This is a genomic window from Aeromicrobium sp. MLTX1, assembly GCF_046452335.1.
GTDB lineage: Bacteria > Actinomycetota > Actinomycetes > Propionibacteriales > Nocardioidaceae > Aeromicrobium.
Map to the genome: position 1 here is coordinate 1 of NZ_JBKFDN010000003.1, position 55615 is coordinate 55615.

At 71.5% G+C, this 55615-nt stretch carries 57 protein-coding genes (1 of these 57 cut by a window edge); 22 read left to right on the forward strand and 35 right to left on the reverse strand.

Translation table 11 applies throughout. The annotated features are described in order from the left end of the window. Positions 1–157 precede the first annotated feature (157 nt). A complete protein-coding gene (tyrS, locus tag ACK99Q_RS15420; protein WP_410187007.1) occupies positions 158–1414 on the reverse strand; it encodes a tyrosine--tRNA ligase in 1257 nt (418 codons plus the stop codon). Between the two features lie 50 nt (positions 1415–1464). Here tyrS and ACK99Q_RS15425 point away from each other — a divergent pair, with 50 nt between their 5' ends. Continuing rightward, positions 1465–2685: a hypothetical protein gene (locus tag ACK99Q_RS15425; protein ID WP_410187008.1), complete on the forward strand. Its 1221-nt coding sequence runs from the start codon at positions 1465–1467 to the stop codon at positions 2683–2685. On the opposite strand, the gene ACK99Q_RS15430 is transcribed toward ACK99Q_RS15425, so the two are convergent. Beyond that, complete coding sequence (locus tag ACK99Q_RS15430) at positions 2675–3055, reverse strand: universal stress protein (protein ID WP_179425258.1); 381 nt, start codon at positions 3053–3055, stop codon at positions 2675–2677. The two genes, ACK99Q_RS15425 and ACK99Q_RS15430, sit on opposite strands and share 11 nt — an antisense overlap. Positions 3056–3119: 64 nt before the next feature. On the opposite strand from ACK99Q_RS15430, the gene ACK99Q_RS15435 reads away from it, so the two are divergent. From ACK99Q_RS15435 to ACK99Q_RS15445, 3 genes are all read left to right on the forward strand, one after another. After that, complete coding sequence (locus tag ACK99Q_RS15435; RefSeq protein ID WP_410187009.1) at positions 3120–3779, forward strand: DsbA family protein; 660 nt, start codon at positions 3120–3122, stop codon at positions 3777–3779. Between the two features lie 125 nt (positions 3780–3904). Continuing rightward, the gene (locus ACK99Q_RS15440) at positions 3905–5011 is read left to right on the forward strand and encodes an acyltransferase (RefSeq protein WP_410187010.1); all 1107 of its coding nucleotides are present in this window, start codon (positions 3905–3907) and stop codon (positions 5009–5011) included. Between the two features lie 68 nt (positions 5012–5079). Then, on the forward strand, positions 5080–6270 hold the full coding sequence (locus ACK99Q_RS15445) for an SGNH/GDSL hydrolase family protein (protein ID WP_410187011.1): 1191 nt from the start codon (positions 5080–5082) through the stop codon (positions 6268–6270). A gap of 13 nt (positions 6271–6283) precedes the next feature. On the opposite strand, the gene ACK99Q_RS15450 is transcribed toward ACK99Q_RS15445, so the two are convergent. Next, positions 6284–6832, reverse strand: coding sequence for a DNA-3-methyladenine glycosylase (locus ACK99Q_RS15450; protein ID WP_410187012.1), 549 nt, complete (start codon positions 6830–6832; stop codon positions 6284–6286). A gap of 79 nt (positions 6833–6911) precedes the next feature. On the opposite strand from ACK99Q_RS15450, the gene ACK99Q_RS15455 reads away from it, so the two are divergent. Continuing rightward, entirely contained in the window at positions 6912–8192 is a 1281-nt protein-coding gene (locus ACK99Q_RS15455; protein ID WP_410187013.1) for an SGNH/GDSL hydrolase family protein, read from the forward strand. A 3-nt stretch (positions 8193–8195) separates the two neighbouring features. On the opposite strand, the gene ACK99Q_RS15460 is transcribed toward ACK99Q_RS15455, so the two are convergent. Genes ACK99Q_RS15460 through ACK99Q_RS15475 form a run of 4 tightly spaced genes read right to left on the reverse strand, consistent with a single transcriptional unit; the run spans position 8196 to position 11658 of the window. Continuing rightward, positions 8196–8603, reverse strand: coding sequence for a universal stress protein (locus ACK99Q_RS15460; RefSeq protein WP_410187014.1), 408 nt, complete (start codon positions 8601–8603; stop codon positions 8196–8198). A 12-nt stretch (positions 8604–8615) separates the two neighbouring features. Beyond that, positions 8616–10145 carry a tripartite tricarboxylate transporter permease gene (locus tag ACK99Q_RS15465; protein ID WP_410187015.1) on the reverse strand — a complete coding sequence of 510 codons (1530 nt, stop codon included), beginning with the start codon at positions 10143–10145 and terminating at the stop codon, positions 8616–8618. Beyond that, positions 10145–10654: a tripartite tricarboxylate transporter TctB family protein gene (locus tag ACK99Q_RS15470; protein WP_410187016.1), complete on the reverse strand. Its 510-nt coding sequence runs from the start codon at positions 10652–10654 to the stop codon at positions 10145–10147. The genes ACK99Q_RS15465 and ACK99Q_RS15470 overlap by 1 nt, the downstream gene beginning before the upstream one ends. After that, positions 10651–11658, reverse strand: coding sequence for a Bug family tripartite tricarboxylate transporter substrate binding protein (locus tag ACK99Q_RS15475; protein WP_410187017.1), 1008 nt, complete (start codon positions 11656–11658; stop codon positions 10651–10653). The genes ACK99Q_RS15470 and ACK99Q_RS15475 overlap by 4 nt, the downstream gene beginning before the upstream one ends. Positions 11659–11751: 93 nt before the next feature. Between ACK99Q_RS15475 and ACK99Q_RS15480 the strand changes: the two genes are divergently transcribed. Genes ACK99Q_RS15480 through ACK99Q_RS15490 form a run of 3 tightly spaced genes read left to right on the forward strand, consistent with a single transcriptional unit; the run spans position 11752 to position 15016 of the window. Further along, positions 11752–13353 (forward strand): ATP-binding protein, encoded by a 1602-nt coding sequence (locus tag ACK99Q_RS15480; RefSeq protein WP_410187018.1) that lies wholly within the window; start codon positions 11752–11754, stop codon positions 13351–13353. Further along, entirely contained in the window at positions 13350–14012 is a 663-nt protein-coding gene (locus ACK99Q_RS15485) for a response regulator (RefSeq protein ID WP_410187019.1), read from the forward strand. Before ACK99Q_RS15480 ends, ACK99Q_RS15485 begins: the two co-directional genes overlap by 4 nt. Positions 14013–14059: 47 nt before the next feature. Continuing rightward, complete coding sequence (locus ACK99Q_RS15490) at positions 14060–15016, forward strand: DUF2804 domain-containing protein (RefSeq protein WP_410187020.1); 957 nt, start codon at positions 14060–14062, stop codon at positions 15014–15016. Positions 15017–15019: 3 nt separating this feature from the next. Here ACK99Q_RS15490 and argH read toward each other — a convergent pair whose 3' ends face one another. From argH to argG, 8 genes are all read right to left on the reverse strand, one after another. Next, positions 15020–16471 (reverse strand): argininosuccinate lyase, encoded by a 1452-nt coding sequence (gene argH, locus ACK99Q_RS15495; protein WP_410187021.1) that lies wholly within the window; start codon positions 16469–16471, stop codon positions 15020–15022. Continuing rightward, positions 16464–16973: an arginine repressor gene (locus tag ACK99Q_RS15500; protein ID WP_410187022.1), complete on the reverse strand. Its 510-nt coding sequence runs from the start codon at positions 16971–16973 to the stop codon at positions 16464–16466. Before ACK99Q_RS15500 ends, argH begins: the two co-directional genes overlap by 8 nt. After that, positions 16970–17893, reverse strand: a complete 924-nt coding sequence (gene argF / locus ACK99Q_RS15505; RefSeq protein ID WP_410187023.1) for an ornithine carbamoyltransferase — start codon at positions 17891–17893, stop codon at positions 16970–16972. The genes ACK99Q_RS15500 and argF overlap by 4 nt, the downstream gene beginning before the upstream one ends. Positions 17894–17969: 76 nt before the next feature. Beyond that, positions 17970–19184: an acetylornithine transaminase gene (locus ACK99Q_RS15510; protein ID WP_410187024.1), complete on the reverse strand. Its 1215-nt coding sequence runs from the start codon at positions 19182–19184 to the stop codon at positions 17970–17972. Further along, positions 19181–20143, reverse strand: coding sequence for an acetylglutamate kinase (gene argB, locus ACK99Q_RS15515; RefSeq protein WP_410187025.1), 963 nt, complete (start codon positions 20141–20143; stop codon positions 19181–19183). Before argB ends, ACK99Q_RS15510 begins: the two co-directional genes overlap by 4 nt. A 10-nt stretch (positions 20144–20153) precedes the next feature. Then, complete coding sequence (gene argJ / locus ACK99Q_RS15520; protein WP_410187026.1) at positions 20154–21305, reverse strand: bifunctional glutamate N-acetyltransferase/amino-acid acetyltransferase ArgJ; 1152 nt, start codon at positions 21303–21305, stop codon at positions 20154–20156. 118 nt (positions 21306–21423) lie between these two features. Further along, positions 21424–22464, reverse strand: coding sequence for an N-acetyl-gamma-glutamyl-phosphate reductase (gene argC, locus ACK99Q_RS15525; RefSeq protein WP_410187027.1), 1041 nt, complete (start codon positions 22462–22464; stop codon positions 21424–21426). A gap of 5 nt (positions 22465–22469) precedes the next feature. Continuing rightward, positions 22470–23900 (reverse strand): argininosuccinate synthase, encoded by a 1431-nt coding sequence (argG, locus tag ACK99Q_RS15530; protein ID WP_410187028.1) that lies wholly within the window; start codon positions 23898–23900, stop codon positions 22470–22472. A gap of 71 nt (positions 23901–23971) precedes the next feature. Here argG and ACK99Q_RS15535 point away from each other — a divergent pair, with 71 nt between their 5' ends. Continuing rightward, positions 23972–25756: a DUF2207 domain-containing protein gene (locus ACK99Q_RS15535; protein WP_410187029.1), complete on the forward strand. Its 1785-nt coding sequence runs from the start codon at positions 23972–23974 to the stop codon at positions 25754–25756. Positions 25757–25820: 64 nt separating this feature from the next. Continuing rightward, positions 25821–26378, forward strand: coding sequence for a LemA family protein (locus ACK99Q_RS15540; RefSeq protein ID WP_410187030.1), 558 nt, complete (start codon positions 25821–25823; stop codon positions 26376–26378). 84 nt (positions 26379–26462) lie between these two features. On the opposite strand, the gene ACK99Q_RS15545 is transcribed toward ACK99Q_RS15540, so the two are convergent. From ACK99Q_RS15545 to ACK99Q_RS15555, 3 genes are read right to left on the reverse strand one after another with little or no spacing between them, the layout of a single operon-like run. Then, on the reverse strand, positions 26463–27557 hold the full coding sequence (locus tag ACK99Q_RS15545; RefSeq protein WP_410187031.1) for a branched-chain amino acid aminotransferase: 1095 nt from the start codon (positions 27555–27557) through the stop codon (positions 26463–26465). 41 nt (positions 27558–27598) lie between these two features. Beyond that, complete coding sequence (locus ACK99Q_RS15550) at positions 27599–28657, reverse strand: 3-isopropylmalate dehydrogenase (protein ID WP_410187032.1); 1059 nt, start codon at positions 28655–28657, stop codon at positions 27599–27601. A gap of 59 nt (positions 28658–28716) precedes the next feature. Further along, positions 28717–29076: a hypothetical protein gene (locus tag ACK99Q_RS15555; RefSeq protein ID WP_410187033.1), complete on the reverse strand. Its 360-nt coding sequence runs from the start codon at positions 29074–29076 to the stop codon at positions 28717–28719. Between the two features lie 64 nt (positions 29077–29140). On the opposite strand from ACK99Q_RS15555, the gene ACK99Q_RS15560 reads away from it, so the two are divergent. Both ACK99Q_RS15560 and ACK99Q_RS15565 read left to right on the forward strand, forming a co-directional pair. After that, a complete protein-coding gene (locus tag ACK99Q_RS15560; RefSeq protein WP_179425304.1) occupies positions 29141–29704 on the forward strand; it encodes an O-methyltransferase in 564 nt (187 codons plus the stop codon). An 81-nt stretch (positions 29705–29785) separates the two neighbouring features. Further along, positions 29786–30220 (forward strand): aromatic ring-opening dioxygenase LigA, encoded by a 435-nt coding sequence (locus ACK99Q_RS15565; RefSeq protein WP_410187034.1) that lies wholly within the window; start codon positions 29786–29788, stop codon positions 30218–30220. A gap of 7 nt (positions 30221–30227) precedes the next feature. On the opposite strand, the gene ACK99Q_RS15570 is transcribed toward ACK99Q_RS15565, so the two are convergent. Together ACK99Q_RS15570 and ACK99Q_RS15575 are read right to left on the reverse strand one after the other, a co-directional pair. After that, the gene (locus ACK99Q_RS15570) at positions 30228–30830 is read right to left on the reverse strand and encodes a YczE/YyaS/YitT family protein (RefSeq protein ID WP_410187035.1); all 603 of its coding nucleotides are present in this window, start codon (positions 30828–30830) and stop codon (positions 30228–30230) included. Beyond that, positions 30827–30958, reverse strand: coding sequence for a hypothetical protein (locus ACK99Q_RS15575; RefSeq protein ID WP_410187036.1), 132 nt, complete (start codon positions 30956–30958; stop codon positions 30827–30829). Before ACK99Q_RS15575 ends, ACK99Q_RS15570 begins: the two co-directional genes overlap by 4 nt. A gap of 60 nt (positions 30959–31018) precedes the next feature. Here ACK99Q_RS15575 and ACK99Q_RS15580 point away from each other — a divergent pair, with 60 nt between their 5' ends. The 3 genes from ACK99Q_RS15580 (at position 31019) to ACK99Q_RS15590 (ending at position 34948) form a co-directional block, all read left to right on the forward strand. After that, the gene (locus tag ACK99Q_RS15580) at positions 31019–32464 is read left to right on the forward strand and encodes a PLP-dependent aminotransferase family protein (RefSeq protein WP_410187037.1); all 1446 of its coding nucleotides are present in this window, start codon (positions 31019–31021) and stop codon (positions 32462–32464) included. A 94-nt stretch (positions 32465–32558) separates the two neighbouring features. Continuing rightward, positions 32559–34046, forward strand: coding sequence for an APC family permease (locus tag ACK99Q_RS15585; RefSeq protein ID WP_410187038.1), 1488 nt, complete (start codon positions 32559–32561; stop codon positions 34044–34046). Beyond that, complete coding sequence (locus tag ACK99Q_RS15590) at positions 34043–34948, forward strand: universal stress protein (RefSeq protein ID WP_410187039.1); 906 nt, start codon at positions 34043–34045, stop codon at positions 34946–34948. Before ACK99Q_RS15585 ends, ACK99Q_RS15590 begins: the two co-directional genes overlap by 4 nt. A gap of 70 nt (positions 34949–35018) precedes the next feature. Here ACK99Q_RS15590 and ilvC read toward each other — a convergent pair whose 3' ends face one another. From ilvC to ACK99Q_RS15650, 12 genes are all read right to left on the reverse strand, one after another. Next, entirely contained in the window at positions 35019–36044 is a 1026-nt protein-coding gene (ilvC, locus tag ACK99Q_RS15595; RefSeq protein ID WP_179425315.1) for a ketol-acid reductoisomerase, read from the reverse strand. A gap of 71 nt (positions 36045–36115) precedes the next feature. Continuing rightward, the gene (gene ilvN, locus ACK99Q_RS15600; RefSeq protein WP_410187040.1) at positions 36116–36646 is read right to left on the reverse strand and encodes an acetolactate synthase small subunit; all 531 of its coding nucleotides are present in this window, start codon (positions 36644–36646) and stop codon (positions 36116–36118) included. Further along, complete coding sequence (locus tag ACK99Q_RS15605; protein WP_410187041.1) at positions 36646–38421, reverse strand: acetolactate synthase large subunit; 1776 nt, start codon at positions 38419–38421, stop codon at positions 36646–36648. Before ACK99Q_RS15605 ends, ilvN begins: the two co-directional genes overlap by 1 nt. A 257-nt stretch (positions 38422–38678) precedes the next feature. Then, positions 38679–39215, reverse strand: coding sequence for a GNAT family N-acetyltransferase (locus ACK99Q_RS15610; RefSeq protein ID WP_410187042.1), 537 nt, complete (start codon positions 39213–39215; stop codon positions 38679–38681). Between the two features lie 141 nt (positions 39216–39356). Beyond that, a complete protein-coding gene (locus ACK99Q_RS15615; protein ID WP_410187043.1) occupies positions 39357–40784 on the reverse strand; it encodes an SDR family NAD(P)-dependent oxidoreductase in 1428 nt (475 codons plus the stop codon). A 169-nt stretch (positions 40785–40953) separates the two neighbouring features. Then, entirely contained in the window at positions 40954–42648 is a 1695-nt protein-coding gene (gene ilvD / locus ACK99Q_RS15620) for a dihydroxy-acid dehydratase (protein WP_410187044.1), read from the reverse strand. A gap of 41 nt (positions 42649–42689) precedes the next feature. Then, positions 42690–43373 carry a hypothetical protein gene (locus ACK99Q_RS15625; protein ID WP_410187045.1) on the reverse strand — a complete coding sequence of 228 codons (684 nt, stop codon included), beginning with the start codon at positions 43371–43373 and terminating at the stop codon, positions 42690–42692. Next, positions 43373–43993, reverse strand: a complete 621-nt coding sequence (locus ACK99Q_RS15630) for a SatD family protein (RefSeq protein ID WP_410187046.1) — start codon at positions 43991–43993, stop codon at positions 43373–43375. The genes ACK99Q_RS15625 and ACK99Q_RS15630 overlap by 1 nt, the downstream gene beginning before the upstream one ends. A 46-nt stretch (positions 43994–44039) precedes the next feature. Next, positions 44040–45077, reverse strand: coding sequence for a patatin-like phospholipase family protein (locus ACK99Q_RS15635; protein WP_410187047.1), 1038 nt, complete (start codon positions 45075–45077; stop codon positions 44040–44042). A gap of 183 nt (positions 45078–45260) precedes the next feature. Continuing rightward, a complete protein-coding gene (locus ACK99Q_RS15640; RefSeq protein WP_410187048.1) occupies positions 45261–45965 on the reverse strand; it encodes a hypothetical protein in 705 nt (234 codons plus the stop codon). After that, the gene (locus ACK99Q_RS15645; RefSeq protein WP_410187049.1) at positions 45962–46801 is read right to left on the reverse strand and encodes a hypothetical protein; all 840 of its coding nucleotides are present in this window, start codon (positions 46799–46801) and stop codon (positions 45962–45964) included. The genes ACK99Q_RS15640 and ACK99Q_RS15645 overlap by 4 nt, the downstream gene beginning before the upstream one ends. Before the next feature lie 44 nt (positions 46802–46845). Further along, positions 46846–47316, reverse strand: coding sequence for a DUF6326 family protein (locus tag ACK99Q_RS15650; protein WP_410187050.1), 471 nt, complete (start codon positions 47314–47316; stop codon positions 46846–46848). Between the two features lie 159 nt (positions 47317–47475). Here ACK99Q_RS15650 and ACK99Q_RS15655 point away from each other — a divergent pair, with 159 nt between their 5' ends. Together ACK99Q_RS15655 and ACK99Q_RS15660 are read left to right on the forward strand one after the other, a co-directional pair. Continuing rightward, positions 47476–48615, forward strand: coding sequence for a sensor histidine kinase (locus ACK99Q_RS15655; RefSeq protein WP_410187051.1), 1140 nt, complete (start codon positions 47476–47478; stop codon positions 48613–48615). Next, on the forward strand, positions 48612–49259 hold the full coding sequence (locus tag ACK99Q_RS15660) for a response regulator (protein ID WP_410187052.1): 648 nt from the start codon (positions 48612–48614) through the stop codon (positions 49257–49259). Before ACK99Q_RS15655 ends, ACK99Q_RS15660 begins: the two co-directional genes overlap by 4 nt. A gap of 16 nt (positions 49260–49275) precedes the next feature. Here ACK99Q_RS15660 and ACK99Q_RS15665 read toward each other — a convergent pair whose 3' ends face one another. From ACK99Q_RS15665 to ACK99Q_RS15675, 3 genes are all read right to left on the reverse strand, one after another. Continuing rightward, a complete protein-coding gene (locus ACK99Q_RS15665) occupies positions 49276–49677 on the reverse strand; it encodes a Rid family detoxifying hydrolase (RefSeq protein WP_410187053.1) in 402 nt (133 codons plus the stop codon). A 54-nt stretch (positions 49678–49731) separates the two neighbouring features. After that, positions 49732–50025, reverse strand: a complete 294-nt coding sequence (locus ACK99Q_RS15670) for a hypothetical protein (RefSeq protein WP_410187054.1) — start codon at positions 50023–50025, stop codon at positions 49732–49734. A gap of 180 nt (positions 50026–50205) precedes the next feature. Beyond that, positions 50206–50877, reverse strand: coding sequence for an NAD(P)-dependent oxidoreductase (locus tag ACK99Q_RS15675; protein ID WP_410187055.1), 672 nt, complete (start codon positions 50875–50877; stop codon positions 50206–50208). A 6-nt stretch (positions 50878–50883) separates the two neighbouring features. Here ACK99Q_RS15675 and ACK99Q_RS15680 point away from each other — a divergent pair, with 6 nt between their 5' ends. The 5 genes from ACK99Q_RS15680 to hrpB all read left to right on the forward strand — a co-directional run. Further along, positions 50884–51555, forward strand: a complete 672-nt coding sequence (locus tag ACK99Q_RS15680) for a hypothetical protein (protein WP_410187056.1) — start codon at positions 50884–50886, stop codon at positions 51553–51555. Between the two features lie 132 nt (positions 51556–51687). Then, positions 51688–51927 carry a hypothetical protein gene (locus ACK99Q_RS15685; protein WP_410187057.1) on the forward strand — a complete coding sequence of 80 codons (240 nt, stop codon included), beginning with the start codon at positions 51688–51690 and terminating at the stop codon, positions 51925–51927. Between the two features lie 47 nt (positions 51928–51974). Next, a complete protein-coding gene (locus tag ACK99Q_RS15690) occupies positions 51975–52559 on the forward strand; it encodes a hypothetical protein (protein ID WP_410187058.1) in 585 nt (194 codons plus the stop codon). A 74-nt stretch (positions 52560–52633) separates the two neighbouring features. Continuing rightward, on the forward strand, positions 52634–54364 hold the full coding sequence (locus ACK99Q_RS15695) for a helicase (RefSeq protein ID WP_410187059.1): 1731 nt from the start codon (positions 52634–52636) through the stop codon (positions 54362–54364). A 48-nt stretch (positions 54365–54412) separates the two neighbouring features. Beyond that, positions 54413–55615, forward strand: partial view of an ATP-dependent helicase HrpB gene (gene hrpB, locus ACK99Q_RS15700; protein WP_410187060.1) — the start only. It continues 1317 nt past the right edge of the window; 1203 of the gene's 2520 nt are visible here — the first part of the coding sequence; its start codon is at positions 54413–54415; the stop codon falls past the right edge of the window.

Genomic DNA, 55615 nt, shown 5'->3' on the forward strand with positions numbered 1-55615 from the left:
TCCCCATCAGGGCTCCTGGCGTTAACCGCTTCGGTCTGCGCTCCGCTGCCCCGCCGTGCGGAGCAACAAGAAGAACATTACACACACGTTTCCCGTGGGTGCAAACCGGGGGGTGGGTGTGCCGGGTCACACCTGCAATCCCAGTCTTTTCGGGCGGTCACACGACCTGGACCCCCGAAACCGACCGCTTGCCCTTGCGCAGCACGACCCACGAGCCGTGGAGCAGGTGCTCGGCACCGAGCTCCAGCTCGGGATCGTCGACCCGCTGGTTGTTCACGTAGGCGCCGCCGTCACCGATGGCGCGACGAGCCGCGGACTTGGAGTCGGCCAGGCCCGACGAGATCAGCGCGTCCACCAGCGGGGTGCCCGACGGCACCTCGACGGCTCCCGCCTCACGCAGGGCGGCCGCGAGCGTGGACTCGGGCAGGTCTCCCAGCTCGCCCCGTCCGAAGAGAGCGCCCGAGGCGAGCTCGGCGGCGCGGGTCTCGTCCTCGCCGTGCACGAGTGTCGTGAGCTCGGCCGCGAGCCGGCGCTGCGCGGCGCGGGCGCCGGGGCGCTCCGCGTGCTCCGCCATGAGCGCGTCGATCTCCTCGACGGGCAGGAACGTGAACTGCTTGAGGTACTCCCCCACCTTGGAGTCCTCGGCCTGGATCCAGGACTGGTAGAAGGCGTACGGGCTCATCAGCTCGGGATCGAGCCAGATCGTGCCGCTCTCCGTCTTGCCGAACTTCGTGCCGTCGGCCTTGGTGATGAGCGGCGTCGACAGGGCGTGCACCTTGGCGCCCTCCGCACGGCGGATCAGCTCGACGCCGCCGGTGAGGTTGCCCCACTGGTCGCTGCCACCGGTCTGGAGCACCGCACCGTGGCGGCGGAACAGCTCGAGGTAGTCCATCGACTGCAGCAGCACGTAGCTGAACTCGGTGTAGCTGATCCCCGACTCGAGCCGGCTCGCCACGACGTCGCGGGCGAGCATCCGGTTCACCGGGAAGTGCTTGCCGATGTCGCGCAGGAAGTCGAGCACCGACATCGGCTGGGTCCAGTCGAGGTTGTTGACGACCGTGGCGCCGTGGTCGCCCCCGAACTCGACGAAGCGCGACACCTGGCCACGGATCCGCTCGACCCAGTCGGCGACGGTCTCCTTGGAGTTCATGATCCGCTCCCCCGACTCCTTCGGGTCGCCGATGAGGCCGGTGGAGCCGCCGACGAGGATCAGCGGGCGGTTGCCGGCGAGCTGGAGGCGTCGGGCGGTGAGGAGCTGGAGCAGGTTGCCAACGTGCAGGCTCGGCGCGGTGGGATCGAAGCCCACGTAGTAGGTGATCGGGCCCGCGTCGATCTCGGCCCGGAGGGCGTCGAGGTCGGTCGAGTGCGCGATGAGGCCGCGCGCCTGCAGGTCGTCGATCACGTGTGTAGTCACGCGCTCAAGGCTATCGGCGCGGAACGCCGGGGCCTCACTAGGCTTCGGGCGTGAACACCCCTGCCGAGACGCACGAGGTCGGCATCGTGGCCTTCCGCGCGGACGGCTCGACCATCGACGCGCGCGACCTCCTGGACTACCTGGACTCCGTGCGGATCGCCGGCGGCGTGATCGACGGGGCCCGTCTAGGCCAGCCGGAGGTGCACACGGTTCGCCTGGCGCTCGACGCGGACGAGCTCGTCCTGCGCAGCGACGACCTGCCGCCGAGCTTGCCCTGGCAGGGACTGGTCCGCTCACTCGTGCACCGGTTCGACACCGTGGCCCTGGTCGATGACGGCGTGGTGGACCGCGACGGTCGGCACTACACCGGTGGCGACCTCCCGGAGGAGCTGGACGAGCTCATGGACACGATCCTGGATGCCGAGACCCACTCCCTGCCCCTCACGCTCGTCCACGTGCTGCGCACCGATCCCGACCTCGACGGGGAGGCCCAGTCGATCGCGAACCGCGGCGACGGCATCGTGGAGGTCGCCGAGGTCGACGGGTTCACGCTGATCCACGACACCCTCAGCACGGATCCCGGAATCGTCGTGGACGTGGCGCTGCGCTCGCAGCTCCCCGCCGTGTCCTTCAGTCGGGAGGGCGACGCCCGAGGCGCCGTCGTCGGGGTTCGGCACCACGGCCGAACCGTGGTGTGCCACGTCGACTCCGGCGTCCCGGCCGAGCTGACGGCGGGGCTGAGCGATCCGGCCACGCGGGATCTGCTCCGGGGCGAGGTGACCGTGTGGTTCCCCTCGCGCCGCCGGCGACTCGACGACGCCCTCGTGGCGCGGCTGAAGGCTGCCGGGACGGGTGAGACGGCGTTCGTCGCCGACGTCGCCGACGCCATCGGCGTCCCGCTCGTTGCGGCGGACTGGCTCGAGGGTGGCGCAGCGCCGGCATCCGTGACGGTCGTCGGGCCCCTCTCGAAGCGCGAGATGCTGGCGCGCGGGCTGCGAGGCGCCGCGGGCGACCTGCGCACCGAGCTCTCGCGGGAGGAGATCACGAAGGGGCCGCTCGGCGGCCTTCGCCGGTTCCTGATCGAACACCCCGGTGCCTGCTTGATCTACGGACTGACGGAGCTCGCGCTGGCGGTCGTGTTCCTCACCGTCGCCGCGGGCTGGGGCCTGTGGGCGCCGGTGCGCTGGATCCTGGTGATCTACTTCGCGGTCGACGGGCTGTTCAGCCTCGGGGTGGCCGCCGTGTCGTGGCGGGGTCGCCTCAGGGCTTGACGGCGATGACAGGCATCGGGGCGTCGAGCAGGATCATCTGGGTGACGCGGCCCATGAGCATCTTGCCGACGGGCGTGCGCTTGCGGATGCCGATGACGAGGCGCTCGGCGCCGGCGTCGACGGCCTCGTCGATCACGACGTCGGAGACCGAGAGGGACGCCGCGCGGCGGACCTCGTAGTCGATGCCCTCGAGGTCGAACCGCTCGGTGAACTCCGAGAGGTCGATCTCCTCGGGCTCGTCGAACTCGGGGTCGATCTCGCTGACCGTGATGATGACGAGCTTCTCGTCGTTGGCCTCGGCCTTGGCTGCGGCCCAGCGGACCGCGGCGCGCCCGTAGTCGTCGGGTCGGTAGGCGACGGCGATGGTCATGGTCCGAGCGTATCGCGCACCTGCGTCGGGAATGCCGCGACGGCTCCGCGGCGTTGGGACCGACGTGAACGACAACGCTGCACGCCCCGTCAAGGTCGACATCTGGTCCGACATCGCCTGCCCTTGGTGCTTCATCGGCAAGCGCCGCTTCGAGTCCGCCCTGCAGGACTGGGACGGCGAGGTCGAGGTCGAGTTCCACAGCTTCGAGCTGGCCCCGGACACGCCGGTCGACTTCGAGGGCAGCGAGGTCGACTTCCTCGCGCACCACAAGGGCATGGACGCCCGCCAGGTCGAGCAGATGCTCACGCAGATGACCGCGCTGGCCGCCGACGAGGGCCTGTCGTACGACTTCGAGGCCCTGCGCCACACCAAGACGCTGCTCGCGCACCAGGCGCTGCACTTCGCCAAGGAGCACGGCAAGCAGGTCGAGCTGAAGGAGCGCCTCCTGTCGGCGTACTTCGAGCAGGGCCGCCACGTGGGCCGCATCGACGAGCTCGTCACCCTGGGCGCCGAAGTGGGGCTGGACGCCGAGTCGCTGCGTGAGGCGCTCGAGTCCGGCCGCCATGCCGACGACGTCGAGGCGGACATCGCCCAGGCGCGGGCCTACGGCATCTCGGGCGTTCCGTTCTTCGTCTTCGACGGCCGCCTCGGCGTGTCGGGCGCGCAGGCCCCCGAGACGTTCCGCCAGGTGCTCGACCGCGCCGTCGCGGAGGCGTCGGCATGACCGGACCCTTCGAGATCGTGGGTGACGACGAGGCGCCCGTCTGCGTCGACGGCGTCTGCGAGATCCCGCAGGCGACCGACGGGGCGCCCGAGGAGCAGGCGGAGCCCGGCCTCTAAGGTGCCGCCATGAGCACCACGGCCACGAGAGTCGCGCGCCGGTACGAGCTGGACCACCTGCGGGTGCTGGCGACCTTCGCGGTCATCCTGCTGCACACCGGGGCCATCGTCGTGGTGGTGTGGCGCGACTCGGCGCCCGAGCTGGTCTCGGCCTTCAACGTCGGCAACCTCGCCGACTCGCTCGGCCGCTTCGCGGTCAACTGCTTCTTCATGACGTCGGGCGCGCTGCTGCTCGACCCCGTCCGGCGCTTCGTGCTGCGGCCGCAGTTCCTGCGCGTCGCGCTGCCCACGCTGACGTGGATCGTGATCTACGGCATCGCGAACGCGCTACTGCGCGAGGACGGGGTGCGCGGCGTCAACGGCAGCCTCACCGACCCCGGCGAGCTGGGCTTCACGGGCCTCGTGCGGGCGCTCCTGGGCGGCCCGGCCGCCTACCACCTGTGGTTCGTCTACGTCCTGCTCGGGATCTACCTCACGGTGCCGCTGCTGCGGGCCCTGACGGACCGTCCCGAGCCTCAACGCCGTCAGCTGCTGACGTGGTTCCTCGTGCTGTGGCTCATCGCCGATCTGCTGCCGCGATGGGGCGCCTGGTTCCTGGGCGACCGCTTCCCCGCGCTGTACCCCTCGCCGTTCGCGGCCCTGCCCACGGGCTACGTCGGCCTGTTCGTCCTGGGCTTCGTGATCAGCCACTACCGCGACCGTCTGCGGGTGCCGTACCTCGCGTGGCTCGCCCTCGCGGTGGCCGGCTTCGTGTGGACGTTCGTCGCCGTGTGGCAGGCGGCCAGCCACGGCGAACCCGACGTGTTCGCCGCCTACGACAACCTCAAGCCGCCGGTGCTCATGTACTCGATCGGCATGTTCGCCCTCTTCGCCACGCGCAGCTGGGGCCCCGGACCCGCCTGGCCGACCGTGCGCCGGCTCTCCGAGCTGAGCTTTCGCATCTACCTCGTGCACGCCCTCGTGCTGCACACGCTGCGGATGACGACCGACCTCGGTCCCCTCGTCGAGGAGCGCCCGATCGTGGGACTCCCGGTCATCTACGTGGCCACCGTCGTGATCTCGGTGGGCGTCTCCTGGGCGCTCGACCTCGTGAAGCCGTTGCGCCGCTGGATCTGACGGAAGTCGGTGGTAGCGTCGCGGACGTCGCGTGACCCAGGTCACATTTAGTCCTCGAGGAGTCCCCCGTGAAGTCCTTCCGTCGTGCGTCGGCCGTCGCCGCGTCCCTCGCCCTCCTGGCCGGCCTGGCCACCGCACTGCCCGCCTCGGCCGGCGAGCGGTCCCATCCGTGGCACCACCCGACCTCCGGCGAGAAGTACGTCGCGATGGGCGACTCATTCGTCGCCGGCCCGGGCATTCCCGAGCAGGTGCCGGGCGGCTGCGCCCGCAGCGACCACAACTTCCCCAGCCTCGTCGCCGCCGAGATCGGCGCGAAGAGCTTCACCGACGTGAGCTGCAGCTCGGCCACGACGGCGCACTACTGGAACCCGCAGACGACGCCCGCAGGCGACGTGCCGCCGCAGCTCGACGCGCTCACCCGCGACACCACGCTCGTGACGATCGGCACGATGGGCGGCAACGACGTGGGGCTGGTCGGACTGGCCCAGACGTGCCTGATCCAGGGCTGCAGCACCCTCCCCACGCAGCCGTACCACGACGCGATCGACGGCCTCGCCGACACCTATCGGCGCGTCATCGCCGACGTCCGCAAGCGCTCGCCGAAGGCCCAGATCGTCGCCGTCGGCTACGGCACCTACGTGCCGACCGAGACGTGCCCCGCGCTCTTCCGCGCGACCAACGCCGACCTCGCGTACCTCCAGTCGATGATCGACCGACTCAGCGACACGATCGGCCGCGTGGCGAAGGAGCAGCGCGTCGCGTTCGTCGACATGCGCGACATCGAGGGCTGGCAGGAGCACTCGGCCTGCGCCCCTCCGGCCGACCAGTGGATCCGCGGCCTCGAGGCCTACGGCGACGGCGCTCCGCTGCACCCGTCGACCGCCGGCATGGCCCAGATGGCCGACCAGGCCCTCGAGACGATCGAGCCGCTCGTGGCGGGTCGTCACGACTCGCTGCGCCGCATCGGACGCGCGGCCGGCACCCTGCGGCTGCACGCCGTCTGCCAGGGTCCGGCGCGCAAGGCGCGGGTGACCCTGCGGGTGACCGGCGGTCAGGGCCTCGCCACGTCCACCACGTTCGGCGTGGGGAGCCGCGTGGTCGGCACCGACTCCCGCGCGCCGTTCGCGATCACGCGGTCGGCGGCGTCGCTGCGCGGCCACGCGTACCGTGGCCCGGTCCGCGCCCAGGTGACCCTGCGGCACGGCAGCGTCGTCCGCACGGCCGACCTGGCCACCAGCACGCCGAAGTGCCTGCGCTGAGCTGAGCCGCGGGTCAGGCCCGGGGGTGCCGGCGATAGGCCGACACCGTCGGGTCTCCCGCGACCCAGAAGCGCCACGGCGCGTCGGCGTTGAGCCGGACGCCCACGCGGGGGCCGGCGACGATCTCGGGAACCTCGACCCGCTCCCCCAGCGACACCGGCTCGGGATCGAGCAGGTCGGTGCCGAGGTCGGCGCTGGTGATCCCGAGCGCCTTCGTGAGGTTGCCGGGGCCGCGCGCGAGCGCGACGTCGGCCACGGGACCGCGGCGCTCTCGGGCCAGCTCGATCCCCTCGACGACCTCGGCGGCGCGAATGAGCACGGCGGCCGCCTTCTCGGTGGGTCCCGTGACGACATTGGCCGCGTGGTGGCCGTGGATCCGGTACACGTAGAGCCGCCACGGCGGGCCGTACATGATCTCCGAGCGCGGGGTGCGGACGAACGCGTGCGAGGCGGGGTCCTCGATGCCGCCGTAGGCCTCGACCTCGGTGATCCGCGCGACCACGCCGTGCCCGTGCAGCAGGCGGCCCAGCAGGTCGCGGGCACGGAGCGTGACGTCGGTCATGGCGGCCGGATCCCTCTCTCGCTTGAGTCGTCCCCTTGATAACTTGAGCAACAGTGGCGCAACTCGGGGAGGAGCCGTCGTGACCACCCTGCGTCATCGTATGCTCGCGCGCGCCTCCGCTCTCGCCGTGGCCGCCGGCCTGGCCGCGCCCGCCCCCGCAGTGGCGTCCGACTCCCCTGCCGACCGTGCGCTGCACTACGTGGCGCTCGGCGACTCCTACGTCGCCGGACCCGGCATCGCCGATCAGGTGAACGCCGCCTGCGGACGCAGCGACCGCAGTCTCGCCCGGCTGATCGCGAGCGCGCTCGGGGCCGAGACGCTCATCGACGCCAGCTGCAGCGCCGCGACCACCCAGCACCTCTGGTCGCCGCAGCACACGAACGAGACCGTCCAGCCCCCGCAGCTGGACTCACTCGAGCCCACGACGACGCTCGTGACGCTCGGGACCATCGGCGGCAACGACGTCGACGTCGCGGCCCTCGCGGCGACCTGCATCCTGGAGGGCTGCGGCGACGTGTCGCTCGAGCCCTACGCGGACGCGATCGACGCACTCGAGCCGATCTACCGCGACCTCGTCGCCGAGGTGCGACGCCGGTCGCCGGAGGCCACGATCGTGGCGGTCGGCTACGGGACCCCGTTCCCCGCAGCGGCCTGCGCGTCCTTCGGGGTCGCCACCGACTCCGACCTGCACCGCCTGCAGTCCGTGGTGAATCGGCTCAGCGACACCCTGGCCCGGGTGGCTGCCACCGAAGGCGTGGCCTTCGTGGAGATGCGCGACCTCGCCGGATGGGCCGAGCACTCGGCCTGCGCCGACCCGGCCGAGCAGTGGATCCGCGGCCTGGAGTCGCACGACGACGGCTTCCCGCTGCACCCCTCGGCGTTGGGCATGAGCGCGATGGCGGGACACGTCGTGCAGACCGTGGAGCCGCTGCTGACCGTGACGACACCGCCGGTGGAGCGACCGGCCGAGCTGCCCGACGCGCCGCTGCCGGCCCCGACCACGCCGACGCCCTCGCCTTCCCCTCCGGCCCCCGTCGAGGCCGCGCCGACGTCCGCGCAGCGTCTCGCCACCGCCGCGCGCAGCCTGCGGGTGCGCGCCACCTGCGCCGGGCCGCGCTCGAAGCGCCGCGCCACGCTGAGACTCTCGGGCGGACATGGCCTGGTGCGCGGGGTGACCTTCCGGCTGGGACGCGGCACCGTCGGACGCGACACCCGCGCACCGTTCGCGGTGACGCGCTCGGTCGCCGCCCTGAAGCGCCCCGCGTTCCGGGGCGCCGTGCGCGCCCGGGTCGTCCTGCGCCACGGCTCGACCTCACGCGTCGTCACCGTGAGCGCCGCACGCCCGCGCTGCCTGAGGTGACGGTCAGACCGCGTCGGACTCCTCGTCCGGCTTGACCGCGAGCACGGGGCACGGAGCGTCGAGGATCACCCGCTGGGCGACGCTTCCCATCAGCGCCTTGCCCACCGGACTGCGGTGCCGGACGCCGACCACGACGAGACTGGCGTTCGACTCGGTCGCCGCCCGGACGACGCTCTCGGCGACGTCGCGCACGACCTCCTGGCGCACCTCGGCTTGCAGCCCGAGCGTCGCGAGACGGACGCGCACCTGCGTGATCTCGTCCTCGTGCGCGAACCGCGTGTCCACGAGCGAGTCGCCGCGGGTGTCGTTGATCACGAGCAGTCCCTCGCTGCGCAGCGTCGCCTCGGCGGCGCCGTGGGCGAGTGCGGCTCGTCCGTACTGGTCGGGGCTGTAGGCCACCACGATCGTCATGTCGTCGTCCTCTCAGATGTCGTCGCGGTCGGTGACCGCCGCGCGGTCGAGCATGCGGTCGATCTCGTCGGTGTCGTGCCCGCGCCGCCGCCACGCCACGACGCCCATGATCACGGCGATCGCGGCCATCAGGACGTAGACCAGGACGGCCACCGGCTCGCTCCACAGGGTGCTCAGGTCGCCCTGCGAGATGGCCAGGGCGGTGGTCAGCTGCTCCTCCAGACGCGGCCCGAGGATCACGCCGATGATGAGCGGCAGCACCGGGAGCCCGAAGCGTCGCATCGCGAAGCCGAGCAGGCCCAGCACCAGCAGGATGCCGAGGTCGAAGGCCTGGAAGTTCACGCTGTACGCCCCGAGGGCGGCGAAGAACAGGATGCCGGCGTAGAGGTACGGCCGCGGGATCTGCAGCAGCTTCGCCCAGATCGGCGCCATCGGCAGGTTCAGCACGAGCAGCAGGATGTTCGCGATGAAGAGGCTGGCCAGCAGGGCCCACACGAGCTCGGGCTCGGCGTCCATCAGCTGCGGGCCGGGCTGGATGCCATAGCTCTGGATCGCCAGCAGCATGACCGCGGCGGTGGCGGTGGTGGGCAGGCCGATCGCCAGCAGCGGCACGAGGGTGCCCGCGGCGGAGGCGTTGTTCGCAGCCTCCGGTCCGGCGACGCCCTCGATGGCGCCGTGGCCGAACTCCTCGGGGTGCTTCGTCAGGCGACGCTCGGTGATGTACGACAGGAACGTCGGGACCTCGGCACCGCCGGCGGGCAGCGCGCCGAACGGGAAGCCGTACGCCGTGCCGCGCAGCCACGGCTTCCACGAGCGGCCCCAGTCGGCGCGGCTCATCCAGGGCTGCCCGACCGGGATGATCTCGAGCGGGCGGCGACGCAGGTGGGCCGCGACCCACAGCGCCTCGCCGATCGCGAAGATCGCGACCGCGACCACCACGACGTCGATGCCGTCGGCGAGCTCGGGCCGGCCGAACGTGAGCCGTGCCTGGCCCGTCTGCGAGCCGACCAGCGCGATCGTCAGGCCGAGGAACAGCGAGGTGAACCCGCGCAGCTTCGACGAGCCCAGCACGGCCGTGACCGTGAAGAGGGCGAACAGCATGATCGCGAAGTACGAGGGGGCACCGAGCTTGACCACGACGTCGGCGATGCTCGGCATCAGGACGACGAGCAGGATCGAGCCGATCGTGCCGGCGACGAACGAGCCGATCGCCGCGGTGGCGAGGGCCTGCGCCGCTCGTCCCCGCTTGGCCATCTTGTTGCCCTCGAGCGCGGTGACGACCGATGAGGACTCGCCGGGGGTGTTCAGCAGGATCGACGTCGTCGAGCCGCCGTACATGCCGCCGTAGTAGATGCCGGCGAACATGATGAGCGCGCCGGCGGGGTCGACGTTGTAGGTGATCGGCAGAAGCAGCGCCACCGTCATGGCCGGGCCGATGCCCGGCAGCACGCCGACGGCCGTGCCCAGCAGCACGCCGATCACGGCGTACAGCAGGTTCTCGGGGGTCAGGGCGTTCGCGAAGCCCTCCAGCAGCAGGTCCATCAGAGCACTCCGTCCAGCACGCCCGCGGGGATCGGGATGCCCAGGCCGACGTAGAAGCCGTACCAGGTCAGCAGGGCCAGGGCGATGCCCACGCCGACGTCGAGCAGCAGCCGGCGGCTGCCGAGGATGCGCGCCGAGGCGGCGAAGAGGAAGGCGCCCATGATCGCCCAGCCGAGCCAGTTGATCAGCGCCACGACGACGACGATCACCGCGACCAGCTGCAGCAGCGTGGTCCAGTCGAGGCCGCCGGACAGATCGACGTCCTCGCCCTCCTCGGGCTGGGCGACGTCACCGCGCCACGTGGCGACGGCCATCAGGACGCCCAGGACGACGAGCACGCTGCCGATCGCGTACGAGAACGCGTAGGGCTGGACGGGCTGGTCCGCGAAGCCGGCGTCGAGCCCGGAGGCGTCGACGAGGACGACGATGCCGACGACGGTGACGAAGGCCGCGAGCCCGTACTGGGCCCGGTCCACCGAGCGTGCCGGTGGGTGCGTGGTGGTGGTCATGCGAGTCCCAGCTCCTCGAGGGTCGAGGCGACGCGGTCGTTCTGCTCCTCCAGGAAGGTGCCGAACTCGTCGCCCGTGGCGAAGTCGTCGATCCAGCCGTTGCGCTCGAGGGCCTCCTGCCACTCGGGCGTCTCGTGCATGGCGGTCAGCAGCTCGATGTACTCGGCGCGGGTCTCCTCGGAGATGCCCGGCGGCGCGAGCACGCCGCGCCAGTTGATGAAGCTGAAGTCGATGCCCTCCTCCTTGAGGGTGGGCGCGTCGACGGTATCGAGCGGCTCCTCGCCGGAGACGGCGAGCACGCGCAGGGAGCCGTCCTCGATCTGGCCCTCGAACTCGCCGAGGCCGGACATGCCGACCTCGATCTTGGAGCCGAGGAGCGCCGTCGTGAGCGGTCCGCCGCCGTCGTACGTGATGTAGTTGACGTCCTTCGCGTCGATGCCGAGCTCGTCCGCGAGCTGCATCGGGAAGAGGTGGTCGGGTCCGCCCGGGGACGAGCCGCCGCCGATCGTGACGCTGCCGGGGTCCTTCTTCCAGGCGTCGGCGAAGTCCTTGACCGTGCGGAACGGCGAGTCCTTCGGCACGAGGATGCCCTCGGGCTCGGACACCAGCTGCGCGATCGGCGTGGCCTTGTCGACGGTGGCGTCGGAGCCGTTCGTGAAGACAGACCCGACGACGCCGAGCCCCATGGTCATCAGCAGGTCGTCGGCGCCGCGCTCGTTCATGAGGCGCTGCATCGCGACGGTGCCGCCGGCGCCGATGACGTTGGTGACCTCGAAGCGTCCGGTGAGCTCGTTCTCCTCCATCGCCCGCACGCCGGCGCGACCCGTGAGGTCGTAGCCGCCACCCGGGCTGTTCGGGATCATCATGCGCAGGCGCCGGTTGGACGCGTCCTCGTCGTCGGCTCGCGTGACCCCGCAGCCGGCGAGCATCGCCAGCACCAGCGTCGCCACGAGGCCCACGCCCAGCGCGCGGCCACGGCGGCCGTTCGTTCCCCACCTGATCATCGGTCCTCCTCGTCGTGCTCCACCCCGATCATGCGGGCCCTCGTGGCGTGGGTCACGATTGCGGAACCAAAGGAGGTTCTGGTCATTGTGGTCATGCGGAACGTGACGCCCGGCGGGCGCCGGCTGACGCTCGCCGGACAGGTGCTGCTGCTGCAGCTGGCGGTCGTCGCCGCCGTGCTGCTCGTGGTGGCGGTGATCTCGTTCCGGCAGAGCACGGCGGCCTTTACCGACGAGCGCGGCAGCGCCATGCGGTCGGTCGCGGAGTACCTCGCGGGGGGCGAGGTCGTCCGCACCGCGATCGACGAGCCCTCCGCGACCCGGACGCTCGCGCCGTTCGTCGAGCGGGCCGTCGCGCTCTCGGGCGCCACCGACGTGCTGGTGACCGACCCCGACGGCACCGTGATCGCCGCGGCCGAGCCGTCGGAGGTGGGCACCACGCTCGACCTCGGCGAGAGCCGCGTGCGCGAGGGGCGCGGTTGGAGCGGCGACGTCGAGCACGACGGCCGGACCTACGTCACCGCGCACGCGCCCGTGATCGCGGACGACGGCACGCTCGTCGGCATCGCGGTCGCCGAGCAGGCCTATCCCTCGTGGTGGGACCGGATCGTGGACTCCTCCACCGACCTCGCGCCCTACCTCGGACTCGGGGCGCTGCTGGGCGGACTGGGGACCTGGGCCGTCTCGCGGCTGCTGAAGCGTCGCACCCGGGGTCTCGCCGGCGACGAGATCGCGACGCTGGCCGACCACCGCTACGCCCTCCTCCACAGCATCCGCGAGGGCGTCGTCGCGGTGGACAACTCCGGCGTCGTGACCGTGATGAACGACGCGGCCCGACGGCTGCTCGGCGTCACGGGCGACCCCGTCGGGCAGCCGATCGACGCGCTGGGGCTCGACGTCGAGCTGACCGAGGTGATCGCGGGCGACGCCGAGACCCGCGACGCGGTCGTGCTGACCGGAGACCGCGTGCTGGTGGTCAACCGCCGAGCGGCCTCCAGCAAGGGCCTGGGCATCGGCGGCGTCACGACGATGCGCGACCGCACCGACGTCGTCGAGGTCGAGCAGCAGCTCAGCTCGAACCTCTCGATCACCGACGCGCTGCGCGCCCAGACGCACGAGTTCGCGAACCGCCTCCACACGATCTCGGGGCTCGTCGAGCTGGGCGAGTACGACGAGCTGGCGAGCCTGCTGGGCACGCTGACGCGCGAGCGCGCCGTGCTGGACGCGAGCCTGCGCGATGCCGTGCGCGACCCGGCCGTGGCGGCGCTGCTCGCCGCCAAGGTCAGCCAGGCGGCCGAGGCCGGCCTGACGCTGAGGATCGACGCGTCCTCCCACGTGCCCGCACTGGAGGCGGACCTGGCCGCCGACCTCACCACGGTGCTGGGCAACCTGGTCGACAACGCCGTGGACGCCTGTCGCGGGGGCGCCGGGCACGAGGTGACCGTCCGGCTGGCTGAGGTCGATGGCACGATCGAGGTCGTGGTGAGCGACGACGGACCCGGCGTGCCGGACGAGATCGCCGGGTCGATCTTCTCGCGCGGCTTCTCGACGAAGCCCGAGGTCCTCGGCGGCCGCGGCATCGGGCTCCCGCTCGTGCGCCTCATCGCCACGCGACGCGGCGGCTCCGCCACCCTCGACCCCGGCGGGCCGGGCGCCACGTTCCGGGTGGGTCTCCCGCTCGCGGACGGTGTCGCATGATCCGCGTGCTCGTCGTCGACGACGACTTCATGGTGGCGCGGATCCACCAGCGGTTCGTGGAGCGCACGGACGGATTCGCGGTCGCCGGGACCGCCGGCACGGGGGCGGAAGCACTGAGGGCGGTGGCCGAGCTCGAGCCCGACCTCGTCCTGCTCGACGTCCACCTGCCCGACATGGACGGCATCGAGGTGCTGCGGGCGCTGCGCGCCTCGGGGCACGAGGTGGGGGTCATCATGGTCACGGCCGAGCGCGACGCCGACGTCGTGCGCGCGGCGCTGCTGGGCGGCGCGCAGCAGTACCTCGTGAAGCCGTTCGAGTACCCCGAGCTGGCCGATCGTCTGCGCGCCGTCGCGAAGTCGATCCGGTCCCTGCACACCGAGTCCGAGCCCGACCAGTCCGCGATCGACCGCGCGTTCGGCGGCGGACCGGCCGGCGCGGCCCCGCTGGCGAAGGGGCTGAGCGCCGAGACGGCAGCGTCGGTGCTCGCGGCGCTGGAGGGTGCGGGCGAGGTGTCGGCGGCCGAGGCGGCCGAGCTCGTGGGCCTCTCCCGGGTCAGCGCGCGGCGCTACCTCGAGCACTTCGTCGGCACCGGCCGCGCCACCGTCAGGCTCCGCTACGGCACCGCCGGACGCCCCGAGCGGCGCTACCTCCTCGACTGACCGGAGCCCCGCCCTCGGCCCCGCGCGGTGCCCCTAGGCTTCGGGGCATGTCCGAGATCGCCGAGCCCGTCGACCTCGCCGTCGGCCGCCGCCTCAACCCCGAGGCCGTCGGCTGGACGCGACGCCCGCTGCACCGCACCGCCCTGCCGTGGACCGGCCGGGCGAAGCGCTGGGAGTACTGGGGCATCGTCACCCGCCGGTTCGTGCTGGGCCTGACGATCGCCGACCTCGACTACGCGAATCTCACGCAGGTCTACGCCTACGACCGGCTGCGTCGGCACGAGGTCAGCCTCGACACGACGAGGCTCGGGCCGCTGCGCCCGGGCCTGTCCGACGACCTGCCGCCGATGACCGTGTCGAGCGGGCCGCTGACCTTCGCCGACCACGGCCGCGGCACGCGCATCAGCGTGCAGCACGAGCGCGTCACCGTCGCGCTCGAGGCCGAGGGCGGCGACGACGCGCTCGGGGTGGTCGTGCCGTGGAGCCCGCGCCGGTTCCAGTACACGCTGAAGGACCCCGCGCGACCGCTGAGCGGCACGATCGAGGTCGACGGCGAGCGCGAGGCCGTCGTGGCCGGGTGGGGCGTCCTCGACCGCGGCCGCGGCGTCTGGCCCTACCGGATGACCTGGAACTGGGGCGCCGGCAGCGGCGACGTGGGCGGCCGGCGCATCGGCCTGCAGCTCGGCGGAAAGTGGACCGACGGAACCGGCCAGACGGAGAACGGCCTGTTCGTCGATGGCCGCCTGCACCACTGGATCGACGACCTCCAGTGGTCGTACGACCTCGACGACCCTGCCGCGCCGTGGACCGTCACCGGACCCGACGTCGAGGCCACCCTGACGCCCTTCCACCGCCGCGTCGCGAAGACGCAGCTGGGCGTCATCGCGTCGCGCACCCACCAGGCCTTCGGCCGCTGGTCGGGCTGGGCCCGCGGCGGCAAGGGCGTCGAGCACCGGCTCGACGGTCTCGTCGGCTGGGCTGAGGAGGCCCGCAACCGCTGGTGACCGTCAGAGCCGCGAGCGGAGCTCCGCGAGCTGCTCGGTGACGCGGGCCTGGGCAGTGCCGCCGCGGCCGTCGCGCGAGGCGATCGAGCCGGCGAGCGTCAGCACCTCGCGCACTCCCCCGGGCTCGGACGCGCCGGCCAGGTGCGGCGAGATCTGCGCGAAGTCGTCGTCGCTGAGGTCCCACAGCTCGATGCCGCGCTCCTCGCACGCCCGGACGCACGCGCCCGAGAGCTCGTGCGCGACACGGAACGGCACGCCCTCGCGGACGAGCCACTCGGCCACGTCGGTGGCCAGCGCGAAGCCCTGCGGCGCGAGCTCGGCCATCCGGGTGGTGTTGAACTCGAGCGTGGCGACCATGCCGGTGAACGCCGGCAGCAGGACCTCGAGGGTGTCGATCGAGTCGAAGACCGGCTCCTTGTCCTCCTGCAGGTCGCGGTTGTAGGCCAGCGGCAGCGCCTTGAGCGTGGCCAGCAGGCCGGACACGTTGCCGATCAGGCGGCCGGCCTTGCCGCGCGCGAGCTCGGCGATGTCGGGGTTCTTCTTCTGCGGCATGATGCTCGACCCGGTGGAGTACCCGTCGTGCAGCGTGACGAAGTCGAACTCCTTCGTGTTCCACAGGATGATCTCCTCGGCGAGCCGGGAGACGTCGACGCCGATCTGCGCCGCGACGAAGGCGAACTCGGCGACGAAGTCGCGCGCCGCCGTGCCGTCGATCGAGTTCGCGGCCGAGCCGGTGAAGCCGAGGTCGGCCGCGACCGCCTCGGGGTCGAGGCCCAGCGACGAGCCCGCGAGCGCCCCCGAGCCGTAGGGCGACTCGGAGCCGACACGGGCGTCCCACTCGCGCAGCCGGTCGAGGTCGCGCACGAGCGGCCACGCGTGGGCCAGCAGGTGGTGCGAGAGCAGCACGGGCTGGGCGTGCTGGAGGTGCGTGCGACCGGGCATCGGCGCACCGAGGTGGCGCTCGGCCTGTCCCGCGATGGCCTCGACGAGCTCGCGCACGAGCGAGGCGACCTGGCGCGCGTGGTCGCGCAGGTAGGCGCGGAAGAGCGTGGCGACCTGGTCGTTGCGTGAGCGTCCGGCGCGCAGGCGGCCGCCGAGGTCGGCGCCGAGACGCTCCATCAGACCCCGCTCGAGGGCGGAGTGGACGTCCTCGTCGCCCGGCTCGGGGCGGAAGGCGCCCGAGCGCACGTCACCGTCGAGCGACGCGATGCCGTCCATCATGGCCGCGAGGTCGTCGTCGGTCAGCAGGCCAGCGGCGTGCAGCACGCGGGCGTGGGCGCGCGAACCGGCCAGGTCGTAGGGCGCGAGCCGCCAGTCGAAGTGCGTCGATCGCGAGAGCTCGGTCAGCTCGGGCGACGGGCCGGACGCGAAGCGCCCGCCCCAGAGCCGCGAGTCGGCGGCCTCGACGTCGGTGGAGCCGGGCACGGCGGGCGTGAGGTCGGAGGAGTCAGTCATCGGTGGGCACCTTACGGGCGAGGGAGGTGAGGTGGGCGGCGAGGGCCTCGCCGCCGGCCGGGTCGCGCGCGATCAGCATGACCGTGTCGTCGCCGGCGATCGTGCCGAGCGTCTCGCTCATCTGCACGTGGTCGATCGCGGAGGCCAGGAACTGGGCCGCACCGGGCGGCGTGCGCAGCACCACGAGGTTCGCGGACGACTGCGCCGAGACGAGCAGCTCGCGCAGCAGGCGCTGGAGCCGGACCTGCGCGGCGGACGAGTCGGAGGCGGCCCGCGCGCTGCGGTCGCCGCCTTCGGCCGGGACCGCGTAGACGAGGCTGCCGTCGCCCTGGCGGACGCGGACGGCGTCGAGCTCGTCGAGGTCGCGCGACACCGTGGACGCGGTCGCCGTGACCCCGCGCTCGCGGAGCAGGTCGACGAGCTCGCCCTGCGACCGCACGTCGCACGTCCCGAGCAGGTCGACGATGAGCGCCTGGCGGGACGCCTTGGTGCCGGGGATCATGACCGTTCCAGCAGCCAGGTCAGGATCGCCTTCTGGGCGTGGACGCGGTTCTCGGCCTCGTCCCACACCACGGACTGCGGTCCGTCGATCACGTCGGCGGCGATCTCGAGCCCGCGGTACGCGGGGAGGCAGTGCAGCACGATCGCGTCGGGGTCGGCCTTGGCCATGAGGTCGGCGGTGACCGAGTAGTCGCCGAACAGCGCGACGCGCTCGGCCTTCTCGTCCTCCTGGCCCATCGAGACCCACGTGTCGGTGATGACCACGTCCGCCCCGGCCACGGCGGCGGCCGGGTCGGCGGTGACGGCGACGGAGCCGCCCGTGCCGGCGGCGATCCGCTCGGCGTCGGCGACGATCGCGGGATCGGGCTGGAAGCCCTCGGGTGCGCCGATGCGGACGTGCATGCCCGCCGTGGCGCCACCGAGGAGGTACGAGTGACCCATGTTGTTGGCTCCGTCGCCCACGTACGCGACGGTCAGCCCGGCCAGCGCGCCCTTGTGCTCGATCACCGTGAGCCAGTCCGCGAGGATCTGGCAGGGGTGGAAGTCGTCCGAGAGCGCGTTCACCACCGGGACCCCGGCGTGCTCGGCCATCTGCTCGAGGCCGTCCTGGGCATAGGTGCGCCAGACGACCGCGCTGGCCATCCGGCCGAAGACGCGCGCCGTGTCGGCGATCGGCTCGCCGCGACCCACCTGCGTCACCCCGGTGTCCATGACGACGGGGTTGCCGCCGAGGTCGGCGATGCCCACCGCGAACGACACCCGCGTGCGGGTGGACGACTTGTCGAACAGCACGACCACCGACTGCGGTCCCGCCAGCGGGCGGCGCGAGTACGGCTCGGCCTTGAGCTCGGCGGCGAGCGCCAGCACCTCGGCCTGCTCCCCCGGAGCCAGGTCGTCGTCCCGCAGGAAGTGCCGCGTCATGGTCCCACCTCCGTGGAAAGTGCAGGGTACGTCGGCGGCACCATGCCCGTGCCGATGCTCGCTCGCTGGCGCTCGCTCATGCCAGCACCTCGTCGAGGATCGCGCCGAGGGTGGAGACGGCGTGCGCGGCCTCGTCCTCGGTCAGCACGAGCGGGGGCGCGAGGCGCAGCCGGTCGGGCGTGGGCGCGTTGAGGATGAGGCCGGCGTCGAGCGCGGCCTTCTGGACGTCGGCAGCGCGCGGCTCGCTCAGCACGACGCCGCGCAGCAGACCGCGACCCGTGACGCCCTCGACCCGCGCGTGGCGCGTGAGGCCATCGGCGAGCTGGTCGCCCCGCGCCTGCGTGGCCGCGAGCAGGCCCTGCGACTCGATCGTGGAGATCACGGCCAGGCCGGCGGCGGTCGCGACGGGGTTGCCGCCGAACGTGGTGCCGTGGTTGCCCGGGCCCAGCAACGTGGCGGCCTCGCCGAGCGCGACGCAGGCGCCGATCGGGATGCCGCCGCCGAGACCCTTGGCGAACGTCACCAGGTCGGCCGTGACGCCCGACGGCGTGTGCCCGAACCAGTCGCCGGTGCGACCGATGCCGGTCTGGACCTCGTCGAGCCACAGCAGCGCCCCGTGGTCGGTGGTGATCCGGCGGGCGGCCGCAAGGTAGTCCTCGGGCGGGACGACGACGCCGGCCTCGCCCTGGATGGGCTCGAGGATCACGGCGGCCACGGTCTCGTCGACGGCCGCGGACAGCGCCTCGGCGTCGCCGTACGGCACCCAGCGGACGTCGCCGGGCAGCGGCTCAAACGGCTCGCGATACGCGGCCTTCGAGGTGAGCGCGAGGGCACCCATCGAGCGGCCGTGGAACGAGCCCTCGGCGGCGACGATCGTCGTGCGCCCCGTGCGGCGCGTGGCCTTGAACGCGGCCTCGTTGGCCTCGGTGCCCGAGTTCGCGAAGAAGACGCGGCCGTCCGATCCCAGCAGCTCGAGCAGCTTCTCGGCGAGCTCGATCTGCGGGGCGGAGGCGAAGAAGTTGCTGATGTGCCCGAGCGTCTGCAGCTGCTGCGTGACGGCCTCGAGGATCGCCGGGTGCCCGTGACCCAGCGCGTTGACGGCGATGCCGCCGAGCAGGTCGAGGTAGCGGTTGCCGTCGGCGTCCCACACGTGGGATCCCTCGCCGCGCACCAGCACGCGCTGCGGGTCGCCGAACGTGTTCATCACCGCACCGCGGTAGCGCTCGGTCCACTCGGCGCCGCCGAGCCGGGGCTCGCGGCCGTGGATCACGACTCCTTCGGGAAGACTCACGACTTCTCCTTCGCGCTCGTCTTGTACATGGCGGTGCGGATCTTGGTCTGTGCGCCGGCGAGCACCTGGGTGCCGACGCCCTCGTCGGTGAAGATCTCCAGCAGCACGGCGTGCTCCTCGCGACCGTCGACCACGGTGGCGCGCTTGACGCCGCCGCGGACGGCGTTGAGGCACGCGGTCATCTTGGGGATCATCCCGCTGGCCAGCTCGGGCAGGATCGCCTCGAGTGACTCGGGGCTGATCTCGCCGATGACGTCGCTGCTGTTCGGCCAGTCGGCGTAGAGGCCCTCGACGTCGGTGAGCACGAGCAGCTTCTCGGCACCGAGCGCGACGGCCAGCGCCGAGGCGGCCGTGTCGGCGTTGACGTTGAGCACCTGGCCGTCGACGTCGGGCGCGACGGTGGAGACCACGGGGATGCGGCCGGCGTCGATGAGGTCGATGACGGCCTCGGGGCGCACCCCGACGACCTCGCCCACGAGGCCGACGTCGACCGGCTCGCCGTCGACGATCGGCTGCGTGCGCCGGGCGCGGAACAGGCCGCCGTCCTCACCGGACAGGCCCACGGCGAGGTCGCCGTGCTGGTTGAGCAGCCCGACCAGCTCGGGGCCGACCTGGCCCTTGAGCACCATGCGGACGACCTCGACGGACTCGGGCGTCGTGACCCGCAGACCGCCGCGGAACTCCGACTCGATCTGCATGCGGTCGAGCATCGCGCTGATCTGCGGCCCGCCGCCGTGCACGACCACCGGCTTGAAGCCGGCCAGGCGCAGGAAGACGATGTCCTCCGCGAACGCGCGCTTGAGGCGCTCGTCGGTCATGGCGTTGCCGCCGTACTTCACCACGACGATCTTGCCGTGGTAGGCCTTCAGCCACGGCAGGGCGTGCGCCAGCGTGGCCGCCTTCGTGGTGGCGGCCGCCCAGTCCTCGGGCGCCCACTGCTTCAGTTCGTTGTCACTCATCGATGCTTCCTCAGGTCGAGTAGGCGGAGTTCTCGTGGACGTAGGCGTGCGTCAGGTCGTTGGTCCAGATCGTGGCGCTGTGGTCGCCGGCCTTCAGGTCGATCGTGACCGTGACCGAGCGCGGCTCGAGGTCGACCAGATCGATCGACTCCCCCACGCCGGAGTTGCGGCACACCCACACGTCGTTGACCGCGACGTCGAGGTCGAGCGGGTCGAACTCCGCCGTCGTGGTGCCGGCCGAGGCCAGGATGCGGCCCCAGTTGGGGTCCTTGCCGTAGATCGCCGTCTTGAACAGGTTGCTGCGCGCGACCGACCGCCCGACCTCGAGCGCGTCCTGCTCGCTCGCGGCGTTGACCGTGGTGATCGCGATCTCGTGGTCGGCGCCCTCGGCGTCGGCCAGCAGCTGGAGAGCGAGGTCGCGGCACACGGTGGTGAGCGCCTCCGTGAAGGCCGCGACCTCCGGGGCGACGCCCGAGGCACCGGACGCCATCAGCAGCACGGTGTCGTTGGTCGACTGGCAGCCGTCGGAGTCGAGCCGGTCGAACGTCTGGGCCGTGGCCGAACGCAGGGCGGTGTCGAGCGTGGCCGCGTCGAGGTCGGCGTCGGTGGTGATGACGACGAGCATCGTGGCCAGCGCCGGGGCGAGCATGCCCGCGCCCTTCGCCATGCCGCCGATCACCCAGCCGTCGCCGTGGGCGACGGACTGCTTCATGACGGTGTCGGTCGTCATGATCGCGGTGGCCGCGTCGGGGCCGCCCTCGGGCGAGAGCGCGGCGACGGCCGCGTCGACCCCAGCCAGCACCTTGGGCTCGTCGAGCAGGCGCCCGATGAGGCCCGTGGAGCAGACCTGGACGTCGATCGCGCCGATGCCGAGGTGCTCGGCCACGCGCTCGGCGGTGCGGTGCGTGGCGGCGAAGCCCTCGGGACCGGTGTAGCAGTTGGCGCCGCCGGAGTTGAGCAGGATCGAGCGGGCGCTGCCGCCCTTGATCGCCTGCTCGCTCCAGATCACCGGGTGCGCCTTGCAGCGGTTCGAGGTGAAGACGGCGGCCGCGGCCGACGACGGACCGTCGTTGACGACGAGCGCGATGTCGGGCTTGCCCGAGTCCTTCAGGCCGGCGGTGACGCCCGCGGCCCTGAATCCCTGTGAAGCAGTCACGCTCATGCGGCGTCTCCCTTCGTGTGGACGGTGATCTCGATACGCCGGCTCGTTCCTCGCCGCGCTACTCGATCGCCGGTGGTCGAGTAGCAGGCGAGCGCAGCGAGACGCGTATCGAGACCCCTCATGGCGCCACTCCGATCGTGGTGAGTCCGGTGGTCTCGGGCAGGCCCAGCGCGAGGTTCATCGACTGGATGGCCGCGCCGGCCGTGCCCTTGACGAGGTTGTCGATGGCCGTGACCGTGACGAGGCGACCCGCGCGCTCGTCGACGGCCACCTGGAGCTGGGCCGTGTTGGCGCCCAGCGTGGCGGCCGTGGTGGGCCACTGGCCCTCGGGCAGCAGGTGCAGGAACGGCTCGTCGCCGTACGCGTCCTCGTAGGCGGCGCGTACCTGTGCCTCGTCGACGCCCTCGGTGAGCCGCGCGGTGGCGGTGGCCAGGATGCCTCGCGCCATCGGCACGAGGGTGGGCGTGAACGAGATCGTCACCTCGGGCGCGCCGGCCTTCGTGAGGTTCTGCGCGATCTCCGGGATGTGCCGGTGGGTGCCGCCGACCGCGTACGGCAGCGCGGCGCCCAGGCTCTCGGACGCCAGCAGGTGCGTCTTGAGCGACTTGCCGGCACCCGAGTACCCGTTCGCCAGCACGGCGACGAGGTCGGTGGTCTCGACGAGTCCCGCGGCGACCGCGGGCTGCAGGCCCAGCGTCACGGCGGTGACGTTGCAGCCGGGCACGGCCACGCGACGCGCGCCGGCCAGGGCCTCGCGCTGACGCGAGGAGCCGGTGATGAGCTCGGGCATCCCGTACGGCCAGGTGCCCGCGTGCTCGCCGCCGTAGTAGGCGTCCCAGTCCTGCGAGCTCTCGAGCCGGTGGTCGGCCCCGCAGTCGATCACGAGGACGTCGTCGGGCAGCTGCGCGGCGACGGCGCCCGACGCGCCGTGCGGCAGCGCCAGGAACACCACGTCGTGGCCCTCGAGGTTCTCGGGAGTGGTCTCGGCGACGATCCGGTCGGCCAGCGGGAGCAGGTGGGGCTGGTGCTGGCCGAACCGCGAGCCCGCGGTGGACGCGGCGGTCAGCGCGCCCACCTCGACCTCGGGGTGCGACAGCAGCAGCCGCAGGACCTCTCCGCCGGCGTACCCGGTGGCACCGGTGACGGCGACCTTGATCATGGCGATCAGTCCGTCCCGAACTCCATGGCGGCCGCGTCGAGCGCGACCTCCTCGTCACCCTCCACCGTCGGGTTCGCCTCGATGCGCATGGCGCCACCGGCGGGCAGCTCGCCGAACAGCGTGCCGTTCTCGACCAGGACCTGGCCCTGGTCGAGCGGCTGCGAGGCGTACATCTCGAGCTTCGAGCGCGAGTCGGCGATGTCGAGGTTGCGCATCGTGAGCTGGCCGATCCGGTCGGTGGGACCGAAGACGGCGTTGTCCGTGCGCTCCATCGAGAGCTTCTCGGGGTGGTAGGAGAAGTGCGAGCCCTGGGTGTCGAGGATCGAGTAGTCCTCGCCCCGCCGCAGCCGCAGCGTGACCGAGCCGTGCACGAGCGACGCGATCCAGCGCTGGATCGACTCGCGCAGCATCATCGCCTGCGGGTCGAGCCACCGGCCCTCGTACATCAGCCGGCCGAGTCGACGGCCGTGCGCGTGGTAGTTCGCGATGGTGTCCTCGTTGTGCACGGCGTTCACGAGCCGCTCGTACGCGATCCAGAGCAGCGCCATGCCCGGCGCCTCGTAGATGCCCCGGCTCTTGGCCTCGATGATGCGGTTCTCGATCTGGTCGGACATGCCCAGTCCGTGCCGGCCACCGATCAGGTTGGCCTCGTGGACGAGTGCGACCGGGTCGTCGAACCGGGTGCCGTTGATCGCGACGGGGCGACCCTCCTCGAACGAGATCGTGACGTCCTCGGCGTCGATGTCCACCGACGGGTCCCAGAACTTCACGCCCATGATCGGGTCGACGGTCTCGAGAGAGACGTCGAGGTGCTCCAGCGTCTTGGCCTCGTGCGTGGCGCCCCAGATGTTGGCGTCGGTCGAGTACGCCTTCTCCTGGCTGTCCCGGTACGGCAGGCCGTGCTCGACGAGCCACTGGCTCATCTCGGTGCGGCCGCCCAGCTCGTGGACGAAGTCGGCGTCGAGCCACGGCTTGTAGACGCGCAGCTCGGGGTTGGCCAGCAGCCCGTAGCGGTAGAACCGCTCGATGTCGTTGCCCTTGAAGGTCGAGCCGTCGCCCCAGATGTTGACGCCGTCCTCGTGCATCGCGCGCACGAGCAGCGTGCCCGTGACGGCGCGGCCCAGCGGGGTGGTGTTGAAGTAGGTGCGGCCCGCCGACTTGATGTGGAAGGCGCCGCACGCGAGGGCGGCGAGGCCCTCGTCGACGAGCGGGCGCTTGCAGTCGATGGCCCGGGCCAGCTCGGCGCCGTACTCCATCGCGCGTCCGGGGACGCCGGAGATGTCCGGCTCGTCGTACTGGCCGAGGTCGGCGGTGTACGTGCAGGGCACGGCGCCCTTGTCGCGCATCCAGGCGACGGCGACGGACGTGTCGAGTCCGCCGGAGAAGGCGATGCCGACGCGCTCGCCGACGGGAAGAGTGGTGAGGACCTTGGACATGACGAACATTCTTGCACAGCACTGCAAGACTTTGCATCCGGGGTCGGGTCCGCTCCGCCTAGTATCCCGCCATGGCCCGTCTCGTGCTCCGGTTGGTCACCGCGGTGATCCTCGCCGGGCTGCTACTCGTCCCTGCGCTCGCGACGATGGGAGGCTCCTCCAGCACCGGCGTCGCCGATCCCGTGACCATCACGTCGTACCGCGCGACGTACGACGTCGACGAGGACGGCACCCTGCACGCCAGCGAGACGATCACCGCCGACTTCCCGTGGGGACGCCACGGCATCTTCCGGTACTGGGACCGATCCGACCAGGGCGACCACACCGTCCGGTACCACCCGAAGGACGTGCGCATCCGCCTCGACGGCGAGCCCGTGCCCGTCAGCCGCTCCTGGGAGCAGGGCCGGCGCTTCCGCGTGGCCAAGATCGGCGACCCGAACAGCTACCTCGCGGCCGGCACCCACACCTACACGATCGACTACCGCATCGACGGGGTGCTGGGCCCGAATCCCGAGAGCCTGGCCGACTCGAGCGCCAGCTGGACCGGCGGCGAGTCCGACCGGGCCGAGCTCGTCTGGCAGGTCGTCGCGGCGGGCTGGAGCATGCCGATCAGCCAGGCCGACCTGCGCGTCTCGCTGCCCCACCCGACCGACCGGCTGGAGTGCTCGATCGGCGACGGCCGGCCGTGCACCGTCGAGGGCGAGGGATCCGACTCGCTGCGCATCACCGCCACCGACCTCGCGCCCAACACCGCGGTCGTCGTGCGCGCCGCGATGGACTCCCCCGCCCCCGACCGCGCCCACGTGCCGTGGTCGATCGGCTGGGACCGGATGCTCGGCTCGTCGCTGCCCGCGCTCGCAGTCGCCCTGCTGATCTCCGCGATCGCCCTCCTCGTCGGCTACCTGCTCGAGCGCACCACGCGCGAGCGCGTGCCCGGCCTCCCGGTGCTCTTCGAGCCGCCCGAGGGACTCGGTCCCGTGCAGACGGCCTACGTCACCGACGAGCGGGTGCCCCGCCATGCCCTGACCGCCACGCTGCTGCACCTGGCCGAGCGAGGGCACGTCGACCTGCGGCAGCACGGCAAGGACTGGACCGTCACGAGCCACGTCGATCCCGCCACGTGGGACCGGCTCGACCCCGTCGCCCGCGAGGTCGTCTCCGGGCTCGACCTGCGCGGCGAGGGCCGCACGTTCACGGCCGACGGCTCGATCGAGTCGGGCAAGCGGCTGTCCGCCGTCAAGACCGCACTGCCCGGCGTCGTCCGCGCCTGGGGCACCACGAGCCGCACCGTCGTCCCGGCCTCGCACGAGTGGCTGTGGCGCGTGCTGTTCGTGGTCGCGATCGTCGCCGTGATCGGCGGCACCGTCGTCGGACTCACCGGCCTCTACCTGATGCCCTTCGCGGCGTTCGCCATCGGCTCGGTCGGCGTCCTGATGCCCGGCGTCGGCAGGCGCCGCACCCGCGAGGGTCGCGAGCTCTGGTCGCGCGCCGGCGGCTTCGAGCGCTTCCTGAGCACCGACGCGGCCAAGGACCGCTTCGACTTCAGCGGACGCGAGGACCTCTACACCGCCTTCATCCCCTACGCCGTCGCGTTCGGCGTGGCCGACCTGTGGGCCCGCAAGTACGAGACCGCCACGGGCCTGCCCGCGCCCGTCCCGGTCTGGTACGGCGGCACGACAGGCGGCGGCGCCGTCGGTGCCTCCGGCGGCGCGGCCGCGTTCAGCAGCTTCGAGAGCGCGCTCTCGAGCTCGATCGGCGCGTACACCGCGAGCATCTCGTCCTCCTCGAGCGGAGGCGGTGGAGGCGGCGGCTTCAGCGGTGGAGGGGGCGGCGGAGGCGGGGGCGGCTCGTGGTGAACCCCTCCGGCCCGGCGCCGCGCCACACTAGAGTCTCGACCAGTTCCCGTTCCTGGAGGTTCCCGTGCTGATCTGGATCATCGTCGCGATCGTCGTCGTCCTCGTGCTGTTCGGGGTCGTCGCGTTCAACCGCCTGCGCACGGCCGACATCGCCGCGCAGGAGGCGCTCGGCGGGATCGACGTGCAGCTGACCCGTCGCGCCGACCTCATCCCGAACCTGGTGAACGCCGTGAAGGGCTACGCCGCCCACGAGCGCGGCGTCTTCGAGGAGGTCACCGCCGCGCGCGCCGGCGTCACCGAGGCCGCCCGCTCGGGCTCGGTCGAGCAGCGCGCCGCCGCCGAGGCCCGCCTCGAGCGCGCCCTCGTCGACGTGATGGCCGTCGCCGAGGCGTACCCCGGCCTCAAGGCCTCCGCGAACTTCCAGCACCTGCAGACCGAGCTGAGCGACACCGAGGACAAGCTGTCGTTCGCGCGTCAGTACTACAACGACGCGGTGCGGGCGCTCAACCAGCTGGTGCGCACGATCCCGTGGATGTTCTTCACGGGCGTCGCCGGCGTGAAGGAGCGCACCTTCTACGACGCTCCAGCCGGCCAGGACGCCCCGCCCACCGTCCAGTTCTGACCCAGGAACGAGATTTGCTCCCTTTTCGACGTTTCAGCCGGGCTGAAAGGTAGAAAAGGGAGCAAATCTCGCGGTCGGCGGAGGTCAGACCGCGCGGGTCATCCAGCCGTGGCGGTCCTCGGCACGGCCGTACTGGATGTCGACCAGCGCGGAGCGGATGTCGGCCGTGACCTTGCCCGGCTCGCCCTCGGCGCTGACGACCTCGCCGCCGTCCCACTTGAGCTTGCCCACCGGGGTGACCACCGCGGCGGTGCCGCAGGCGAAGACCTCGGTGATCGTGCCGTCGGCGACGCCGTCGCGCCAGTCGTCGATCGAGACCTTGCGCTCGATCACGTCGTGGCCGAGGTCCTTCGCGATCGCCAGGATCGAGTCGCGGGTGATGCCCTCGAGGATCGAGCCGCTGAGCTCGGGCGTGACGATCGAGCCGTCGGCGTGCACGAAGTACAGGTTCATGCCGCCGAGCTCCTCGACCCAGCGGTGCTCGACCGAGTCCAGGAAGGCCACCTGAGCGCAGCCGTGCGTCGCGGCCTCCTGCTGGGGCAGCAGGCTCGCGGCGTAGTTGCCGCCGCACTTCGCCGCGCCGGTGCCGCCGGCGCCCGCCCGGCTGTACTCGCTGGAGAGCCAGATGTCGACCGGCTTGATGCCCTCGGAGAAGTAGGCGCCGGCGGGCGACGCGATCACCGAGTACGTGACGTGCTGGCTGGGCCGGACGCCGAGGAAGACCTCGGAGGCGAACATGAAGGGACGCAGGTAGAGGCTGCGCTCCTCACCCGTGGGCACCCACGCGCGGTCCGTCTCGATCAGCGAGCGCACCGAGCCGATGAACCACTCGACCGGCAGCTCGGGCAGCGCGAGGCGGTGCGCCGAGCGCTGCATCCGGGCCGCGTTGGCCTCGGGACGGAACAGCCACACCGAGCCGTCGGCGTGGGCGTAGGCCTTGAGGCCCTCGAAGATCTCCTGGGCGTAGTGCAGCACCGCCGTGGCCGGGTCGAGCGACAGCGGGCCGTACGGCACGACGCGGGGGTCGTGCCAGTCGCGGTCCGGTGTCCACTCGGTCAGGAACATGTGGTCGGTGAAGAAGTTGCCGAACCCGGGACCGGCGAGGATCTCCGAGCGCTCGGCGTCGCTGCGTGCGTTCGCGTTGGTCTCGATCCGGGGGGTGAACGCAGGGGTGGTCATGGCGGACACGATAGTCCTTTCGGGAGTGGTGGGAGGGGTCGTCAGGCGACCGGTACCTCCGCGGCCACGCGCGACGCGATGGCCTCCCCCACCTCCTGCGTGGATCGCGGCTGACCGTCGCGCGCGGCGATGTCGGCCTCGACGGCGGCGGTGATGCGCGCCGCCTCGGCCGCGTGGCCGAGGTGGTCGAGCAGCAGGCCGGCCGAGAGGATCGCGGCGGTCGGGTCGGCCTTGGACTGGCCGGCGATGTCGGGCGCCGAGCCGTGGACCGGCTCGAACATGCTCGGGGCGGTGCGGTCGGGGTTGACGTTGCCGCTCGCGGCCAGGCCGATGCCACCGGTGACGGCGGCGGCCAGGTCGGTGAGGATGTCGCCGAACAGGTTGTCCGTGACGATCACGTCGAAGCGCGCCGGGTCGGTCGCCAGGAAGATCGTGGCGGCGTCGACGTGCAGGTAGTCGACGGTGACGTCGGGGAACTCCGCCGCGACGGCGTCGACCGTGCGGCTCCACAGGTGACCGGCGTGGACGAGCACGTTGTTCTTGTGCACGAGCGTCAGCTTGCGACGCGGACGCGCCTGCGCGCGGGCGAACGCGTCGCGGACGACGCGCTCGACGCCGAAGGCCGTGTTGAGGCTGACCTCGGTGGCGACCTCCTGCGGCGTGCCGACGCGGATCGCGCCGCCGTTGCCGACGTAGGGACCCTCGGTGCCCTCACGGACGACGACGAAGTCGATGTCGCCCGGGTTCGCCAGCGGCGTCGGGACGCCCGGGAACAGCTTCGACGGACGCAGGTTCACGTAGTGGTCGAGCTCGAACCGCAGCCGCAGCAGCAGTCCGCGCTCCAGCACCCCGGACGGGACCGAGGGGTCGCCGACCGCGCCGAGCAGGATCGCGTCGTGCCCGCGGATCTCCTCGAGGACGCTGTCGGGCAGCGTCTCGCCGGTCGCGTGCCAGCGGCGCGCGCCCAGGTCGTAGGCGGTGCGGTCGAACGTGAGTCCGGACCCCTGCGCGACGACGTCGAGAACCTTCAGGGCCTGCTCGGTGACTTCCGGGCCGATGCCGTCGCCGGCGACGACCGCGAGGGAATAGGTGCTGGTCATGAGTCCATCCTAGAACCGTCGATCTCAGATGTTGAAACTCGGGTCTCGCTATCCGGTCGTCAGTTGTCCTCGGGCGCCTCGTCGAAATCGGCGTCGTCGCGCAGGTGCGCGGGTCCCCATTCCATGGCGATGATCGGGTCGAACATGAGTGCTCCTCTGAAGTGGCAGTGGTGGTCGGTGCGGGATCCGACGGGACCGACGACCCTGCGGGGCCACGTGCTGCGACGGGTGACGTCGATCAGCGTTTCAGAGGAGGAGAACCAGGTCCTGGTCCAGAACATCTGCTGCAGAGTCGTCGAGCCAACGCCGAAACTCCGCGGCAGGTGTGGCCCTAGGAGGTCCTGCCGCGGCAAGCGATGAGTACGAGCTGCTTCCGCATGGCCGCGACTGTACACCAGGGTCCGGGCCGCCGTCTGCACGCCGCGCGAATCTCACCCGCTGAGCCCGGGCGCCTTCGTGCCCGGCACGTGGAACACTGGCCTCATGAGCGCACCGGCTGAGGTCCCCGATCTGGTCGCCCGCGCACTGGACCTGTCCCGGCGCCGTGGCTTCATCACCTCCACCCGCAGTGAGACGGGCCGGCTCCTGGCCACCCTGGCGGCTTCTCGGCACGGCACCCTCGCCGAGCTCGGCACCGGCTGCGGCGTGGGCTCGGCCTGGCTGTCCAGCGGTGCCCCGAAGGGCGCGCACATCGTCACCGCCGAGCTCGATCCCGGCCTCGCCGAGGACGTGCAGGGGATCTTCCACGACGCCTCGAACGTCGAGGTCACGTGCGGCGACTGGACCGTCCTGGAGCAGTACGCACCGTTCTCGCTGCTGTTCGTCGACGTGCGCGACGTGATGGCCAGCATCGACGTGATGGCCGACCTCCTCGAGCCCGGCGGCATCGCCGTGCTCGACGACTTCGTCCCCTCGGCCTTCTGGCCGCCGATCGTCGACGGCCAGGTCGACACGATCCGCGAGCAGTGGCTCACCGACGAGCGCTTCGCCGCCGTCGAGATGCTGATCGACCCCGACGCCAGCCTCATCATCGCCACGCGCCGCTGACGCGACCGGCACGGGCGAACCCCTCGCCGTCCTACTCTCGGCCCAACGGGTCATCGAGACCCCGACGGAGGAGGAGTCGTCATGTCCGAACCGACCTACGCCCACACCACCAGCCCGCGAGGCGTCCGCACCGTCGGACTGCTGTCGATCATCGCCGGCATCGTCCTCGTCGTGGCCGGGGCCGCCACGTGGTGGGTCGTCACCGACCAGCTCAAGGCCCAGAACATCACGGTCTCCGAGGACGCCGAGTGGTTCGGCGGCAACCAGGTGAACGGCCCGCTCGACGCCTACTCGCAGGCGCAGGTCATCGACAAGCACGCCCTCGAGGCGACGGGCGGCAAGACCTACGCCGAGCTCGAGCAGGACGACCCGCTGCGCGAGACCGCGATGAACGCCTCGTTCCTGCGCGCCTCGCTGTTCACGTCGGTGGTCGCCTACGGCGTCGCGCTGTTCGCGGCCGGCATGGGCCTGATGTGGATCCTGATGGGCTGGTCGCTGCGCCGGCTCGCACCCTGACGGGGCGTCAGGTCGTGGCCGGCTCGGCGGCCGCGGCCCGGCGCACCTCGAACCACGGCAGGAAGAACTGCACGATCGGGCCGATGGCCACCGCGTAGAGCACCGTGCCGATGCCCACCGTGCCGCCGAGCACGAATCCGGTGGCCAGCACGAGCAGCTCGAGCATCGTGCGCACCCGGCGCACACTCGCGCCGGTGCGGCGGACGATGCCGGTCCACAGGCCGTCCCGCGGCCCCGGGCCGAGCCCCGCTCCGACGTACATCGCGCCCGCCATGCCGTTGCCGACGACTCCGGCCACCAGCATCGCCGTGCCCCACACCGGACCCGTCGCCTCGGGCAGCACCGCCAGCGTGGCGTCGGCGGCCAGGCCGATCACCACCACGTTGGCGATCGTGCCGAACCCCGGACGCTGGCGCAGCGGGATCCAGGCCAGCAGCACGAGCGCCCCGACGAGGATGACGACCTGCCCGAACGTCAGCGGCAGGTGGTGGGTCAGGCCCTCGTGGAAGACGTCCCACGGGTCGAGGCCCATGCCGGCCCGCACCAGCAGGGCCATGGTCGCGCCGTAGAGCCACAGCCCGACGAAGAGCTGCGTGAGACGGCGCGTCATCGCCGCGCCTCGGGCCGGCGCAGGATCGGCGCGGTGGGCACGCGTCGCAGCCCGTCGCGTCGCACGACGCGCGCGGTGGCCGCGATCCCCCACACCGTGAGGGTCATCAGGATCATCCACAGGAGCACCCTCTCACTCTGCGCCGAACTGGACTTGGATTCCATAGCCAATCCTGCCAAAGTGGCCTCATGGCCCGTGCCACCGCCCTCTCCGCCCGCCGTCTCGCGTCGATGCTCGGGGACGCCGACCCCGGGACCGGCCCTGCCTACCGACGGCTCGCCACCCAGATCCGGGGCGCGGTGATGGACGGACGCATCCCGTCGGGGACGACCCTGCCCAGCGAGCGCTCCCTCGCCGAGGCCACCGGTCTGAGCCGCACCACCACCACACGCGCCTACGAGATGCTGCGCGAGAGCCGGCTGGTGCGCACGCGTCAGGGCTCCGGCACCGTGGTCGAGCTACCCGTCGGCCGCGCCGGCTCGACGAGCATGCTGGCGCGACCCTCGCGACACGACGGCATCGCGCTGACCGCCGCGGCGTCCGAGGCACCCGAGGGCTTCGCCGCCCTCATCCAGCGGGCGATGACCAGCCTGCCGGCACTGCTGGCGACCGACGGCTACCTGCCGGACGGTCTGCCGATCCTGCGCGAGCGGCTCGCGGCGCGCTACACGAGCCACGGCCTGCCCACCGACCCGGAGCAGATCGTCGTCACGACCGGCGCCCAGAGTGCGCTCTCGCTGCTCGTCTCGGTGCTCGTGCGGCCGGGCGAGCGGGTGCTCGTGGAGGGATGCGGCTATCCCCACGCGTTCGACCTCCTCGGTCGCGCGGGGGCACGACTGCTGCCGCTGCCCACCGGCGACGACCCGTGGCCCGTCGACGAGGTGGCCCGACTCGCGCCCGCCGCCGGCCTCGCGCTCTTCGTGGCCGACTTCCACAACCCCACCGGCACCCTCATGCCCTCGGCCCAGCGACGCGAGCTGGCACGCATCCTGCCGGCCGCCGGCGTCACGACGATCATCGACGAAACCCTGCGCGACGTGAGCCTCGGCGACGCTCCCCTTCCGGAGCACTACGCCTCCCACGACTCCTCCGCGATCGTCGTGGGCTCGGCGGCGAAGTCGCTGTGGGGCGGCCTGCGGATCGGGTGGATCCGCGCGCCCCGCACGCTGGTCCCCCGGCTCGTCCACGCGCGCATGACGCGCGACCTCGGCACGGCGGCCCTCGACCAGCTCGTCATGGCCACGGCCCTGGAGGACGGCGACCTCGACCTGACGGGGCGGAGGGCCGAGCTGCGGCGCCGGCGCGACGTCCTCGTCGAGGCCGTCGGCACCCATCTGCCCGACTGGTCGCTGACGCGGCCCGAGGGCGGGCTGACGGCGTGGGCCACGCTGCCCGCTCCCCTGAGCTCGGCGCTGGTCGCCGTGGCCGAGGAGGAGGGCCTGACCCTCACGCCCGGACCGCGGTTCTACGCCACCAGCGCGGCCGTCGGCGAGCGGCGGCTGCGCCTGCCCTTCGCGCTGGCGCCCGACCAGCTGGAGGACGCGGTGGTGCGCCTCGCCCGAGCCTGGGAACGGGTCACCGACGGGCACGCCGGCGCCACGCGCGATCCCGACGCCGTCGACCTCATCGCTTGAGCGTCCGCTCCTGTTGCGGGGCGGTACCGATGCCCGCAGGCTTCTGTGCAGGCCATTTCGCCCCACCCGGGGCACGATCCGCAGGGGGCAGGGCATGGATCTGCTGAGGAAGAAGAGCGTCGACGACGTCATCCACCAGAACGACGAGACGCCGGAGACCCAGGAGCACGGCAGCCTCAAGAAGAACCTGTCCGCGCTGGACCTGATCGGCTTCGGGATCGGCATCGTCATCGGCACGGGCATCTTCACGCTGACCGGCCTGCAGGCGAAGGAGAACGCCGGACCCGGCGTGACGATCTCCTTCCTCATCGCCGGAGCCGTCGCCCTGCTGGCGGCGCTCTGCTACGCCGAGCTGGCCTCGGCCGTGCCGACGGCGGGCAGCTCGTACACCTACAGCTACACGACGATCGGCGAGATCTTCGCCTGGATCATCGCGTGGGACCTCATCCTGGAGTTCGCGCTCGGCGCGGCGGTGGTGGCGCGCGGCTGGTCGGGCTACGTCGCCGGCGTCTTCGACCTGCCGGACAAGTGGTTCGCCGAGGAGGGCTCCGTCGTCAACGTCGGTGCGATCTTCATCGTCCTGGTGCTGGGCTGGGTCGCGCTGCGCGGCATCCGGGAGTCGGCGTGGGTCACGAACGGCCTCGTCGTCATCAAGGTGCTGGTGTGCGTGTTCGTCATCGCGGTCGGCGCCTTCTACGTCAACACCGGCAACCTGGTGCCGTTCATCCCGGAGTCGCAGCCTCCGTCGGGAGACGGCGGCGCCTCGAGCAGCCTGCACGCCCCGCTGTGGCAGTTCCTCTCGGGCGTCGAGCCGGCGACGTTCGGCCTCACCGGCATCTTCGTCGCCGCCGCCGTCGTGTTCTTCGCGTACTCCGGCTTCGAGGCCGTCGCGAACCTCGGCGAGGAGACCAAGAAGCCCGAGCGCGACATGCCGCTCGGCCTGCTCGGCACCCTGGCCATCTGCACCGCCCTCTACGTGGGCGTCTGCATCGTCCTGACCGGCATGGTCCACTACTCCGACCTCTCCGAGGGCGACGCCGTCGCGGACGTCTTCGACCAGGTGGGACTGGAGTGGGCGGGCATCCTCATCGGCATCGCGGCCATCGCCGGCCTGACGTCGGTGATCCTCGTCGACCTGGTGGCGATGCCGCGCATCGGCTTCGCGCTGGCCCGCGACGGCCTGCTGCCCGAGGCGTTCCGCCGCATCCACCCCACGTGGGGCACGCCCGTCCTGATGACCAGCCTCACCGTCGTGGCCGTGGCGCTGCTCGCCGGTCTCGTCCCGATCTCGGTGCTGGCCGAGATGGTCAGCATCGGCACGCTGTTCGCCTTCGTCGTCGTGGCGATCGCCGTGATCGTGCTGCGCCGCACGCAGCCCGACATGAAGCGGCCGTTCCGCACCCCGTGGGTGCCGATCCTGCCGATCGTCACGGTCGCCTCGTGCGTGGGCCTCATGGCCAGCCTCAAGGTCGACACGTGGCTGCGGTTCCTGGTCTGGCTGGCCCTCGGCTTCGTCGTGTACTTCGCCTACGGCTACCGCCACTCGCGGCTCAACAAGTCCCCGGAGGGTGATCCCGCGTGAGCGTCGTCGTCGGATTCGGCAGCGACACCCGCAGCCTCGCGGCGCTCGACCTCGCCGTCGAGTTCGCGCGCACCACCGGCGAGGAGCTCGTCGTCACGAGCGTGGTCCAGGACAGCTGGGACTCACTGCGCGACTTCGCCGGTGTCGACGACGAGTGGCGTCGCTACGTCAAGGAGCAGACCGAGGAGGCGCTCGCCACCGCGCGGGCGCACCTGGGCGAGGAGGCCGACGTCGTCACCGTCTCGCGCACCGCGTCGTCGGTGCCGCAGGCGCTGCTCGACGAGAGCCGCGCCAGGAACGCGCGGCTCGTGGTGGCGGGCTCCGCCTCGCACGGCGCGCTGGGCCGCATCGCGTTCGGCAGCACGAACGGCCGCCTCGCGCACAGCTCGGCGATCCCGGTGGCCCTGGCGCCGCGCGGCTTCCATGCCCACGACGGCGGCATCGAACGTCTCGTCGTGGCGGTGGACCCGACCGCGTCGGACGCTGCGCTGGACGGACCGATCGCCTCGCTCGCGCTGTGGCTCAAGGTGCCGGTCGAGATCGTGACGTTCGCCGTGCGCAGTGGCTCGCGCACCGCCTTCGCGGCGTTCGCCGACCAAGGCGTGCGCGAGGCGTGGTCGGCGCTCGTCCGCAAGCACCAGGACCAGCTGGCCCACGGCATCCGCGCCCTCGCGCCCAGCGTCGAGGTCACCACCACCCAGGTCACCAGTGCCGAGCGCTGGTCGCTCGCGCTCGACTCGTTCGAGTGGAGCCCCGGCGATCTGCTCGCCGTCGGCTCCAGCCGTCACGGCCCCGTGTCGCGTGTCTTCATGGGGTCCACCGCGACCCGCATCGTCAACCACAGCCCGGTGCCCGTGATCCTGCTCCCCCGGCCGCCGCGCGCCCGCGCCGCCCGCTCCTGACGCACGAACGCGGCGCCCCGCACCGAAACGTGGTCGGACGGGACGCCGCGCTCGGCGACGGAGGACGGACTCAGCGAGCCGCGCTGCCCTCGGTGTAGTCGTCGTCGGCCTGCTTCCACGAGAAGTGCGAGCGGAGGGCCTTGCCGGTGGCCTCGATCGGGTGACCGGCCTCCTTCTCACGCAGCTCGAGGAACTCCTTGCCGCCGTTGTCCTGGTCGGCGATGAAGCGCTCGGCGAACGCACCGGACTGGATGTCGCCCAGCACCTGCTGCATGCGCTCCTTGACGCCCGAGTCGATGACGCGTGGGCCGGACACGTAGTCGCCGTACTCGGCGGTGTCGGAGATGCTCCAGCGCTGCTTGGCGATGCCGCCCTCCCACATGAGGTCGACGATGAGCTTGAGCTCGTGCAGCACCTCGAAGTAGGCGATCTCGGGCTGGTAGCCGGCCTCGGTCAGCACCTCGAAGCCCGCCTGGACCAGGTGCGACATGCCGCCGCACAGCACGGCCTGCTCGCCGAAGAGATCGGTCTCGGTCTCCTCGGTGAACGTGGTCTTGATGACGCCGGCGCGCGTGCCGCCGATGCCCTTCGCGTACGAGAGCGCGAGGTCCCAGGCCTGGCCCGAGGCGTCCTGCTCGACCGCGATGATGTCCGGGATGCCACGGCCGGCGACGAACTCGCGACGCACGGTGTGACCGGGGGCCTTCGGGGCGACCATGATGACGTCGACGCCCTCGGCCGGCTTGATGTAGCCGAAGCGGATGTTGAAGCCGTGGCCGAACACCAGCGTGTCGCCGGTGGTGAGATTCGGCGCGATCGACTCCGTGTAGACGTGACGCTGCACCTGGTCGGGCGTGAGGATGACGATGACGTCGGACTCCTCGACCGCCTCGGCGACCGGGAGGACGCGCAGGCCCTCGGCCTCGGCCTTGGCCTTGCTCTTGCTGCCGTCGGCCAGGCCGATGCGGACGTCGACGCCCGAGTCGCGCAGGTTGAGCGCGTGGGCGTGACCCTGGCTGCCGTAGCCGATCACTGCCACGTTCTTGCCCTGGATCAGGGACAGGTCGGCGTCGTCGTCGTAGAACAGTTCAGCCACGATTCTCGGTTCTCCTTGGTTGGGGGTCGAAGGCGCAGGTGCGTGCGCCGGCGCGATGGGGTGCGGGTGGGTCAGCCGGCGGCGGTGCCGGGCACGGTACGCAGCGTGCGGTCGGTGATCGACCGCGAGCCGCGGCCGATCGCGACGCGTCCGGACTGCGCGATCTCGCGGATGCCGAAGGGCTCGAGCACGTTGAGCATGGCCGTGAGCTTGCCGGCGTCGCCGGTGGCCTCGATCGTGACCGAGTCCTGAGCGACGTCGACGACCTTGGCGCGGAACAGCTGGACGGTCTCGAGGACCTGGCCGCGGGTCTGCTGGTCCGTCTTGACCTTGATCAGCATGAGCTCGCGCTCGACGGCGCTGCCCGAGTCGAGCTCGACGATCTTGAGCACGTTGACCAGCTTGTTGAGCTGCTTCGTCACCTGCTCGAGCGGGAGCTCCTCGACGTTCACGACGATGGTCATGCGCGAGATCTCGGGGATCTCGGTGGGACCGACCGCGAGCGAGTCGATGTTGAAGCCGCGGCGCATGAACAGACTCGAGACGCGCGCGAGGACGCCGGGCGTGTTCTCGACCAGGACGCTCAGGGTGTGCTGGGGCATCAGAGGTCTTCCTCTTCCCATTCGGGGGCCAGATCGCGGGCGATCTTGATGTCGTCGTTGCTCGTGCCGGCGGCCACCATCGGCCAGACCATCGCGTCGCGCTCGACGACGAAGTCGATCACGACGGGTACGTCGTTGATGCTCATGGCCTTCGCGATGACCTCGTCGAGGTCGTCCTCGCTCTCGCAGCGCAGGCCGACGCAGCCGTAGGCCTCCGCGAGCTTCACGAAGTCGGGGATGCGACGGGCGCCGATGGTCTCGGGGCCGGTGTTGAGGTCGGTGTTGGAGTAGCGGCCCTCGTAGAACAGGGTCTGCCACTGGCGCACCATGCCCAGCGAGGAGTTGTTGATGACCGCGACCTTGATCGGGATGCCCTCGAGGGCGCAGGTGGCCAGCTCCTGGTTCGTCATCTGGAAGCAGCCGTCGCCGTCGATCGCCCACACGACGCGATCGGGATCGCCCACCTTGGCGCCCATCGCGGCGGGCACGCCGTAGCCCATCGTGCCGGCGCCGCCGGAGTTGAGCCACTGGCGCGGACGCTCGTACTGCACGAAGTGCGCGGCCCACATCTGGTGCTGGCCCACGCCCGAGGAGTAGATCGCCTCGGCACCGGCGGCGGCGTTGATCCGCTCGATCACGGTCTGCGGCGCGAGGCCGTCGTGCGGCTTCTCGTACGCGACCGGGAACTTCGCCTTCACGCCGAGGATGTACTGGCGCCACTGGTCGTAGTCGCCGGTCAGCTCGTCCTCGTCGGACTGCTTGCGCAGCGCGCGGATGAGATCGGCGATGACCTCGCGGGCGTCGCCCACGATCGGGACGTCGGCCACGCGGTTCTTGCTGATCTCGGCCGGATCGATGTCGGCGTGAATGACCTTCGCACCGGGCGCGAACGTGTCGAGGTTGCCGGTGACGCGGTCGTCGAAGCGGGCGCCCAGCGTGATGAGCAGGTCGGCCTTCTGCAGGCCGGCGACGGCCGCGACCGTGCCGTGCATGCCGGGCATGCCCAGGTGCAGCTCGTGCGAGTCGGGGAACGCGCCGCGAGCCATCAGCGTGGTGACGACCGGGATCTGCGTCAGCTCGGCGAGCATCGCCAGCTCGGCCGACGCGTCGGCCTTGATGACGCCGCCACCCACGTAGAGGATCGGCTTCTTGGCCTCGGCGATGAGGCGCGCGGCCTCGCGGACCTGCTTGTTGTGCGGACGCGTGGTGGGGCGGTAGCCCGGCAGCGCGAGCTCGTGCGGCCACTCGAAGGTGGTCATCGCCTGGAGGGCGTCCTTGGCGACGTCGACCAGGACCGGGCCCGGACGGCCGGTGGAGGCGATGTGGAAGGCCTCGGCGACGACGCGCGGGATCTCGGCCGGGTCGGTCACCAGGAAGCTGTGCTTCGTGATCGGCATCGTGATGCCGCGGATGTCGGCCTCCTGGAAGGCGTCGGAGCCGATGACGCTGCTGGCGACCTGGCCCGTGACGGCGACGATCGGCACCGAGTCGAGGTAGGCGTCTGCGATCGCGGTGACGAGGTTCGTGGCGCCCGGGCCGGAGGTGGCCATGCAGACGCCGACCTTGCCGGTGGCCATCGCGTAGCCCTGTGCGGCGTGGCCGGCGCCCTGCTCGTGGCGGACCAGCACGTGGCGGATCGAGGAGTCGAAGAGCGGGTCGTACGCCGGCAGGATCGCGCCGCCGGGGATCCCGAAGATGACCTCCACACCGGCCTGTTCCAGCGATCGGACGAGGCTCTGCGCCCCGGTCATCGGCTCCGGTGCCGTCTCGGTCATGGCCCCACTCTTCTCGTCTGCCGGCAGCCCCGTCGTGGCGGCCGGTGCTCGGTTCCCCATCGTATTCCCTGCTTCCTGTCGTCCATTCATCGCATGAAAAAACCCTCGGCCGTGAGGCGACGAGGGCGAGACGCGCGGCGAGGTGCCGTGCGTCAGTGGATTACAAGAAGCAGCGCGTGCATGGCTCCAGTGTGCGCCGGGAGGCGCGAGTGGTCAAGTTGTGAGACGAGTCGTCCAGCATGCGGACTCCGCAGCGGTCAGTGGAGGGTGTCGAGGGTCGACTCGTCGAGCGTCCTGTCGGCGAGGACGAGGCGGATGCCGCCCGGCACCTCGCGGTCGGGTCCGCGCCAGACGAGGCTCAGGCCGACGCGCTCGGCGGTCCGGCGCGAGGCCTCGTTGTGCTCGAGCAGGTAGGCGACGACCGGCTCGTCGGGAGCGATCCGCGCAACTGCGTCGACACCCGCACGGGCGACCTCGGTGGCGTAGCCGTGACCGTGGTGCTCGGCCGCGATCCGGTAGTAGAGGTTCCACGTGCCGCCCGGGCGACGCCGCACTCCCCCGATGCCGACGAGCTCGCCGCCGCGGCGGGCGATCCAGTAGCCGAGACCGTCGCGGTCCCAGTCGGCCGTGTACTCGGCGATCTGGTCGCGGGTCTGCTGCACGTCGGTGTGCACGCCGGACGGCAGGTGCCGCCAGACCCGCGGGTCCGCGTTCAGCGCGTGCAGCTCGTCGAGGTCGCCCTCGGACACCGCGGTCAGCTCGAGCCGCTCCGTGCTCAGCCTCGTGGGGTCCATCCGCTCAGCCCTCCCTGATCTCGATACGACGTCTCGCTGCGCTCGCCGTCACTCGATCGCCGGGCCTGCACCCGGCGGTCGAGTGCTCGCGAGGAACGAGCGAGTGTATCGAGACCACAGGCTGGCGAACGTGGAAGAGACTCACCAGGGAAACGGCTCGAAGTCCTTGAGGAAGACGCCGTGGAGGTCGACGCCGGCCTCGCCCTGGACGATCGGGTCGTAGACGCGGGCGGCTCCGTCGACGAGGTCGAGCGGCGCCTTGAAGCCCTGCTGCGCGAGTCGCTGCTTCGTCACGTGCGGGCGCTCGTCGGTGATCCAGCCGGTGTCGACGGCGGTCATGAGGATGCCGTCGGACTCGAACATCTCGCGGGCGCTCGTGCGGGTGAGCATGTTGAGGGCGGCCTTGGCCATGTTGGTGTGCGGGTGGCCCGGACCTTTGTAGCCGCGGGCGAACTGCCCCTCCATCGCCGAGACGTTGACGACGTACTTGCGGCGCGCGGCCGCGGCCGCCATGGCCGGACGCAGACGGCTGACGAGGATGAACGGCGCAACGCTGTTGCACAGCTGGACCTCGAGCAGCTCGAGCGCGTCGACCTGGCCGACGTGCTGGACCCAGCTGTTGGTGTCGACGAGGTCGGGCAGCAGGCCGCCGGCGTCGATGCGCTCGAGGTCGGCCGAGCCCGCCTCGAGGGCGAGCGCGGTGAGCTCGTCGGCGGTGACGGCGTCGCCCGCGAGCGCGGGGTGCGAGCTGACCGAGCCGACGAGCGAGGCCGGATGGGCGTCGCTGGTGTGGCCGAACGTGACGAGCTCGGGGACGAACCCCTCGGGCAGCGGCTGGAGCTCGGCGTCGGCGATGGCCTGGTAGGCGCCGGGCTGGCGCTTCACAGTCTGCGCCGCGTTGTTGATGAGGATGTCCAGCGGGCCGGCCGCGGCGACCTCGTCGGCCAGGCCGATCACCTGGGCGGGGTCGCGCAGGTCGATGCCGACGATCTTGAGCCGGTCGAGCCACTCGCCGCTGTCGGGCTGGGCGCTGAACCGGCGCACGGCGTCGCGCGGGAAGCGCGTGGTGATCGTGAGGTGCGCGCCGTCGCGGAGCAGCCGCAGCGCGATGTACATGCCGATCTTGGCGCGGCCGCCGGTGAGCAGGGCGCGGCGGCCGGTGAGGTCGGTGCGGGCGTCGCGCTTGGCGTGGCTGAGCGCGGCGCAGTCGGGGCACAGCTGGTGGTAGAACGCGTCCACCACCGTGTACTTCTCCTTGCAGATGTAGCAGCCGCGCGGGACCTGCAGCACGCCCGCGGAGGCGCCGCGCGCGTTCGAGACCAGCGCGATGCCGGCGGTCTCGTCGTCGATGCGGCGCGGCGATCCGGTGGCGGTGAGCGAGACGACCTCGCGGTCGGCGGCGTTCACCGCGTCGCGCTTGGCCTTGCGGCGCTGCTTCTTGACGTCCTTGTAGAACTTGCCGCAGGCGCGTCGCAGCGCGACGTAGGCCTCGTCCTCGTCACCGAGGTGCTGCGCCTCGCCCAGGACCTTGAGGGCGATCGCGAGCTCGTCGTCGGTGAAGTTCGGCACCGAGTGATTCTACGGTGCCGTTCCGCGGAGTCTCGACCTGACGTCGTCCTGTTCACGTGGTCTCGATACACCCGCTCGTTCCTCGCGGGCACTCGACCGCCGGGGTGGCCCGGCGATCGAGTGACGGCGAGCGGAGCGAGACGTCGTATCGAGATCCCGCCAGTGCCGGTCAGCCCGTGACGGCGCCGTGCGCGGCGGAGCTGACGAGCTTGCGGTACTTGGCCAGCACGCCGGAGGTGTACTTCGGCGGGTTGGGCTCCCAGCCCTGCTTGCGACGGGCGAGCTCGTCCTCGTCGATCTCGACGTCGAGCAGCTTGTTCGCGACGTCGAGGACGATCGGGTCACCGTCGCGCACGAACGCGATCGGGCCGCCGTCGACGGCCTCGGGGGCGACGTGGCCGACGCACAGGCCGGTGGTGCCGCCGGAGAAGCGACCGTCGGTGAGCAGCAGGACGTCCTTGCCCAGGCCCGCGCCCTTGATGGCGCCGGTGATGGCGAGCATCTCGCGCATGCCCGGGCCGCCCTTGGGACCCTCGTAGCGGATGACGACGACATCGCCGGCGACGACGGTGCCGTCCTCCAGCGCGTCCATCGCCGCACGCTCGCCGTCGAACACGCGAGCGGTGCCGCGGAAGACCGACTCGTCGAAGCCGGCGCTCTTGACGACCGCGCCCTCGGGGGCGAGCGAGCCGTGCAGGATCGTCAGGCCGCCCGTCTTGTGGATCGGCTGGTCGAGCGGGCGGATGACGTCGCCGTCGAGCCCGAGGTCGATGTGTGCGAGGTTCTCGGCCATCGTCTTGCCGGTGACGGTCATGACGTCACCGTGCATGAGGCCGGCGTCGAGCAGCGCCTTCATGATCACGGGGATGCCGCCGACCTTGTCGACGTCGTTCATGACGTAGCGGCCGAACGGCTTGAGGTCGCCCAGGTGGGGCACCTTGTCGCCGACACGGCTGAAGTCGTCGAGGGTGAGCGGGACGCCGGCCTCACGCGCGATCGCGAGCAGGTGCAGCACGGCGTTGGTGGAGCCGCCGAGCGCCATGACCACGGTGATGGCGTTCTCGAAGGCCTCGAGCGTCATGATGTCGCGGGCGGTGATGCCCTTGCGGAGCAGCTCGACGACGGCCTCGCCGGACTTCTTCGCGTAGTCGTCGCGGCGGCGGTCGGGGGCCGGCGGGGCGGCCGAGCCGGGCAGGCTCATGCCGAGCGCCTCGGCGGCGGAGGCCATCGTGTTGGCGGTGTACATGCCGCCGCAGGCGCCCTCGCCGGGGCAGATCGCGCGCTCGATGCGGTCGACCTCGTCACGGGTGATGAGGCCCTTCATGCACGCGCCGACGGCCTCGAAGGCGTCGATGATCGTGACGTCCTTGCCGTCAACGTTGCCCGGCAGGGTGGAGCCGGCGTAGAGGAAGACGCTCGACAGGTCGAGGCGCGCGGCGGCCATGAGCATGCCGGGCAGGCTCTTGTCGCAGCCGGCGAGCAGCACCGAGCCGTCGAGGCGCTCGGCCGACATGACGACCTCGACCGAGTCCGCGATGACCTCACGGCTGACGAGCGAGAAGTGCATGCCCTCGTGGCCCATGCTGATGCCGTCGGAGACGCTGATGGTGCCGAACTCGAGCGGGTAGCCGCCACCGGCGTGGACGCCCTCCTTGACGGCCTTCGCGAGGCGGTCGAGCGAGAGGTTGCATGGGGTGATCTCGTTCCAGCTGGACGCGACGCCGATCTGGGGCTTCACCCAGTCGTCGTCGCCCATGCCCACCGCACGGAGCATGCCGCGGGCGGCGGTCTTCTCCAGACCGTCGGTGACGTCGCGGCTGCGCGGCTTGATGTCGATCTCGGGCGTGTCGGGGGTCTCGGCCATACCGGCATCGTACGACCGGCTTTCGCGAGGACGACGCCCGGTCAGAACAGCGGCACGAGCACGAGGGCGAGGAACCAGCTGACGAAGCTGCCGACCAGGACGTACTCGGCGCGCGAGCCGTCGCCCTCGTCCTTGGAGATCTCGGGGAATCGCAGGATGCCCTTGGCGGCCAGGATCGCGGCCACTCCCCCGTAGTTGCCGCCGACGGCGAACCCGAACACGAGCACGCGCTCGAGGGGCCCGATGACGCGGCCGCCCTTGAGGCGTCGCTCCTCGGCGAGCAGACCGCGGCCGACGTGGTCGAGCACCTCGCGCACGACGGCGTTGGCGGGTCCGACGAGGGCGACGGCGGTGATCACGGCGAAGACGAGCTCGTCGAGGCTGACGCCGGCGAGCGCCGGGACGTCGAGGTCCTCGTACCAGTCGAGCATCGGGGGTCGGTCGCGCTCGATCGCGGGCGAGGCGATGAGGGCCAGCAGCGCGCCGACGCCCGAGACGATCATGCCGGGGACGCGCCACGACGGGACCGTGCGGGCGCTGGCCCACCAGAGGCCGACGACGGCGGGCAGCCAGCCGGCGCCCGGACCGTAGCCGAGACCGTAGGCGGTGAGGATGACGGTCGCGACCATCGCGACGACCTCGAGGACGACGATCCAGAGGCGGTCGACGTGGCGGAGGTACTCGGCGAGGCAGATCGCCAGCAGGACGAGGGCGAGCAGGGCCATCAGCGCACCAGCTCCAGTCCGTCGAGCACGGCGTGGGCGCCGCTGCGGCGCAGGGACTGCGAGACCGCCGACGGCGAGATGCCCTCGGCCTCAGCGAGCTCGCGCTGGGTGCGGCCTTGGAGGAGGCCGAGCGCGAGGCGTCGCTGGCGGCCGTCGAAGCCGCTGACCACGTGGTCGCGGACCATCAGGTAGGCGTTCACCGTTCCCCCTTCGTGCACCCAGCTGCGCAGGCCGGACTGGCGCCCTTCGCGCCCCTCCACCTGGCCGATCGCGTCGCGCGCGTTCCACCAGGCGGGTCCGTCCTGGGTGAGACCGTACTCGGACCGACCGACGACTTCGATCGTGCCGACGCCGATGCCGACGCGGGCGTCCATCTCGGGCGGGAGGGCGAGCCGCACGGCGAGCGCGGTGACCAGTGCGTCGCGCAGGCTCGCGTGGGCCGACTGGAACTCGTCGCCGATCGTCGGCGCGGGGGCCTGCAGCGACGGGACCAGCTGGGCCGCCGTCTCGAGCGCGGCGATCAGCGCCTCCTGCGCTCCCGCTCGGGACGCGGCAGTGCGCGAGGCGACGAGGTCGCCGATCAGCGCGACCACCTCTGAAGTCGACGGCTTCATTTCCATGGAATGAAGCATATGACTTTATTTCGAGAAAATGAAGTGCTTGGCTTCATTCGATCGGTTCGGGCCGCCACGCCGGCACCACCAGGTCGCTGGCCTCCATGGGCTCGGGCGCCGGAGGACCGGCGGGGTGCTTCTTCACCCATGCCGTCGCGGCACTGTGTCCCGCGTCGAACAGGCTCGCCCGCTGCTCGGGGGTGAGGTCGAAGTCGGTCCACCGCACGCCCTTGGGCTTGGCGAAGATGCTCCGGTCGATCGCGGCAGGGTCGCTGACGTGGCGCACCTGCGTGGAGTCGACGGTGGTGAAGATCAGGTTCGTCAGCAGCGACAGCGGGGACGTGACCGGCTTGGCCTTGGCGCGCTCCCCCGCCGGCGAGCTGAGCCGCACGCCGAGGGTGGGCCAGCGGCTGGGCTTCCCGTCGTGACGGTCGAAGAGCTCGATCGGATAGCTGCGCAGGAGGGAGCCGTCAGCGAGGGTGAGCGTGCCGTACCGCGACTTGAGGCGGACCGGCTCGAACAGGAACGGGATCGCCGCCGAGGCCCGCACCGCGCGGGCGACGGAGTACTCGTTCGGGTCGTGGCCGTGCGCGGGCAGGTCCCACGGCAGGAACATGGCGCGCTGGCGGGACAGGTCGCTGGCGGTGACGACGAGCCGGAACGACTGCCCTTGCGGCAGCGCGCTGCCGGGGTCGTCGAAGTAGAGGTCGCCGAAGGTGCGCACGCCGAGGTCGCCCAGGACGCCCCGCACCCACTGCTCCATGTGCCGGCCAGGGTGCGCGCCGAGGTGGAAGAGCACGCCCCACGCGTCAGCAGCGCGCGGCCACCAGCCGAGCATCGCGCCGCGCTTGCGACGGTCGAGGAACGCGCTGTAGTCGATCGTGCGCATGATCTCGTCGACCCGACTGAACGGCTCCCCCGCGTGCTGCATCGCCGCCATCACGGCTCCGACCATCGCACCAGCGGACGACCCGCCGATCCGCGCGAACGTGTAGCCGTTCTCGGCCAGCGCGGTCGCCGCCCCCACGAGGGCGATCCCCTTGACTCCCCCGCCCTCCAGGACGAGGTCGATCGCGCGCGTCTGCTCCACGGTTCGACTCTATGGGCTCGGCGCGACCACGGCCCGGCTCAAGCGTTCGGGCCCGGTGCGCCATGTGATGTTCTGACCGACCTGATGCGCGATGGCACCCGGTGAACAACGCACCGGACTGTGGTCACCCGGCGACTGCAACATGGCGCGCTCTGTGCCCTTCCGTCTCAACCGGAAACGACGTCACTGGCGGGTGGGCACGAGGCCGGTGCGGCCGTCCCAGGAGCCGTGCTCGGAGAGCGGCCGGAACCGGAAGGTCGCGAACTCGTGGTGGAAGTCGCGGCGCTCTCGCTCGCGCATGGCGTCAACGTGCCGCGTCGGGTCGGGCACCGGTGAATGTCCGTGCACCATCTCCACCATCTGGCGCGCGCTGTGCCAGATCGTGAAGGTCGAGATCGTCCGCGGCGGACGGAAGGCGGCGACGGCGAGCGTGACGCCCGGGTGGTCGCGCACGAGGCGCTCCACGGGCCGGCCGTGGTGGAGGAAGCGAGGGATCTCGGGGATGCGCATCCGGGCCAGCGTGACGGCCACGACCGGCTCGTCCTGATCCCACGAGCCGGCCCGGACGGGCAGTCCGGGGAGGGCGGCGAGGCTCGACCAACGGCGCAGGTACTCCAGTCGCACGTGCCAGCCTGCGCCGAGCGAGCGGCCCAGCCCGTCATCAGCCAGGAACCGCTCGAGAGCCGCCTCGTCCTGCCACTGCGCGAAGACCGCGAGCCTCCGCAGCTGAAGCCGATCGGGCGACACGACCGGCGCGCCCAGGCGCATGAGCGAGAGGCTCTCGAGGTGGTCGAGCCCGGGGACGGTGTCCGGCGTGGGCGGTCGCAGCAGAGCATTGGTCCCGGTCCGGCGCGGGACCTCGGCGAGGTGGAAGCTGTGGATCGTCACGACTCACGCTCGAGCCTGTAGTGCAGGCGCAGGGCCGAGACGCCCCACATCCGTAGCTCATGATCGGTGCGCAGCACCCCGTCCGGATCGACGAAGACGTGGAAGGTCTCGTGCAGCGGCACCCGTGCCGCGTGCTCACCCGATTCGCGGACGACCACGTACGCCCCGTCCTGTCCAAAGCGTCCGCGCGGCGACTCCAGGAGCAGCCCTCCGTCAGCCGTGACCGAGGGACGAAGGAACACCTGGAGGTTCCCCGACTCGAGCGGGAACGCCACGTGGACGCTCGGGCCCGCGGCGCCCGGGAGCGTCCGCGCCGAGTAGGCGCCGCTGAAGACCGTCCGACCGTTCGCACGCAGGGTGCGCGTCCACGCGGACGCGACGTGGAGGCCGTCGCGGTTCCGCACCGGCGTCACGTGGCTGTCCATGCCGTGCGCGACGTCGAGCGGCCGCATCGGCAGGGCGAGCTGCTCGACGCGACGGCCCCACAGGCGTGAGATCAGCTCGCCGCCCGGCCAGAACATCGGCGACCAGCCGGACCACACGTCCATCCGCCAGCGGGCGGTGTGCTCGTAGAAGTCGCGCACCAGCGGGTTCAGCTCGTCCGCCGCGAACCCGGGACCGTCCAGGACGGACATGGTCGGCAGCAGGCCGGCATCGGGGTCGGCCGCTCCCAGCACGCCTCCGTGCCGCGCCGCCTCCGCGCCGATCCAGTCCGTGCCGACGCGGGCCGAGGAGCTCACCGGCGCGTCCAACCACCGCTCCGCGCCGTGGAGGTCGACGCGACGACCGGTGAGTCGCCAGAAGCTCCTCGACCCGAGGTCCAAGACGTGAGGCACGGACCAGATTGTGCCGCATCCATCGGCGCCGTGACTCGCGCTTGCTACCGGGAGCGGACCGTTTCCTGCCTCGTGGTCGTGGCCACCGACGGCGCGACTCGAGGCCAGGTCCAGGCACTGCGCAGGATGAACGCGAGCACCATCAGCTCCAGCACGACACCGAGGCCGTAGAAGAGCAGCCAGGACTCCCCCGCCACGTTGAACGCCGTCACGGGAACGAAGAGCGAAGCCGCGACGAGGTTCGCGATGCGGTTCATCCGGGCCGGCAGTGCCGCCGACAGCACGACCATCAGGGACGGGATGGACATCAGGGCCAGCGCCGCGGTCGAGAAGGTCTGGGAGAGATCGAACTCGAAGACCCGGCCGTCGAGGATGTCCTCGACGACGCCCGGCGTGAAGAAGTTGAGGATGTCCACGTAGGCGTACAGGAACATGAGGCTGGTCCAGGCTGCGGCGAGCTTGAGGCGCACCGGGATCGGTTGGTCGTCGAGGGTGAGGGATTGACGTGTGCTCATCGTGGGCTCCGTTGTGGTGAGGTGGATGGAGTCCACGCTCGCCGGTCTCGGCCGCCTGCACATCGGTCCCGGGGCCGGAGCCGGTCCCGCCGATGGAATGGCCTGATTCTCGTTCTTTCGGCGGGTGTGCCGGCTCGCGCCGATCCCTAGGGTGGAGCCGTGTTCACTGTCCGGCGCTCCCTGTGGGACGAGCCGCGACCTGCCGACGCCCCGCCCGTCGGACGACTCGACTGGCTGCTGGCAGGCGTGTTCGCGACCGCGGCTCTGGTCGAGGGCGCGGTGCGGCCGGACGTGGCGTGGCGTCCCCTCGTGACGGTGCTGGGACTGGCACTCGTGCCGGCTCTCCTGTGGCGGCGGAGCCATCCCTTGGTGGCCGCCTCCGTCGGGTGGGGTGTCGCCGGGCTGCTCTCGGTCCTCCAGCTGACCGCCGACACCTCGGACCTTGGCCTCTACTCCATGCTCGCCGTGCTGGTCCTGCTCTACTCCCTCGTGCGGTGGGGCTCGGGACGCGAGATCGCCGCGGGGTCGGCGCTCGTGGCGGCCGTCGCCGTGCTCGGGATGATCGCTTCCTCCGCGGGCTTTGCCGACGTCTTCGGTGGGACCGTGCTCCTGCTGCTGGTCGTCGCCCTCGCGGCGGTGTTCCGCTACCGCGCGGACCTCTGGAATCGTCAGCAGCGGGAGATCCGCAACCAGGAGCGGGTGGCGCTCGCGCGCGAGCTGCACGACACGGTGGCTCACCACGTCTCGGCCATCGCGGTCCAGGCGCAGGCCGGTGGCGTGGTCGTCGGCTCCCAGCCCGAGAAGGCCGCCGAGGTCCTGGCCGCGATCGAGTCCGAGGCCTCGCGCACCCTCGCGGAGATGAGGTCCATGGTGCGCCTCCTGCGCGAGGAGGAGTCCGTCGACTACGCACCGCAGCGGGGCGTCGCGGACCTCCCTGCGCTGGCGCGCGTCGACACGACGCCCACTGTCGAGGTCTCGCTCAACGGCTCGCTCACCGAGCTGGCGCGCCCCGTGGACGCGGCGCTCTACCGGCTCGCTCAGGAGTCGCTGACCAATGCCGTGCGGCACGCCCGCGGCGCGACGCGAGTCGCGATCGACGTCCACCGCGAGGGCGACGCCGTCAGACTGCGTGTCAGCGACGACGGACGGACCGAGTCGGGGCTGCCGCCGGAGCCCGGATTCGGCCTGCTGGGGATGGCCGAGCGCGCCCAGCTCCTCGGCGGCTCGCTCACCGCAGGGCCGGGACCCGAGGGTGGCTGGGTGGTCGAGGCCGCGCTGCCCCTGAAGGCTCCGGCATGACCATCCGCGTGGTGGTGGCCGACGATCAGGACCTGGTCCGCACGGGGCTCGTGATGATCCTCGGCGCGCAGCCCGGCCTCGAGGTGGTGGGCGAGGCGGCGGACGGGCTCGCAGCGCTCGACCTGGCGAAGCGGCTGCGTCCCGACGTCCTCCTCGTCGACATCCGGATGCCCGGTCTGGACGGCGTCGAGGTCACGCGGCGTCTCGCCGGACCTGACGTGGCCGACCCGATGGCGGTCGTCGTGATCACCACGTTCGACCTCGACGAGTACGTCCTCGGCGCCCTCCGCGCTGGCGCCCGCGGATTCCTGCTCAAGGACGCCGGGCCGGACCTCCTCGTGCAGGCCATCAACGCGGCCGCGAACGGCGACGCGCTGATCGCGCCGAACGTCACCCGGCGGCTGCTGTCGAGGTTCGCCGACCAAGCGCCGGCGACTCCGGTCCAGCCCGTCGCGCCGCTCACCGAGCGCGAGGAGGAGGTGCTCGCGCTGGTCGCACGGGGACGGACCAACGCCGAGATCGCCGCCGAGCTCTTCGTCGGGCTGAGCACGGTCAAGTCCCACGTCGCCTCGCTGATGACCAAGCTCGGTGCGCGCAACCGCGTCGAGATCGCGATGTGGGCGTACGACACGCGGCGCGTCTGAGCCGCGTCTCAGGGTCTCACTCCGGCAGCAAGGCGACGGCCTCGATGGAGACGAGGAGTCCTCGCGGTAGCCGGACGTTCGCAGGTGCGGACCGCGCGGGCGGAGGGTCGGGCATGAACCGGGCGTAGACCTCGTTCAGCCTCGCGAAGTCGTCGACATCGGCGTAGAAGATCGTGGTCTTCACGAGGTCTGCCAGGGACGCACCCGCAGCCTCGAGGATCGCGGAGAGGTTGGTCAGCGCCTGCTCCGTCTGCGCCTCGATGCCCTCGACCACCTCCCCGGTCTCCGGATCGATGCCCGCCGTGCCGGAGCAGAAGACGAACCCACCCGCGACGATCGCCTGACTGTAGGGACCGAGCGCGGCCGGAGCCGCGTCCGTCTCGATCGCCACCCTGGCCGCTCCACCTTCGGGGCCCATGCAGCGAGCCTAAGCAGGGCCGGGACTCTTGAACAGTGTGCGGCTCTCCCGACTTCAGAGCAGGCCCCGCGTCCCGTCACGACGGCGCCGGACGCGAGCCTCCTGATCGAACGGGGGCCGACCTGATGAGATCCACACCGCCAGCACCGCCACACCAAGCACCAGCGGAAAGACGAAGAACTCGTAGACGACGAAACCCTCGCCGGCGATGCGGTCGCGCAGGAAGCTGATCCTCCAGTAGCCCAGCACGGACGTCGTCACGGCGAGTGCGAGGAACACCCATCGCGCACGGCTCACGAGGCACGCTCCAACCAGAGCGGACACGGCGGCGGCGAAGAAGACGACCATCGCGCCATGGTGCCTCGATGGTCCCACTCCGAACTCACGGAGAGCCACCCCGGCTGCGATCAACGCGAAGCACGCGATCGCCGTCGACAGGTTCACGTAACGACGCACCCGGGAGCCTTCCTTCATCTGCACCGATCCTCAGCATGACCACGCCAGCTCCCAGCCGCGCGCATGTCGACCTCAGAGGTGACCGATGAACGGCTTCTGCCGCACGAAGGTCGCGTTCTCCACGCACTCCAGCAGGAAGGCCGCGGTCTCGTCGCGAGTGATCGCGCTGAGCTGGAGTCCGGCCGGGATCTCGGTGAACACCTGCAGCTCACCATCGGGAGCGCTCTTCGCGAACGGGGCCGGCCTGACGATCGTCCAGTCGAGGCTCGTGCGCTCGATCAGCGCCTCCTGACGGTCCTTGTCGGCGTAGCGGTGGCGCGTGAAGAGCGGGAAGAGAACGCGGTTGTAGTACCAGCCGCCGTGCCCCTTGGAGTCGCCGGCGCCGATCCCCGTGACGGCGATCAGGCGCTTCACGCCGGTCGCCTCCATCGCCGCGACCAATGCCCTCGTCGAGTCGGAGAACAGCGTCGTCCGGCCGAGCGAGTCGATGCCCAGGCACAGGACGACGGCGTCGTGCCCCTCCAGACCGTGGCGAAGGAAGGTTTCGTCGGTCGGCGCGCCCACCGCGACTCGTACCTCTTCGGACGGGGGCACCCGGCCGACCTCGCGGGTCTGCGCCGTGACGGTGTGCCCCCGGGCGACTGCACGCGCCAGCAACCGCGAGCCGACGCCGCCTGACGCTCCCACCACGAACAGCCGCATCGCGCCCCGCAACCCCTCGATCTCGACACTTGGCACGTCCATCGAAACATGCCGCGGGTCCAAGCGGATGCCGTCCGGGAGCGGAACCGTCAAAGCCGCTCGCTCCGCGCTCGATCGTGTCAGACTCTCGGCGTGTCGACGACATCCGCGGACCCCGCGGCTTCCGTACCCCATCCGCCGGCGCGGCACCGCCGCAACAGGATCCTGGCGATCCTCGTGACGATCGTGCTGGTCGTGGCGGTCATGGTGGCGTGGCCCTGGTGGACGCATCCGAAGGCGTTCGGTGGACTGGGCGACGGTTACGAGAGCAATCCTCGGCCGCTGGAGGATTCAGCACTCTCGACCACGGTGGTCTTCCCGAAGATCAAGGGCGCTCCCGAGACCGTCACGATCAGGAGTCTCGACGCGGCATTCTCCGAGAACACCGCCAAGGCAGGTGCCACCTTCTGGATCTGCCACATGACTGCGGGCGAGGATCCCATCGGTGCCGTGTTCGACCCGGAGGCGACCTGCGCCGACATGGAGAAGTTCACCGCGCCGATGCGGTTCGAGCACGGCGTCAGGCCGGACAGCGACTATCTCTTCGTCACCATCACGCCGACTCGATCGGGCGTCGCGAAGCTCGAGTCCGTCGACATCGACTACTCGCGGTCGAAGCGTCATCTCTACCAGCGCGGAACCGAGACCATCGCTGCCGATCGCGTCGTCACGGTGCGCTGAGTCATGGACTCCTGGGCTGAACGGCGAGCGGGAGCGGCGCTAGCCTGCACCGTCGCGCAGATCGCAAGCTTTGCAGGGATCTTCGCGTTCCGTTGGAGTGACCTCGCGTGGGTCGTCATCTGGTCTGCTGTCGTGACCATCACCGTGGTCTGCATCTTTCGTGTTCGAGTCGTCCTGGCGAAGTGCTTGTACGCCCTGAGCCTGGCACCTGTCGGGGTGGTGCTCTGGGCTTGGATCCAGTACCTCAACGGGACGGCCACGGACTTCTTCGGGCTGTACTTCATCTACTCCGGGCTCCCCCTCATCTTCCTCTCCGTCGTCGGTCTGCTCAGCGCGCTCGCCGCGCCCGAGCCGTTCGACGCCTGGGGATGACCAGCGAAAGTGCCCCGCGGACCACTCCACCGTGGAACACTCTCCGGGTGTCAGTCATCGCCGAGGCCGAGTCGGCGCCAAGCTATCGTCCTGCGAGTCGCCGACGTCTCCGCCGGCTGCTGGCCGGCTTCCTCGCTGTCGTCGTGGTCGCCGCGGGAGTCGTGGCCGTGCACTGGTGGACGCACCCGACGGCGTTCCGTGATCTCGGCGCTTCGTACGGAACTCAGCCGTTGCCGGTGGCCGATGCTGCTCTCTCGACCACGGTGATCTACCCCCAGACCAGCGGCTCCCCGGAGACGATGACGATCGAGGGGCTCGACGCGACGTTCTCCACCAACACCGCCAAGGCGGGCGTCACGTTCTCGATCTGCCACATGGCTCCCGGCGAAGCGCCGATCGGTTCCTCGTTCGACCCGGGATCAAACTGCAGCGACATCGAGCCGTTCCGGGCGCCAGCACGCTTCGAGCACGGAGTGGACCCGAACAGTGACTACCTGTTCGTCACCCTCACGCCGACGCGAGCCGGCGTGGCGCGCCTCGAGTCGATCGACGTCGACTACCGACGTCCCGAGCACTTCCACCAGCGCGGGACCCAGAGAATCAAGGTCGGCGCGGAGGTCAACGCGCGCTGAGCCGCGCCCCTCTCGCTCACGTGACGTGGGCGAGCCAACGGCTTTGGACACGCAGCGCCGGGTAGCGTCCGAGGGTGGCCAGTCCTCGCCGATCTCGTGCTCGTCGACGCAGCACGTCCTCGCGCCGCGCCGGGGCGCGACAGCCGACGAGACCGCTGCCGTTCGCCGGCCCGGGTGAGCGCATCTGGGTGCTCGACGTCCCGTACGGGACTCAGGTCGAAGGAGCCATTTGGCACCCCGCGGTCAAGACCCACCTCCACGTCGGGCGTCACCTGCCCGCGCACCTCGAGCCGTACGCTCCCGGCCCCTACACGCTCGGTCGGTTCATCGAGAACTCGCTCAACGCCGAGCCGACGCCGAACCCCGAGGCGACGGACGCCCTCGAGCCTCGCAGGATCCAGTTCGAGGCGGCCGACGCGATCGCGGCGCGCGCCGAGGCCGGCGGCCGACAGTTCCTGCTGGCCGACGAGCCCGGCGTGGGCAAGACCATCTCGGCCGTCCTCGGCGCGACCGCCGTGGGCGACTTGCGCGGCGCGCGGCGGGTGCTCGTCGTCGCCGACCGGCCCGCTGCGATCACGATCGGCCACTGGTGCCGCACGATCGCCGCGCTCGGCGACGGCGGCCTGGAGTGGGTCGTGATCACGTGGGACCGCCTCGAGAAGGTCAAGGACCACGCGTGGGACGTGATCATCGCGGACGAGGCGCACGCCCTGCGACGGACGACGACGAAGCGGTGGAAGCTCTGGGCGCGGATCTCCGGACATGCGCGCCCGCACGACAAGGCGCCGTTCGTCATCGCGACCACGGCGACGCCCGGGCACACGCCGCTCGAGCTCCCCTACCTCGCTCCGGCCTACGCCCAGATCCTCGGCGAGCCGATGAGCGAGTGGACCTCGGCGACGCAGCCCGCCGGCGTCTTCGCCACAGCACTCGAACGCCACGGCGTGGAGCTGGAGCACGGCCGCTACGGCGCCACCTGGACCACGGATCCGGCACGACGGGCCGCCGACCTCAAGCTGGTGCGCGGCTGGCTGGACGAGGAGCAGCCGCCCGCGATGCTGCACCGCGCCGCGCCGTGGGGACCGGTGCCGATCTCCGGCATGCCGGTCGCACTCACCCCCGCGGAGCGAACCGCCTACGAGGCCGAGTGGGGCGAGTTCTGCCGCGAGATGGACCTCGCCCGCCGCGGACGCAACGTGGCGAAGGGCCGGGCTGCCCTCCTGCGCTTCCGCCAGAAGGCCGGGCTCATCCGCGTCGACTCCACGGTCGCCTGGATCGCCCAGCAGATCGAGTCCGACCGGCAGGTGGCGTGCTCGGTGGAGTTCGTCACCACCGCGGCCGACCCCATCACCGACCGGCTCCGTGACTCCGGCATCGAGGTGGCCACCATCTACGGCCGCGACCGGTTCGACCCCGAGGCGGAGCGGCTCCGCTTCCAGACCGGGGAGGCCAAGGTCTGCGTCTTCACCGCCGTCTCCTCGATCAGCCTGCACGCCGGGGAGACCCTCGCCGACGGACGCGAGGCGAGCACCGAGCCTCGGGTCGGCATCTTCCACCAAGCCCGCTTCTCGGGGATCGCCGCACGACAGGTGACCGGCCGGACCCACCGCGACCACCGTGTCTCGCCGTGGCACATCGCCTACGCCGAGGCCACGGTCGAGGAGCAGGTCGGCAAGGTGATGGTGGAGCGGATCGCCGCGGCGTCCGACACGGTCGGGAGCGACACCACCGGGCTCGCCGACCTGGCGCAGCTCCTCGGGGCCGACTGGCTGCCGCCCACGAGCCTCACCGAGGACGGCGCCTGAGCGCGGCGGCCTCGTCCCTCCTCGACTGAGGTCGGGCAGACTGCAGGGGTGTCCGACCCGCTGCGCAGGCTGCTCGCCGCACCGCCCGACCTCCCGGTCACGGCGGGCCTGCCGGCTCTCGACGAGGCGCTTCGCAGCCGCGGCCTCGCGGTGGTCCACGCGCCGCCCGGCACGGGCAAGACCACCTTGGTCCCGCCCGCCGTCGCCGAGGCCGTTGCCGGGCGGGTCGTCGTCACGCAGCCCAGCCGCATCGCGGCGCGTGCTGCCGCCCGGCGGCTGGCGCACCTGCTGGGCGAGCCGGTCGGCGAGACGGTCGGGTACTCGGTGCGCGGAGAGCGACGCACCGGCCGAAGCACGCGGGTCGAGGTCGTTACGACCGGCCTGCTGCTGCGGCGGATCCAGCACGATCCCGAGCTGGCTGGCGTCGCCGCCGTCATCCTCGACGAGGTGCACGAGCGCCACCTCGACGCCGACCTGACCCTCGCGCTGCTCCTCGACCTTCGCGCCAACCTGCGCGAGGACCTGTCCCTCGTCGCGATGTCCGCCACCATCGAGGCCGAGCGCACGGCCGCGCTGATCGGCGCCGGCGAGCCCGCCGCGGTGATCAGCGTCCCCGGCGCCCTGCATCCGGTCGAGACAGTCTGGTGCCCCGTGCCGCCGGGAACGCGCCGCACCGACGACCGCGGCATCACCCCGGCCTTCCACGACCACGTCGCGGCAACCGTGCGTCGCGCGCTCGCCGAGCACGAGGGCGACGTCCTGGTCTTCGTGCCGGGAGTCGCGGAGATCGATGCGGTCATCCGTCGACTCGGCCGGGTGGATGCGGACGTGCACCCCCTGCACGGTCGGCTGTCCGGCGCCGAGCAGGACCGCGCGCTCAGCGAGGGCCCGCGTCGCCGCGTGATCGTCTCGACGGCGGTCGCCGAGTCGTCGCTGACCGTGCCCGGGGTGCGTGTCGTCGTGGACGCCGGCTTCTCACGGGAGCCCCGGACCGACCACCGTCGCGGTCTTGCCTCCCTCGTGACCGTCACCGTGAGCCGTGCCGCGGCCGATCAGCGGGCAGGACGAGCCGGCCGTCTGGGTCCGGGCGCCGTGCTGAGGTGCTGGTCCGAGGCGGAGAACGCCCACCTGGCCGCACACCCGGAGCCCGAGATCGCCACCGCCGACCTCACGGCCTTCACGCTCGAGGTGGCGTGCTGGGGCAGCCACGACGTGCGCGAGCTGGCGCTCCTTGACCAGCCTCCTCCGCAC

Excerpts from the sequence above, each read along its gene's own strand:
- ACK99Q_RS15650 (WP_410187050.1), bottom strand. The coding sequence starts at position 47,316 with ATGAGCACACGTCAATCCCTCACCCTCGACGACCAACCGATCCCGGTG.
- ACK99Q_RS15605 (WP_410187041.1), bottom strand. The coding sequence starts at position 38,421 with ATGACCGAGACGGCACCGGAGCCGATGACCGGGGCGCAGAGCCTCGTC.
- ACK99Q_RS15680 (WP_410187056.1), top strand. The coding sequence starts at position 50,884 with ATGCCGCGGGTCCAAGCGGATGCCGTCCGGGAGCGGAACCGTCAAAGC.
- ACK99Q_RS15485 (WP_410187019.1), top strand. The coding sequence starts at position 13,350 with ATGATCCGCGTGCTCGTCGTCGACGACGACTTCATGGTGGCGCGGATC.
- ACK99Q_RS15630 (WP_410187046.1), bottom strand. The coding sequence starts at position 43,993 with ATGGAAATGAAGCCGTCGACTTCAGAGGTGGTCGCGCTGATCGGCGAC.
- ACK99Q_RS15585 (WP_410187038.1), top strand. The coding sequence starts at position 32,559 with ATGGATCTGCTGAGGAAGAAGAGCGTCGACGACGTCATCCACCAGAAC.
- ACK99Q_RS15450 (WP_410187012.1), bottom strand. The coding sequence starts at position 6,832 with ATGACCGACGTCACGCTCCGTGCCCGCGACCTGCTGGGCCGCCTGCTG.
- argF (WP_410187023.1), bottom strand. The coding sequence starts at position 17,893 with ATGACGCGGCACTTCCTGCGGGACGACGACCTGGCTCCGGGGGAGCAG.
- ACK99Q_RS15430 (WP_179425258.1), bottom strand. The coding sequence starts at position 3,055 with ATGACCATCGCCGTCGCCTACCGACCCGACGACTACGGGCGCGCCGCG.
- ACK99Q_RS15550 (WP_410187032.1), bottom strand. The coding sequence starts at position 28,657 with ATGACCAGCACCTATTCCCTCGCGGTCGTCGCCGGCGACGGCATCGGC.
- ACK99Q_RS15665 (WP_410187053.1), bottom strand. The coding sequence starts at position 49,677 with ATGGGCCCCGAAGGTGGAGCGGCCAGGGTGGCGATCGAGACGGACGCG.
- ACK99Q_RS15480 (WP_410187018.1), top strand. The coding sequence starts at position 11,752 with ATGCGGAACGTGACGCCCGGCGGGCGCCGGCTGACGCTCGCCGGACAG.
- ACK99Q_RS15570 (WP_410187035.1), bottom strand. The coding sequence starts at position 30,830 with ATGACGCGCCGTCTCACGCAGCTCTTCGTCGGGCTGTGGCTCTACGGC.
- ACK99Q_RS15490 (WP_410187020.1), top strand. The coding sequence starts at position 14,060 with ATGTCCGAGATCGCCGAGCCCGTCGACCTCGCCGTCGGCCGCCGCCTC.
- ilvD (WP_410187044.1), bottom strand. The coding sequence starts at position 42,648 with ATGGCCGAGACCCCCGACACGCCCGAGATCGACATCAAGCCGCGCAGC.
- ACK99Q_RS15560 (WP_179425304.1), top strand. The coding sequence starts at position 29,141 with ATGAGCGCACCGGCTGAGGTCCCCGATCTGGTCGCCCGCGCACTGGAC.
- ACK99Q_RS15545 (WP_410187031.1), bottom strand. The coding sequence starts at position 27,557 with ATGACCACCCCTGCGTTCACCCCCCGGATCGAGACCAACGCGAACGCA.
- ACK99Q_RS15670 (WP_410187054.1), bottom strand. The coding sequence starts at position 50,025 with ATGGTCGTCTTCTTCGCCGCCGCCGTGTCCGCTCTGGTTGGAGCGTGC.
- ACK99Q_RS15500 (WP_410187022.1), bottom strand. The coding sequence starts at position 16,973 with ATGATCCCCGGCACCAAGGCGTCCCGCCAGGCGCTCATCGTCGACCTG.
- ACK99Q_RS15460 (WP_410187014.1), bottom strand. The coding sequence starts at position 8,603 with ATGACGATCGTGGTGGCCTACAGCCCCGACCAGTACGGACGAGCCGCA.
- ACK99Q_RS15535 (WP_410187029.1), top strand. The coding sequence starts at position 23,972 with ATGGCCCGTCTCGTGCTCCGGTTGGTCACCGCGGTGATCCTCGCCGGG.
- ilvN (WP_410187040.1), bottom strand. The coding sequence starts at position 36,646 with ATGCCCCAGCACACCCTGAGCGTCCTGGTCGAGAACACGCCCGGCGTC.
- ACK99Q_RS15440 (WP_410187010.1), top strand. The coding sequence starts at position 3,905 with ATGAGCACCACGGCCACGAGAGTCGCGCGCCGGTACGAGCTGGACCAC.
- ACK99Q_RS15610 (WP_410187042.1), bottom strand. The coding sequence starts at position 39,215 with ATGGACCCCACGAGGCTGAGCACGGAGCGGCTCGAGCTGACCGCGGTG.
- ACK99Q_RS15465 (WP_410187015.1), bottom strand. The coding sequence starts at position 10,145 with ATGGACCTGCTGCTGGAGGGCTTCGCGAACGCCCTGACCCCCGAGAAC.
- argJ (WP_410187026.1), bottom strand. The coding sequence starts at position 21,305 with ATGAGCGTGACTGCTTCACAGGGATTCAGGGCCGCGGGCGTCACCGCC.
- argH (WP_410187021.1), bottom strand. The coding sequence starts at position 16,471 with ATGACTGACTCCTCCGACCTCACGCCCGCCGTGCCCGGCTCCACCGAC.
- ACK99Q_RS15625 (WP_410187045.1), bottom strand. The coding sequence starts at position 43,373 with ATGGCCCTGCTCGCCCTCGTCCTGCTGGCGATCTGCCTCGCCGAGTAC.
- argG (WP_410187028.1), bottom strand. The coding sequence starts at position 23,900 with ATGTCCAAGGTCCTCACCACTCTTCCCGTCGGCGAGCGCGTCGGCATC.
- argB (WP_410187025.1), bottom strand. The coding sequence starts at position 20,143 with ATGAGTGACAACGAACTGAAGCAGTGGGCGCCCGAGGACTGGGCGGCC.
- ACK99Q_RS15580 (WP_410187037.1), top strand. The coding sequence starts at position 31,019 with ATGGCCCGTGCCACCGCCCTCTCCGCCCGCCGTCTCGCGTCGATGCTC.
- ACK99Q_RS15675 (WP_410187055.1), bottom strand. The coding sequence starts at position 50,877 with ATGGACGTGCCAAGTGTCGAGATCGAGGGGTTGCGGGGCGCGATGCGG.
- ACK99Q_RS15470 (WP_410187016.1), bottom strand. The coding sequence starts at position 10,654 with ATGACCACCACCACGCACCCACCGGCACGCTCGGTGGACCGGGCCCAG.
- argC (WP_410187027.1), bottom strand. The coding sequence starts at position 22,464 with ATGATCAAGGTCGCCGTCACCGGTGCCACCGGGTACGCCGGCGGAGAG.
- ACK99Q_RS15565 (WP_410187034.1), top strand. The coding sequence starts at position 29,786 with ATGTCCGAACCGACCTACGCCCACACCACCAGCCCGCGAGGCGTCCGC.
- ACK99Q_RS15660 (WP_410187052.1), top strand. The coding sequence starts at position 48,612 with ATGACCATCCGCGTGGTGGTGGCCGACGATCAGGACCTGGTCCGCACG.
- ACK99Q_RS15475 (WP_410187017.1), bottom strand. The coding sequence starts at position 11,658 with ATGATCAGGTGGGGAACGAACGGCCGCCGTGGCCGCGCGCTGGGCGTG.